The organism is Arthrobacter sp. WCS2018Hpa-7, assembly GCF_031843805.1.
In the GTDB taxonomy this organism is placed as follows: Bacteria; Actinomycetota; Actinomycetes; order Actinomycetales; family Micrococcaceae; genus Arthrobacter.
This window is the reverse complement of the sequence record NZ_JAVTJB010000020.1, coordinates 1-57671: the sequence shown is the minus strand read 5'-3', so window position 1 is coordinate 57671 and position 57671 is coordinate 1. Positions and strand designations below refer to the sequence as shown.

The window sequence follows — 57671 nt, the reverse complement described above, 5'->3', positions numbered from 1 at the left end:
CTTCTTCAGGATCAGCGCTTCTGCGGCCATGATGGCTTCCCGCCGCTTCTCGCCAAGCTCGCTTGCGGACGCGGCACTGATTGCTGCATCGATCTCCGGGTCGCAGACCTGGGAGATGTTGAAGGACCCTTTGCAGGAGTAGTCACTGGTCAGGTACGTAGCGGGGTCCCCGGTGTCCTGGACCGTCGCCCTGGACAGGAGGACCATGTCGAAGGCACCTGCCATCATGTCTTTCTCCATGTTGGCGTATTCGCGCACGTCCTGCTCCACGACAAATCCGGCGGCCTCAAGCTGCTGCTCCAGAAGAACTGCGGCCTCTGGCAGTTCGGGACGGGCCGTGTACGTGGCCAGGGTGATCGTCTTCCCTGCAGGAGCTGCGGGTCGTGCAGCAGAGTCCACGTCTCCGCGGATGTCCGCGGCCCACTTCAGTGCCGGTCCCAGCAGGCCCTTGGACTCATCGGCCCGTCCTTCGTACACGTTCTTCACGATGCTCGCCCTGTCAATCGCTGCTCGGGCAGCAGCCCGGAGGGCGGGATCAGCGAAGGCGCCCTTTTCGTTGTTCAGGTACAGGGTGTTGGTGCGTGGCATCGGCACTTCGTTCACCAGGTCCTGCGGGAGCAGGGACACCTGGGAAACCGGGAGTGCCTCGACGACGTCGGCGGTTCCTGTCCGTAGTGCTGCGGCTCGGGCCGCGCCGTCCGGGACGTAGGAGACGTCAATGCCGGACAGTTTCGCCTTTTCGCCCCAATAGTCCTCGAAACGGTCCAGGGAGGCAGAGGATGATCCGTTGGTGGTGACGATCTTGAAAGGACCGGTGCCCGTGCTCACCGGCGTCACCGTCCCGTCAGGCAAATACGCCGCGGCGGAGAGGATGGACAGCTGCGGGCTGGTGAGCCTGTTCATCAGGAGGGGGTCGGGGGTGCCGGTAGTGATCGTCACTTCACGCTCACCCGTCGCCTCGATTTGTAGCTCAAGCCCTGTTAGGACGCGCAGCTTGGGGGAGGCATTCATCGCTTTGTTCAGTGAGTTGACGACGCTCTCAGCCGTGAGCTGGGTGCCGTCGTGGAACTTGACTCCTTCGCGGAGGGTGAGCACCCATTTGAGGTCCCCGTCCTTCTTCCATTCCGTGGCCAGCAGGGGCTGGGCCTCGCCGTTGTCGTCAAGGACGGTCAGGGTTTCGGCTGCGCTCCAGCGCGAAAGCTTGAAGGCGTCCTCTGAGTAGGGGCTCAGATTGGACAAGGGAGCGGCGAGCATGGCCAGGCTGACACGATTGGAGGAGTCTTGTGCTGATGCGCCTTCCCCGGCGAAACATCCGGTCAGGGTCAGGGCGGCTCCCAGTGTCAGGGCGCCTGCGGTAAGGAGGTGGCGGGTGCGGGGCATGAGTGAACGCATTCTGGAGGTACCTTTCAATTGGCAAGCGTTGCGAGTGTGGGACCGTCCGCCGCGCCGGGGTTCTCCGGCGCAGGCAGTACGGGGATGGCTCCGACAAGTTCACGGGTTCGGGGGTGTTGGGGGTCGGACAGCAGTGCAAGAGTGGCTCGGTCCTCGATGACCGCGCCGTCGTGCATGACCACTGTCCGGTGACAGAGGCTGGCGACCATGGACAGGTCGTGGGAAACGATGAGGAGCCCGGTGCCACGTTCCTCGGCAATCGAGCGGAGGAGTTCGATGACTTGTTCACGCATGGGAAGGTCGAGGCCGGAAACAGGCTCGTCCGCAAGCAGGAAATCGGGCCGGGTGGCTATGGCCCTGGCGATGGCAACGCGTTGAGCCTGCCCGCCGGACAATTCGCTGGCACGCCGGTCCAGGTATTCCGGTCCGAGCCCAACCGACTCCAGCGCTTCCCGCACGGCTTGCTTGCGATCGACGTCAACGTTCAACCGGATGAGTGGCTCTGCCACCAGATCCCTGACGACCATCCGGGGGTCAAGCGATCCGGCCGGATCCTGCGGCACATACTGCACACGGCGCCGGTACCAGCGCAGTTCCTTCAACGGCCCCGGCTCTACCTCCCTGCCGGCACAGCGGACCGAACCGGTATCGCTGCTTTCCAATGCCAGCATCAGGCGCAGCAAGGTGGTCTTTCCTGAGCCTGAGACTCCGACGATGCCGACCCGTTCGCCGGCGCCGATCTTCAGGCTTGTCTGCCCCAGCGCGACGCGCTCGACCCTTTTCGCGAAACGATGTTGCCGGGGCATTTGAAAGGAGCGGCTGACACGGTCAATGTCGAAGAACGAGGACTCCGCGTTGGTACCGGGTTCAATAGTGGTCGAAGCTACCGCTTCAGTGGAGGCAGAAAATTCCTGCAGGTAGGGTGCGATGGTCGCTGCCCGGGCTGCGCGGATGAGATTGCGGGAATATGGGTCACGGGGGTTTGCCAAAACATCGCGGAGCAGTCCCTCCTCGACAATCCGCCCGTCGCGGAGGACTACCGCGTCGGTACACAGTTCCGATGCCACCGCGAAGTCGTGGGTGATGAACAGCAAGGCCGGAGAATTCTCGCCGGCGGTGAACTTGTTCAGCACTTTCAGGACTTTTGCCTGCGTCACGACATCCAGCGCGGTCGTCGGTTCATCGGCCACCATAAGCCGTGTGTTGCACGCCAGGGCCAGGGCGATACAGACGCGCTGCCGTTGGCCTCCTGACAGCTCGGAGGGATAGGCAGTAATCAGCGTCGAGGGATCGGGCAACCCGACTGCCTCGGCCAGCTCAAGCGCGGCAGCACGGGCGCCAGCAGCGTCGAGGCCACGATGCCTGCGCAGTGGCACCACCAGTTGGTCCACCAACCGGACCAATGGATTGAGCGCCACTGCCGAGTCCTGAAAAACCATGGCCACCCGGGCGTTCTCGGGACGTTTTGGGGCCGGAACCCCGAGGACTTCATGGCCGTTGATCCGGATGCTTCCGGTCGCAACCGCGTTCGAGGGCAACCGCCCCAGGACAGCGCTTGCCGTCATGGACTTACCGGAGCCCGAGGCGCCCAGCAAGCAAAGCCGCTGGCCCGCGAGGACCTTGAAACTAAGCCCGTCCACGATGGTCTTGCCGCGGATGGCAATCCGCAAGTTGGTGATTTCTAGACTAGCCACGTCGAACCCTTCGCTAGGGATACGTGACGCGCATCACGCGCGTCTCCTCTGCAGCGAGCTTATGGCCGTATCTGTAGATTGTCAACAATCCGACGATTAAGATTTTTGATGACTTTATTCCGGGCTGCCAAGTCGAATCGCCAGCACAGGCGGCTCCCGCCCCGTCGGGACGTTTGTGACTGGCCAGTTGGCAAACGAATCCGGATGTTTAAAGGTTTCTTACTTGCGTATCTACGCAAGTAATGTGATTCTGTTGGGTATGCTCACCACGTTGAGGAATTCCCGCTTTCGGCGCCTTCTCCTTTCCCACGTCCTCGCCCTCCTTGGGACCGGGCTGGCGACCATCGCTCTTGGCTTTGTGGCCTTCGATTTGGCTGGTGATCAATCCGGATCGGTGCTCGGAACCGTTCTTGCCATCAAGATGCTGTGCTTTATGGTTGTAGCGCCTCTAGCGGCGGCAGTTCTGGTCCGTTTCCAGCCCCGCACTGTGATGGTTGGCTCGGACGTGCTGCGGGCCGCCGTCGCCGTCTGCCTCCCGTTCGTTTCCGACGTATGGCACATCTATGCCCTCATCGTGGTGCTGTATATCGCATCCGCAGTCTTCACTCCCACATTCCAGGCGACCATTCCACGGGTACTCCCCGATGATCGGGACTACGGGAACGCTCTCGCCCTGTCCAGGCTGGCCTACGACGTTGAGGCGCTGATGTCCCCGGTGCTGACCGGGATATTGCTTTTGGTCATTCCCACGCAGTACCTGTTTTTCGGCACCGCCCTGGGCTTCGCCGCGTCTGCGCTGCTCATAGGGTCGCTAGTGCTTCCAAAGGCCCTGCCCTCGGAGAGCCGCGATGCACCCTTCATGAAACGCCTGACGCTGGGCAGCAGGCTGTTATTCGCCACGCCTGCCCTGCGAGGAATTTTCACCCTCCAACTCGCTCTTGCGGGCAGCGGGAGTTTCGTCATGGTTCAGACAGTCGCTATCGTGCGGGGGCCGCTGGGCGCGGATGCAGCCGCTGTTGCCCTCGCGTTGGGTGCCATGGGCGCAGGATCAATCTGCGGCGCACTCAGCTCACCGGGGCTTGTGGCGCGACTGGGTACCCGCCGGGTTCTGCTCTTTGCAGGAGTTTTGGTGAGCTTGCCGCCTTTTGGTGTGCCGTTGGCGCTTTCGCTCAACGGCACACCGGGTCTGGCCATACTGGCCGCCCTGTGGTTTGTCCTGGGCATCGGTTACTCCGGTGTTCTGACACCTGTTGGTCAGGTGATCCGCGCTACGGTTCCCGAACCTGAGCTCCCTGCGGTCTTCGCTGCCCAGTTCTCGTTGGCCCACGGATGGTGGCTCCTCTGCTACCCCCTGGCCGGATGGCTCGGTGCTCTGACATCGCTCGGAACGGCTGCCGTTGTCCTCGCCGGCATCTCCTTCACGGCTGCCCTCGCAGCGTCATTCATTTGGAGAGATATGACGCGAAGGCACGTCGTCGGCGATGATGACAGGATGACCGAGGACGCCCGCCCGTGAGCCACACCAAAAAACCATCGGCCGTCGATAAACAGCGTATGGCCCAAGCCACACCTTTGGCGGAGGTTTCGTTGCCGTCGGATGCCGACCTCGATGGAGCAGCAGAGCTGGCCCGCCTCGTTGCCGACAGGACACGTCTGGCGATCCTTGCGCTGCTGGCCCAACGTGAACTTTCCGTGGGCGAAATTGCACAGAAACTGCAGCGGCCCATGGCCTCCGTTTCTCAACATTTGGCAAAGCTGCGCATCGGCCGTCTGGTCAGTTCCCGGAGGGCCGGAACCACGATCTACTGCGCATTGGCCAACGAACACGTCGGTGCCCTGGTGACCAATATTTTGGAACAGAGTGAGCACACGCTCTACGACCGGCCACCTCACCATGAGGCGCCCCACCAAGCTGGTTGAAGAATTTACCGCCGTCAAGGCAGGCGGGACCCGTCACTGGGCTGTTGCCGCCACGGGCCCATGGTGGTCCCGGGATCGCGCTTCGAGAGTCCCGGCCAGATGGTCTTCCGCGCCTGAAAGGTGGCGGTGGAAGGCCGCGTGGATTTCGTTCATTGAACCGGCCGCAATCAGTTTTGCCATCGCCATGTGATCGTGACTCAAGGTGCTCGGTGTCGGGTATACCCGTTCCGGGTTGATCATACAGATCAGGGACTCGGTCGCCAGGGTGGTGTAGGCGCGCAGTAACCGGGAATTGCCAACGCTGGCAACAAGCGTGGTGTGGAAGTCTAGATCCAGTCGGGAGACCCGCGCCCAATCCCCCGCAGCAAGTGCCGCCGGAAGCTGCGAGGCGATTTTCACCAGCGCATCGGATACCTCCTGGCGTCGTTGCGTTGTTTGGGCAGTGATGATTTCCGCCGCGCCGATCTCCAGCATTTCCCGGACGCCATAGATCTCATCAACGTCCTCGTCGGTCAACTCGATCACGAAGACGCCCCGGTTGGGCCTGCTGACCAGCAGACCCTCTTGACATAGACGGTTCAGTGCCTCCCGGACGGGTCCGCGGGAAACGCTGAGTTGGCTCGAGAGGAGGGCCTCATTGATCTGCTCCCCGGGCACGAAATAACCTTCCACGATCCGGTCGCGAAGTTGATCCGCGATGATCTCGGCGGTTGATTTTGGCGTGATGGCGGAAAGGCCTACTTCTTTCTTCATCTCGTCTCCGATCCCTTTTCTTCGACCCCAGCCCTGGTTTACACGGGGCGACGCGTGGCACCAATAGTTCAGAAGCCACCCATCCCAAGGCTACCGCCCGTCGCCGCATCCCGAATCCTTGCTCCAAGGCTCCAGAGGACTCGGCGTGCGAGTCTCCCGTACGCTCTCCGTTCCCAACTTTAATGCTTCGCCCTTCTGGAATATTCCGCCGAACGACCTCGTTCAGATACGGCTCTCTTGCCTTTATCTACTTGCCTCCAAACGGCCCAGAACGTCTGGGAACACGCTTTGAAGGCTGGACATCGGATTGGATCTTTAGGGCGCAGAGAGATGCTGGCGAAGGACAGAGCGGACTTCATCCATGGAACCGGAGGCAATCATCCCGGCGATCGCCAAATGGTCATCCCTCCAAGCATGGGGGGTCGGGTAGGATCCCTCGAGGTCCCTCATACAGATCAGCGATTCAGCAGCCAAAGTGATGTAGGACCTTAACAACCGCGAGTTCCCGGCCTCCGCGACGAGCGTCGTATGGAATCGAAGGTCCAAACGACAGATGCTCGCCCAGTCGCGAACCGCCGTAGGCTCAGGTAGCAACATGGCAATCTTCACCAACCGGGCAGACGCTTCCCGCCTCCGCTTGGTTGACCGGGATGTGATTCCTTCTGCGGCAGTGACCTCCAATAGTTCGCGGGTTCGGTAGATCTCGCCCACGTCAGCCTTCGTCAGTTCGATCATGAACAGGCCACGATTGCGCTTGCTCGTAAGCAGCCCTTCCTGGCTCAAACGCTGAAGCGCTTCCCGCAACGGGTTCCGGGAAAGGTTGAGATGGTTCGCCAGATGCACCTCGTTGACCTGTTCCCCGGGCGTGAAGTGACCGGTCAGGATCAACTCGCGAACCTTGTCTGCGATCTCTTCCGAACTCGTGAATTCAGGGGTCACGGCCGGCAGTCCTTTTACTCTCTCCATGCGCTTTCCTCCTCCGCACGCAGGCGGTACGGAACGGGCTGCGGCAAGGGTTTCTGCCTGTCACGACCAAGTCGTAGACCAGCTCCCGAGAAACTACGCCCGCCGACCAATTCAGTCACCCCGGCCGCAAGGCCTTCGCCGACAGAGTCCACCGGAGGCAGCAGTCGGCGGGAAAACCCCCCTCGGAAGAGGTCGGTGGGGCTAGTCACCTCAGGCATGGACTGCCTGCTCGTGGGAGACGTGGTCCTGGGACTCAATCTGCAGCGTGCTGTGGCTGGTGTCGAAATGCTCCCCGAGGCAAGCGAGGAGTTCATCGAGCAGAGGTTCAGACCCATTCGAGGAAATCGTGTCATCGTCGACGACAACATGAGCGGAGAAAACGGGGACACCCGAAGTAATGGTCCAGGCGTGCATGTCGTGGACATCCAGTACACCCGGGACGCTCAGGAGATGCGCACGCGTTTCCTCCAGATCCATATCCTTGGGGGTGGCCTCCATCAGCACGTGTACAACGTCCTTAAGGAGACTCCAAGCCCTGGGCAGAATCAGCAAGGCAATAGCGATTGAAGCGATCTGGTCCGCCAACATCCAGCCAGTGAGCCAGATGATGATACCGGCGATGATGACAGCTACCGAGCCCAAGAGGTCACCCAGAACCTCCAGGTAAGCACCGCGCACGTTCAGGCTTTCCTTCTGGCCGGACTGAAGAATCAACAATGAGACAAGGTTCGCCACAGCACCAATGATCGCCGCGAACAGCATCGGCCCGGCTTCAACCTCAACTTCCGTACCAAGACGTTTGACCGCCTCTACGAAGATCATGATCGCGATCGCAGCAATCGCGATGCCATTAAGGAGCGCAGCGAGAACTTCGATGCGCTGATACCCGAAGGTCCGCTTGGCCGTGGCCTTTCTCGTCGCAATAACACTGGCGATCAGGGCGATGAAGACCCCCGTCGCGTCGGTGAGCATGTGACCTGCGTCAGCCAGCAAGGCCAGCGAGTTGGAGATCATCGCTCCGACCACCTGAATCAGGAAGATCGACGCAGTGATGCAAAGGACAATGATCAGCTTCTTGCGGTGCTTCCCGGTAGCCGTGGTGTGGTCCCCCAGGCCGTGGCTGTGACCGTGGTGCCCGTCGTCATCCCCCTTGACCTTCGGTGCCCGATGCCCGGCGCTGAAGGCCCACCCATGATCGTGATCCCCATGGTCATGGTGGTGACCATGGTCAGCGTGGCCGTCGTTGTTGTCAGTCCCGGAAGGCGTCTTGCGTCCCTGGGGCTCTGGAATCGAAGTTTTTCGAGATGAAGTCATACCGAAAAGATAACAGCATCGTATGATTGTTGACAATCCTCATGCAGAGAACATTTCCGGTACTTCACAAAAGATGCTTCCAGCGACTGGCCCGCCGTTACCACGTTCGGCCAGTCCAAGACTCCGCCCGTGCCGATTGGGGCCTGCTCGCACACACAAGAGATTGAGGAATACACCGCGCGGGCGACCCATCCCACTTCCGTGGAACTGGAACACCCTGGGTGAGGCTTTCCCAACACGGATTTGGCACCGTTTTCTCGCGGTGCGGTCAGGTCGGCCTTGATGATGGCTCTGGCACATCTGGGAGCTATCCGGCCTGCCAGGGCCGGATGCGTAACGCCGCTCAGCCTTCAGCGAGCAGCATGCCTGGAAGGACGTCGCAGAGCCATGCCATGATCTGGTTGTGGTTCCAGCCGCGCTCAACAGCGAGCTGGTGGTACGTGCTGTCACCGTAGACAGTCATGAACGCCTCGGTGAGCTGATCGATGGGCCAATCGGCACGGAGCGGCCTCTTTTCGGCCAGTATCTCCAAGACCTGCCCGAACCCGTCCCTGCGAAGGTTTTCATGGTGTTGGTGCGTTCGGCGCACCTCGTTATCGGTCAGGGCGGCTGCGCGAAGAACTTCCGAGATAGCCGACGCGCGCGCAAATAAGGGGCCTGCTCCACGAATGAAGATCCGCAATGCCTCAGCAGCGTCGGGTTCCTGCATCATCGCTGCCCACCACGGTTGGGCCTGCGGTGGACGGGGATCATCTTCGCCCAGGACGGCGGAGTCAATTACGGCACTGATGAGCTCGGGTTTGGTGTGGAACACGAAGTACACGGTTTGCGAAGCTACTCCGGCACGTGCAGCAATGCCGGCCATGGTGGCGCCGTGGAATCCTCGGGTGATAAATTCCTGGTGCGCCGCCGTTATGATCTTGCGCCGGGTGGCTTCCGATTTCTGCCTGCGGGTGCTCTTGACGTGTAGTGTGTCCGGGTCCATATTTAGAGTATCTCACTAGAGCAGCACTCTAGTTAGCTTCAAGATTAGAGCCGTGTCATGGAAACCCAGAACCCCTACCGTCCTCACCGGCAGTCGACCCAGCATCCTTTCTCGCCCTCTCTGGCACCGTAGCTAACGAGGCCATCATGAACAGCCATTTCCTTGGCAGACAAGCGGTGACTCTCACCGCACTGGGCACGACCTGCGGGATTGCCTGGGCCGCCGGCTTCCGCGGATACATGGTGGAGCTCGCCGGTCCGGCATCCACTTTCGATTGGTGGGGAACATTCGGCGCACTCATTTTTCCCGGTGCCGTTGCCGGTGGACTTCTAGGTTGGGCGGAAGCCCTCCGACGGACCGGTGGACGGCAGCATTGGCGCTGGCTGGCTCTGGCACCATTGGCGTTTGCCGTAGCTCCAATGCTCCTCCCCGGCGCGGTTCCGGCCCTTCTGACTCAGGGCCTTGGCGGAGGAGCGATCGCAGTGGCTCTGATGGCACTTGGTGGGGGCTACGCTGTATCGCGCCGGGGTCCGCTTTGGAGCAGGCTGGCCTGTGGCATCACCAGTGCAGCCCTCCTTGCCGCCCTCGCTCTGTCCGGGCCCGGAATCGGCGGCGCTGCACTCGCCCTTACGGAGCCCCGCGGCGCGTGGGTTGCCGTCCTGGCCGCGTCGTTCGTGATTGTCCTAGCCCTCGCCTCGTCGATCCCACACAGGGCTGTGGCACCAGCCGCGGATTCGCTCGTCCCGTTGCAATCAACCGGGCTTGCACGCCATGGCGTGCGTCCGCGCCTTGGAAAGGACGCCTCATGAATCGGCTCCAGCTGGAGATGCGCACCGAGTTGCAGGCTCCGGCCTCAAAGGTCTTCGACTTCGTTGCAGACCACACGAACGCGACCCGATGGCAGAGCGGCATCGACGATATTAAGCGCATCACGCCGGGTCCTCTCCGCGTTGGCACTGAACATGAGTTCACGCGGCGATTCGCGGGAATGAAGGTCGTCGCCCGCAACCGCTTCATCGCCTACGAGCCTGGCCGCTTCGTCGCCTTCGAGATCCCATCGGGCAAGATGATCGGTGTCGCTTCCTATCTGGTAGAGCCCACAGGTGCCGGCACCTGTCGACTCACCAGCAATGTAGATTTCCACGTGGGCGGCCTGGCCCGGTTCGCAGTGCCCCTTCTGACGCTGATCTTCAAACGAGACGACGAGAAGGCCCTAACCGCCCTCAAGGTCCTGATGGAGCAGCCCTAAGTCAGGGCAGTCGAATACGGGGCGTCGGTCCCGACCGCAATCGCTCAAGAAGCCGGCAGCCCTAGAAGCCATTCATCGTCCGACGCGCAACCAACTCGGCTCGGGCTCCGGCAGCAAGTATGGCGTCCGCTTAAGACGTGTCCCATTTCCTTAGAACCGAGACGCTCTCCCCCGTGGATGATCGCCATCCGGTGGCGACTGACGTTGGCATCCGCAGCCCGACCTCCGCGTAATATTTCCGTCCCAGATGTTGTCCCAAATCACCTGCCGTGGACAGCAGTCACAAAGACAACTTCCGGGACAGGTTACCCCTGTGGCTCAGGAGTCCATGCCGAGGTATCGGTAGACGGTGGCGCGGCTGGCTCCGATGATCTTTCCGATGTCCGTCGGTTTTAGACCGCGAGCTTTCAATTCATGCGCCCTCTTGACCTTCTCGTGGTCTGTCGTGATTTCGCGGCGGCCTGCTTTGCGTCCGTTAGCAGCTGCAGCCGCCATGCCGGCCTTGGTGCGCTCGGAAAGCTGGTCTCGTTCAAGCTGGGCGAAAGCGGAAATGATGGTGACCATCGCCTGGGCCATCGCTCCCCCGACCTCGCTGGCCGGGTCAGTGGCGATGCCATCCCTTAGCGAACGGAACTTGATGCCTCGCACCTTGAAATCATCCAAGAGCTCGAGCAGGTGGCGAGTGTTTCGTCCCAACCGGTCCAGCTTCCACACCACGACCTCATCCCCTGGGCCGAGACGGTCCAGCATCCGGTCCAGCTCCGGACGACTTACCCGTGTCCCGCTGATCCCCTGGTCTTTATAGATTCGCTCGCACCCAGCTGCTTCCAGTTCCCGGATCTGCAGATCGGTGTTTTGGTCAGCCAGGCTGACGCGGGCGTATCCAAGGCGTGTCATCACTTCTCCGGGTCTTATCAAAGGAAAAATATGAGTGATGTTGAGAATACCTTAGTGAGACACATTGTTGGGACATGCGACGGACAGGAAATCCGCGAGTCTGAATCCTCGACCAGGCCAAGCCCTGCGGTTCTTATCAAAGGATCCATTGATGAGATGACGGCTGAGAGCCGACGACTGCTGAACTCTCTGGTCATCGTGCATCTCCTACGTACATGTCAGGGGCCGCTAACGGCACGAGTCCCGAATGAAGGTTTCGCTGGCAGGGTGACGGATCGGCTTTCGGATGGTGGTCACCCGATTCTGTGGCGATCCATACAGACGCAGTGTGGGCTAGGTGTTAGCTGCGGTGTGGCGTGTTGGACCCGTGTCCAGAAGAAGATAAGCAAGCCTCATTCGAGGAACCCATCCGCCTCGTGAGCGTCATCGCCTTCACAATGTGGGCTTCCTAGGTGGGGCCGAGGCAACGTGCGCACATAGACCTCCTGCAAGCCAGATTCATTGAGTGGCAAGCAAGCGTTTCGGATTTCATGGCGTGCGGAGTCCTTCCGATGTGTTGTCCGTGCTCCGTACGGGGTGGGCCGGGCAGCCCGGGGAATCTTAGGCACTCCCAAAAATGAGCTCTCGAAACCGCACAATGTCGTGCTTTCAGGTCTACGATCCGTTTATGCCGTATGCAGAAACGCATTCTGCGTTCAACGTTGCTGACCCGCCGTCATGGGTGATGTACGTTTCCCATGAAAGGCCGAGGCGGCTTATCGTTTTCGTCCATGGCTTTAGAGGGCGGACACTATCCACCTGGGCCCAATTCCAGCAGAGTGGGCGCATGGGGAGGTACTGGCAGCAGTCTGATCTGTTGTTCGTGGGGTATGAGTCGGAACGAGAGAACCCCTCATCCGTTGCTGATCGGTTGAGACGGAGCCTCCCCGCGTTCTATCCGGTCCCCTTTCCCCCAGCGATGATGGTTGGCGGCAAAGGAGCACGGGATGACGTCTCGTCATCTTATGAAGAGCTGATACTTGTAGGACATTCCTTAGGAGGCCTAGTCATACGATGTGCTCTCGTTCAGGCCGCCAAATCTTGGGTGTATGGAGCACCGGGGGCGGAACGTCCCATTCTGCTAAGTGCTCAGACCCGACTTTTCAGCCCGGCCAACGCCGGTTTCAGCCCAGCCGGCCTCCTGGGACTCGCCAAGGAACTTGGTTTCTTGGGGGTTGCAGAAATTCGCCTGCGACAATCTCGGGCTTACCTCGACCTGCAACCAGGGTCATCCCTGATCGTGGATACACGTCAGTTAACTGAGGAATTCTTCGAGAGGACTTTGGCACCGGCGCTGCAGGCGCACATACTTTGGGCTAATCCGGACAACGTTGTCAAGTCCGAGGAATATAGGATGGACCTTCGTGATTCAGCTGACGGCCAATCTCATCTGACGGTCTGCAAACCACATGATAGCTACCTCCGGCCGTGGCAGTTCCTCGAACGGGGGGTTTAGAACGTGAGCCGCGTTCAGGAAGAACGACCTCCATCGTTCGATGTCCCGTTCAGCCAACAGCCCAATGAACTTTGCAAAGAGGGCCGCGATGACGTTTTAGTCCGCACTTTCCGGTCAAGATGTCTCTGGGCTGATCGTGACGAACAAGTTTTGACGGAGCGATACGCAACGAATCTATCTGGGGTTCCGGCGGCCCGGACCGCCGCTTTGGATCAGCAAGTTACTCCCTGGCGTCCGCCGACCATTTCAGTTCGCCGAAATGAGGAGCGACCGTGACTCGAGCCCAGGAATATCGGCTTAGATCGTTCGAGGCTGCCTACATTAGGCCACACATTGAGTTTTTCGACGAACGCCCCGGTCTGATCTGGAAAGCAATGAACTTCTCGCCTGGGACAAGCGAGGGTTCCCTCCGAATCTTTCTCATCAGGGAAGCCGCCAATTGGATCCAGATGGGGCGGCTTTGCGGCTATTTCTCGACGACGCTAGAGCCAATGCCTATCGAGGTAGAGGGATTCGGCATGGAACGGGGGTCCGTCGTCTCAGCACAGCATATGAACGAAGCCCGGCTTGATCTGGTCTGGGACAGGAATTGGACACGGGCTGAAGATACGGGAACCTTCGATGAAGCCCTGATGGCCGCAACGGAGGATCTGAGCCGTGACCGTATGGAGTTCCTTCGCGTCTATCTTTTCGCGGACGACGCGGAATGGAACGGTAGGCTAACCGAGTTGGCAAGCTTGCAAACGGCATTGGAAGACGGCGCAGGACCGCCTTTCTCTGAAGAATTAATGGACAACGTGACGTGGGCTCTCCACGGCCCTGACTCCCAACTGAAGACCGCTGGTTTTCCTTCAGATTGGAGGGCGCAGCCATTTAACGAAATTCGTACCGACAACGCGAGGGCAGAGCGCCTGCAGTACCATCGCCGTGCGATAGAGGCGCACGTACGGCGGATGCTTACGGAGGACGCCCAGGATGACGATCCACTCCGCGAAACCGGGCAGATTCGACCGGACGCCTCTGTACGTGGCACCGCTCCCCGCCAGACCAAACCGGTAGGAATTGATCTGGGAACTACCAACTCGATGATAGCTGTGTGGGAAGCCGGGGAAGCCCGCGTCATAACTAATGCCGAGGGAGCCAGGACCACCCCGTCGGTAGTTGCCTACACGGACACCGGTGAACGGCTTGTGGGGCAACGTGCTCGCCGGCAGGCGATTCTCAACCCGGAAGGTACTGTCACCTCGGCCAAGCGGTTTATCGGCCGACAATTTGTCGAGATCACGCATGAGGCCAAGGTTGCGAGCTTCGACGTGGTCGCGGACGGCAACGGCGCAGTGCGTTTTCGGGTTCAGGGCAAGAACATCGCACCTGAAGAGGTGAGTGCCCTTGTTCTTCGCAAGCTAGTGGGCGACGCCGAGAAGGAGTTGGGTGAAAAGGTGACGGAGGCCGTCATTACGGTACCTGCTTACTTCAACGACGCACAGCGCGCCGCGACCAAAGAGGCAGGCAGGATTGCAGGGCTGAAAGTCCTCCGTATCCTCAACGATACGACCGCGGCCGCCCTAGCCAGTGCAGTCAAGAATCGCGAGCACGAGACCGTGCTGGTTTTCGACATGGGCGGCGGAACCTTTGATGTAAGCCTGTTGCATATAGGGGATGGGGCTGTGGAAGTCCGCTCCGCCGCCGGTGATACGCACCTTGGCGGAGACGATTTTGACCGACGCCTCGTCGACTATTTGGCGGAGGACTTCCGAAAGGAGACGGGGATCGATCTCCGCTCGGATGCCCGGGCGTTGCAGCGCCTGGTAGAAGCGGCGGAGAACGCGAAGGTCGAGCTGAGCTCTGTGACCCAGACCCTAGTCAACCTTCCCTCCATTACGTCCGATGCTGCAGGCCCCAGGCACCTGTCGACAACCGTTCGGCAGTCTGTATTTGAAGAAATTACCCATGACTTAGTGGAGCGCGTTGTAGGGCCTGTCAGAAAGGTGATGACAGACGCCCAAGTCACCGCCGACGACATCGATGAAGTGATTCTGGTTGGGGGCTCTACACGCATTCCCGCAATCAAGAACGCGGTGAGGCGGTTGACAGGCGAGAAAAATGCGGAAAACAACGTAAACCAGGACGAAGTCGTCGCTCTCGGTGCAGCCATTCAGGCCGCCGTGTTAAAAGGCCAGATGTCTGATGTTCTGGTGCTGGAGGTCACGTCGTTGTCCTTGGGCATCGCAACCAAGGGTGGCGTCATGACGCATCTCATCGAGCGCAACACCGCTATCCCCACCAAGCGTTCCGAGACCTTCACCACCGCTGACGACAACCAGCCGTCCGTGGCCATCCAGGTCTTCCAGGGAGAGCGTGAATTCACCCGCGACAACAAGCCGCTGGGCACTTTCGAACTGACCGGCATCGCTCCGGCGCCGCGTGGTGTTCCGCAGGTTGAGGTCACCTTCGACATCGACGCCAACGGCATTGTCCACGTGTCCGCCAAGGACGGGGGCACCGGCAAGGAACAGTCCATGACCATCACCGGTGGCACGGCGCTCTCCAAGGACGACATCGACCGCATGGTCCGTGAAGCCGAAGAGCACGCTGCTGAGGACAAGGCCCGCCGCGAAGCTATGGACACCCGTAACTCCGCGGAGCAGCTCGCATACTCCGTGGACAAGCTGATCGCCGACAACGACGACAAGCTCCCCGAGGAAGTCAAGACTGAGGTCAAGGCCGACGTCGACGCCCTCAAGTCCGCGCTGGAAGGCACCGACGACGCAGCCGTGAAGACTGCGTTCGAGAAGCTCCAAGCTTCCCAGACCAAGCTCGGCAAGGCCGTCTACGACCAGTCGGCTACCGCTGAGGCGGCCCATGTAGTTGATGATGCGGAGGATTACGACGAAATAGTCGAGGCAGAATGGAAACGCGACTAGGGATAGCGTCGAGTGAAAAGGCATTTGAGTAGTAGCCCGATCCTCCTGAAGGTGTCATGACCCCCGCATAAGCCTCGCCCATGGCTGGGCTTCGCTTTGTTGCTGAAGTTATTCGCGATCGAGGCAATTGGGTATTACCTAGCCGGACAGTCACAAACGCTCCCCGCACTTTCTGACCAACCTTGATTTCGGCACCGAGTTCTTACTAAGTCTGAGCTACTTACTCCGCCGCCATTCGGCCTGCGGCCAAAAGGGTCGTTTTTGACCGTACCGACTAGGGCACCTGGACATGTCGGCGGCCTAACGGCCATGGCAATCCGCGCCAGCAACCACACTTACACTCAGTCAGATGGATAAAACGACAATAGGACCGGAGAGGTCCCCAGATGCCCCTCCCCCGCAGGTCGTTTCGACACCCGGTAAAGATGCACGGGTTCGGCCCGAGCTCGAACCAGCCGAGGTGGAACTCTCCTCAAATCTGAAAGGCTAGCTCTCAAGGCTGCGGGAACGGGCTATTCCCACTTGCCTCAGAGGGAGCAATTGCGTGGCTCGGCGCTGGCCCTTTGGTGAGAGGTCCGACACTTTCGGGCCTGGGCTATCTTGAGATGAACCACGACGTCTTCTCAACACGCCGCAGCAAGCAGCGCGGGTGGCCTTTTCCGGACCCCACCCTTGTAACCTGAAGGCACCATTTTCTGCCCGCACGAACGGCTCCAAGCCATTCTAGATGCTGGGGTTTGCAGGGAGTGGGAGGGGCACCAACGCAAGCGACGGATTGGAAAGGGAACACATTGGCCGCAAAGATAACTTCGTCCATCACTGATGAGAGGACGATGGCGGCATGGATTCTTCCTCCAACGGCGATCCGCGCAGCTGCAAGGCTGCAGGGCGATGAGAAGCCCGCACGAATCCTTTCGGCCGAGATTGAAGAGCATGTCCGTGACCCTGATTCCGGCAGCACGCTGCGCTGTGACGTCACGCTTAGGGGCAAGAAGGCTGCGGTCGTCGCCATTGAGATGAAACGGCCTGAAATAGCAGACGTGCGGGATCCTGTCATGACCGTAGATGCGCACAAGAAGGCTGCCAGCAGGGGCTTAGTTTGGTATGGCACCTGTAACTTCAAGGAGATCGCACTGTGGTCCACTCATGACGGGCCGCGCCCCACCGCTCCGCTTTTCGTGCACCCGCTGGTTCAAGACCTCACCCACTCTTCTAAGGCAACGCTTAAGAAGAACAGGGATGCCCTCAGCTCACAGTGGATGACCTTCATTGACCGAGTCGAATTGCTTCTTGATGAAGTTGAGGCGAACCAGTTAGAAAGGGAACGGAGTGCTCCGCCGCAGGTTTCTGACCTACGGGAGGCAGTCCATCAAGCTGCCCAGGAGGCGGCCGTTCGCATTGCCGAGGCGGTCCAGCATGACCAGTCGTTCCACGATCAAATCGTAGAGATCCTTTCTGATCAGTTCGGGGTGAGTGTAAAGCTCGACCCCACGAAACCCGAGCAGTTAGAAGATGACTCGCTGCAAGTGGCGGAAATTGCGTGCTTTGTGGTGGCGACCCGTCTCATGGTCTATGCCGCCTTGCGAGCTTCCGGGCTGCGTGACGGACGGTTTAAGCTGGATGCTCTGGACGTTCCTGCCAAGGCCACGGACCCAGCAAGGGTTGCCCAAACCCTTCAGGGCTTCTATGACCATGCTCGTTACCACACCGGCGATTTCGAGGTGCAGTTCACACCTGGCCCCTTGGATGACGTGGCTTTCGTTCCGTCCGCCTCTCAGGCAGCCAGTGATGTGGGCAGGCGCTGGGACAGCCTAATTCGACTAATCTCTGACTCCGATTGGAGCGGCCCGGCAGAGTATGTCCCCGGGCTTTATGAGTCCCTGCTTGATGAGGAACACCGACATGCTACTGGAGTTCACTACACTCCCGAGCCCGTAGCCGAGATTGCTGCTGCTTACGCGATCGAACGGGGCAACGACGTAGTCATGGACCCTGCTGCGGGTGCAGGAACCTTCGTGAGCATGTGCGTGGATCGAAAGACACTTCTCGGGTCCAGCCATGAGCAGGCATTGTCAGAGACATACGCTGTTGAGTTAGCAGAATTCGCTGCCTCCCTCACTGGGTTGAACTTAGTGCTGGCCAACAGCAAGGCAGACACCGCCTATCCACGGGTGGTCGTATCAGACTTCTTCAAGCTGGCACCAGGAGGCGCGACTCAACTCGTGTTACCTGAAACAGGCCAAGTCTCTATGCCGAGGCAGCTTGACGCGGTCGTCGGCAACCCGCCATATATTCGGTTTGAAAACATCAGCCAGGATGAGCGACGGTACATTCACGAACTTCTGTCGAAGGTTCATGCAGAAGACAAGATCGCCTTTCCGAACTTCACTGGCAAAGCTGATCTTTGGGCGTTTTTCGTCGCTAGGGCTGCCCAGTACCTACGCCCGGGGGGTCGGCTTGCCTTTGTCCTGTCATGGTCACTGCTCAGTTCAAATTATGGTGATGCGGTACTTAGCTTTCTCGGCAGATACTTCCAGGTTGATGCAATTATCGACTCCAAGATCGAACGGTTCTTCGCAGCCAAGCAGAACACGCTTCTACTTTTGGCAAGGAAAGTGGAAGCTCCAGGAACAGTAGCCAATGAGCCCAATCCCCATATCGATCCTGAACATCAGGTTAGGTTTGTTCGCTTGAAGCGACCCGTGGCCGAACTGGTTGACTCCACGCTCCCCCGGGGGCAGAGGGCCGAAGACCTGGTAGATGAGATCTTTAGATCGACGGGAAATGCTTCCGATGCTGACGACGTTCGGTGGGACATAAACCTGATACGGCAAAGCGAGTTGGTTGAGAGGTCGGACTCCATGACCATTGAGGACTTCGAGCAGTGAGCACAGTTGATTTTTCTGCGATGGGAGCAAAGAGTGCTTTCGGAGGCACACTGCTCAACAGTTGGTCTGCGGCACTGGTGGAATCGCCAAATATCCGACGCATCCGCTTAGAGGCGAAAGAAATGCTTGTCCCCTTAGGCAAGATTGCGCCGCCCTATAGCGGCATACCCACACGAGCTGTGAAGTTCTTCTGCGTGACCGAAATCTCGGATGAAGAGGCGCTCTTGAGCGCTCAACTTAGGACCAGCAGGGACCGTGAGCGTGTGGCCCTGGTGGAGGATGGGGGCGGTGCCCGTCATCTAATAGAGCGCACTTCCCTGCAAAAACTGATTCGCAATCCAAAGAAGGTCGAAGCGCGGCTCGTGATAGCTGCAGACGATGATCTGCCATCTCGCTTGTTCTCAGTCACGGACAGTGTAGAGGAACTGTCAAACAATAGGCTCCGCCACACTCTGAAGTACATCGAGTACGGAGAGAGCACGGATTTTAAGGCCAGCGGCCGTCGTGCTGGTGGTGCTGTCTCGGGCCGGGCGCAGGCTTCTTCTCGAAAAAACTGGTATGCCGTCCCTAGCCAGCCCGCGCCTCCTGGACGGATCGTATGGGTTAAAGGACGAGGACAGGTCCACTACGTGACCGAAATTCCGGAAGGCGTCCAGGTGCCCGACAACTTTCTCGTGTCACGTCCTCCTTCGGACCTAACTAATCCCCGTGTGTTAGCCGCCATCGCTAATCTGTCCTGGACTCACTTAATGGTTGAACAGTTCGGACGTCGGGCCGGCGGGGATGGAGTGCTTCAGACGTACATTCGTGAGCTGATGATGCTCCCGGTTCTGAATCCTCTAGCACTGACCTCAGATGAAGCTGAAAAGCTGGTAGAAGCGTTTGATGAGATCTCGACTCGCCCTGCGAAACCGGTGACCCAGGAATTGCAGGACGTCCACAGACAGAACTTTGATCGGGTCGGGCTGCAGCTGATGTTGCGCAGAGATGACGTCACAGAGGTGCTTCAGGATGTCCATCAGGCTTTGATCACGCTTGCAGAAGAACGGATAGTTAAGGCTTCCGAAGGGAGGAAGGTTCAGGAGGCATCGCGGGCGCGGCAGGCATTCGATGCGGCACCTGTTGCAGAATCTGTTCTCCGCTTTTGTTCTAGTCCGCCAAGCCTCGCTGACGCTGGATTGGACACCTCAGAAGGCACTCTTAACTCGACAACCATCATCGTCCCTGGGCACGGAGCTGTGAAAGAGTTAACGACGCCCTACGATCTTTTGGACGACTCGTCGGTTCTAATCAACAAACGCATCAGAGTTGAGACGCCTTCTCACGTCCACGCCGCTCTAGTTAGGGCGCATCTGACAATTAGTCCTGATTTTGTTGGGACGTTGATTCTTCCTGCTTCGGAGGAAGAGGCCTTGGAGATCTTTGGAGCATGGACCAGCAAGTTTCAGACGTGGCAGGATGGCGTTAGAAAGCGGATTGGAGACCTTGTGGGTCTAAGCAAGCGCACGACACGCACCCCGGTTGTTGCGAAGAGTTTCGATGTCGTCGCGGGTCTGGCCCCAGGGACCACGCTATCTCTAACATCAGAGTGGTAAAAACAGCGCGCCGCTACTTGTCACGCGTCACCTGCGCTGCAGTCTTCTCCCCATCGATTAGTTTTGACCTATGACTACTACCGGGTTGGAGGTACGCCTCCGTGAAGGCCGGGAGAAAGCTGCTGTTCACCGGTTTACGAAAACCCTAGATGACGTCGTTCTCTCCCTGCGCGAGATCGACCGCCTCTACCTTCACCGCGGAGCCCGCCCAACGTGGGTCATCGAATCTCTTTATCACCAGGCAAATGACGCGATCATCCGCCTTGAACCTAGGAGTTCCTCCAGAACGCGTGACCTTTCAGACATGCTGCGCCCTATAGACGTGTTCCTGGAAGGCATCAACAGCCTCGGCGAGCGAGCTGAGATTCCTAAGCTCTACAGCCCCGAGACGGTTGAGCGCATCAAGCGCATCGCGACACCGGGGAACGAGTTCAGCCAAATTACGATGGCCTCATACAACGGCAAGGTAAACGAGGCCGCTGTACTCTCACCCACGGTCCGAGAAAACGCTGCTGATGCGGTGAAAGGCAAAGACACAGCCCACGGGTCCCTGTCCGGCATTCTCGACACTGTGGGCGCCACCCCACGCCGAAACATCCTTCGCGTCCGATTGTTCGACCGGCAAACTCAACGTGCCGTAACGGGCAACGCGGCGCCAGCCTTATCGGAAGCCCTCCGAGAACACTGGAATCACCGTGTACTGGTCGGCGGTCTAGTAACACGTAATGCGCAAGGACAAGCGATACGCATTGAGATAACAGAAATCGAGAGCCTTCCCGAGGATGACACCGGAATGCCTTCACCCCACGAGCTCCTGGGCATTGCCCCCGATTGGCTGGATGGAATGACAGTGGACGATTACATGCGAGGTATCCGTGGTGCCTAAGAGCAATCGAGTAGCCATCCCTGTGCCATTGATTTACGTGGACGCCTGCGTCTATTTGGACTTGATCACTCGCAACGAAAGTCCTGATCCGGCTACTGGCGAACCAAGATGGAGAGCGGCGGTTTCAGTATTCGAGGCTGCCAAAAACGGTCAGGTCCGTCTCGCTGCATCCCCTCTACTTGAAGCTGAGGTCCTGTGCAACGGTGTAGCGCGGGGGGACACGGATCGTGTTCGTAATCTACTTCGTGGATGGTTCCAAGCGGAATCCACGGCGTGGACGGAAATCGATCGGTTTCTCGCGCGGGAAGCAGTGAGAATGGTCAAGGAATTCGGTCACCTCCGTTTCAACAGTTCAAAGCAGCTTCGCTCAGCCGATGCCCTGCACTTGGCAGCGGCCGTGCGGCTAGGATGCGACTATTTCTTCAGCCATGACGGTGGATTCCCTCTGAATCAGACTGTTGAGGATGTACAGGTACGAACCCCGCGCGTCGTGTGGCAGGAGTCGCTCTTCGACGCGTCTTAGACCGTCAGGCTCCTCTCCGCCACGGTCCCCATAGTGTTCGGGCCTTGGGCGGTTCGGGGGGTCAAGTTTGGCATGCATGCGTCACCGCAATGGCTTCAGAAGCCAACCCGCCGCTTTTTCTTCCCGTGTCGATTCGAACGTCGACGCCAAAGCGGGACGTACGAAAACATTGGAGGACATATGGGCAAAAATGCCAAGCTTAGGAAAGAACGGTCGAAGGAACGAGCGGCAGCCGCAACATCACCATCCCGCGTCCCTCTCGAAATTCTTCAGCAGGCTGTGGAGGCTGTACGAGACAAATTTGGCACAGATAATAGGTGCGCTGATGCCGCTGCAATGCTCATTACGGTCGGCAAGCACCTTGGCTACACACTTGAACCGAGACCCGTCTCGCTCGTAGCCGAACAACCCTCCCCGGCCGACCCCTCGATTATGAATATGGCATTCATCGGTCCCGCAGCCGAGGCGACACTGGGCGAGGCTGACAGGAAGAAAGCAAATAAGGACCAGCTCGAGGGCGGTAACAGCCTCGGGCATCTCGTTCTTACGTGCGATGATCCGCCGCTCCTTCTCGATGCCAACCTGCGTCAGCTCGAAGCCTTGGGTTTCTATGCACCCAGCCTCCGTGCGCACATTCACACAAGCCACCCTAAGAGTGGCAGCTGGTATTTGCCGATCGGTGAACTAGACCTCGACCTTTCTTACATCTTGGACGAGGTCGCCAGTGGCCTAATGGAGAACTATGATGCGGCGATAACAGATTATTCTGCTGAGGCCCATGATCTTTCGACAGCGCTGCTGGCGGGATACACAGCAAAACAGATACGGGATCGATAGGTAGTTAGGCGCGAACAGCAGAGCCGTGCACAGCCTGTAGCTGTGCAGGGCTCCTTCCGTTAGTAGCGTTGGTTAGCGTCCGTAGTCGGAGTCTTGTCGGCGGCGTTGCTCCGGTGTTCGTTGCGTGGTTGCTGTGGCCGTGGCTGCCGTGGCCACGCCTCCTGGAAGCTGCGGGAAGGACGCGTTCATCAGGCGTTGCATCTTCTCCAGCCGCGAGTGGACTTCCGGGCAGTTCCATTCGCCTGAGGACAGTCCTTGATGGTTGGATCGAGTCGTGAAGCTATCGTCGTTCGAATCCGAGTATGCAGATTCAGCCCTGCCGACCTTTCAGGGCACCCCAGCCGGGCATGACGAGGTGAGAATCAGCTCGGATGCGGAGACTCCATGGACGCAGATGTCCGCTCTTTTGGGGTCGACAGTGATCCAAGCCGTCCAAAGCTTCTACCTGGCAAAACGGTCCAGGCAGTACTTTAGTGATCTGCCGGACAACGACGACCGCGTTGGTCAGGCGATGGAGCACATAAACAACCGGTTGATGCGGCTGGCGGTGCTCGACATCGCCGCTCTCAACGACGGCGGACTAGCAGGCAAGGACCCCGAGAACACTCGGGTGGCGTCACTGCCCACAGCCCACCGACGTATGAAGAAACATTTGAAAAGCGCTAAGGCGTCCTCTGCCGAGGTGGATCAGCTAAGCAAGCTGCAATCTGACATCAACTGTGATCTTTTCACGCCGTTGTTGTACGTCCGCCACCTCCGCAACAAATGGGCAGGGCACCCGTCTCTGGATCGTCGGTTCGATGCCTGGGCAGGTGCCGACAAGACACTGTCGGTTGCTGCGGTGGAGGCAGCCTTGGCTCGGCTGGTCAACAATGCCCGCGATACTGCATTGTTCGCCTCCTCAGCTCCTGCTCTGCAGGACTTCCGCCAGCCTCCAGCGGTAGCGAATCCCGACGGTTCTAGGCCCATGGAGGTTGATCTGAGTAACGTCATAGTCTGGGCCGGGCTCATGCGGGATTCCGCCGGTGACCAGGTTCGTGCCCTCCGTGCTCAGATCACAGGCGAGACCATGCTTGAGCGATTCGCCCACACGGAGGCTTACCGAGGTGAGCAGTATTAGGACTTGCGTAGTTCAGCGTCGCTAGCCGAATGCTCCACAGTCATGTGACGGAAAGATAAGGATTTTGCTCCGGATCCACTTCCGAGCAGCTGGAGAACGGCTGCCTAGTCGACTTCTCCCTTATCGCGCCTAAAAGCCGTCCCGTCCCACAGACTGCCGTTATTGACGCTCAAAGGTCGTCGGCCTTGGATAGGACTATGCAGCCGGTTCAGAGAGGGCACCAAAGGACGGAAGCGGATGCTTGCCGCCGGTACATGCCGAATGGCGCAATTTGGTTCGACACTCGGGCCCTTGTGCTTACTGACGCGATCACACCGGATCTGAACCCGGAGATCGTTGCGCAGCAGGAGGAAAACCGGCGCCAAGTTCGAATCGGACCTATTCACGAGTTCGGGAATGCTGAACATGAACGCAAGATCGCTGACTTCGGTGGTTTGGGTGCAGCGCCCTGGTCGGTCATTGATCGCCACAACCTGTTCATGCAACAGATCCGCGATGCGTTCGCATTAGGTGCCTACTACCCCTCGCTGGTAGGCGCGTGTGCTCTTGGAGAGAGGTTACTGAACGAGCTCGTCATCCGCTTGCGAGATTGTTACAGCGAACATCCCGCGACGGGAATGTGGCGTGGTGAAGGATTCCCTTGCGGGCGTCGGTGAGGCTAATCTCCATTGTCTCGAAAACCCTCTCCCCCGACCTTGCTGAGACACTTCACGGCGAGACGAATAAGCGAGACCCTCAGGCTCTCGGAATTCTCCACCGCTTGGCCAGCCGGCCGCCACCCAGAACTGCCTCAAGAAGCATTAGGTATATGAGACACCTCGGGGCAACGAACCTTTGCCCTGTCAGTTGAGACCGGACTGGTCGTCAGTGATACGACCCCACGGATGACGCCGCGCCATTACATGCGAGGTCCCTCGCAAGCTTTTAGCCTTCGCTGGCAGGAAGCGTCCAATCAAAGTCTCGGGACCGGAGTGCGTCATCGTCTGGATCGAAAGCAAGGATCCTGAAAGCCCCTGCCTCGGGATCCACTACTCCGTTAACCAATCTCATGCCCGACCAAACTCCCATGATGCAGATGCCCGGATGTTGGCGGGCGTTCGCGACTTCATTGCGGGTCACGATGACGGACTCACCTCTGCTCTGAGTGCCTTTTGCTTCTAGGTAAAGCATCTCCGAGCCCTTTACGGCAACTGCGTCATAGGGGCGATTGTGCCGAGTGTCCGTCACATTCCAGCCGTCGTCTCGGTAGTGACGCATCAGCCGGTCCTGTGCAGCATTCTCAATCGCTTTCCTCAGGTCCGAGTCCATCTGCCGGCCTTGCCCTGAAGCGCCCGGCACATCCAATGAACTTTCACCCGAGGTGCCGTCGATGGTCGCAGTTATGACAGGATCCGGATCATATGAAACCGGGTTCCTACGGTAGGTAACCTCTTCACCGATAAGGACATCATGAATTGGATTCCCTGGGAGCAGCACGCGGCCTTTCAGTGCCTTCTTCGATGTTCCTGTGCGATTGTCAACCACGATCTCGTGATCCGGCCCGTGAAGTTCTGCAACGAGGATGATCCGTCCTTGATAGTTCAAAGCCGCCCAACGTTCATCCGCGATGCGCTTGTCGTTGAGAATCCATACCCCTCGGTTGTGGTCCCAAAGCTCTTCGGAAGTTGCCTGGGCATCGTAGCCCCACCATCCACGTGGGAGCTGATCGTCGCTGTCAGCGGTCTGTCGGTCAATGAGCCTGATGTTTAGAACCATGCAACGAGTATCACCGACTGACAGCGTGGAGGTGGCTTGTCGGCACAGCTGGTTTCAACCCTTGAGCCGGAAGAGGCGGTATACACGGCTGACTGAGGTCACAAACGCTGCCTGAAGCCTTTTGACCAACTTTGATTTCGGTCTTGAGTTCCGAGGTACCCGATGGCCCTATCCTGCTAGGGTCCTGATTCCGGGCAGCTGCGGCTCAATAACGGTCGTTTTTGACGCCTACTGATCGGCGTGCCGACTGCACGAAAACGACGCCCGAATCGGATCCTCTGTCTCCAAGGGACGGGCGAAAGTTCATAGGCCATTTATGATCACTCGGTGATGTCCTCCGAATTCCTTACCTGTTACTCCCAGGTTCCATTGCTCCAGTCAGTGATGCGATGCGATCCGTTCACTGTGGTTGTCAGATCCCAAGAGCAGGATTCCTGGGATCCAAGCACCTTGCTTGCCGCTCTCAGCCAAGCCTCCGCCGTTCTGGTCGCCATCATCGGCGGCTTCCTTGTAAGCCGCCTTGTCGCTATCTCTAGCGAACGAGAAGGCATCCGGCGGCTGGCAGAAGCAGCTGCAGGCCGCATCGATCACGTCGAGTCCGAACTTAATGACGCCCGCCAGACTCGATTAGATAGGGCCGAGCGCTACTTCTACAAAGAAGCAGTAGACAAATTCCTTGAAGATCCGGCCCTGGACTTGGACGCTTTGATTCACGAACTCGTAACACGGGGAACAGAAGAAGAAGAGTTGAGGCCGTATGCGGTTTCACTGCGCGAACGAACAGCAGATGCTTTGAAGAGCATCAAAGGGAAGCTCAAGCCAGGTGACACCACGAGCCTAGAGCTTGATCACCTCGTCAACCGCGGCCTGAAGGTTGAGGACCCAGACGTTGATCTGTACGAACAGGCCTTTCAGCATCAACGAGCCAAATTACCCGCTCCCCCGGCTATCAACATGTTCCAATACGGAAGCCCCTATGACTTGTCAAGGCTCACGGCAGCCATAAAGCCCGCTTGGATATATGAAATGGACGCGCGCCGTATGGACGAAGAAATTCGGGCTGAATCGGACTTGAGAACGCAGCTGAGGGCCGCGACCGCAGAACGTGACCGTTTGAAAGATGAAATGATCCGTGTTGGTAAACCAGCCGGAGTAGCCGCTGCTATGTGGATGTTAGGCCTCCTGTCGCTGGGAATCCTTGTCCCTGTAGTCATGATGGCCTTTGAGCCGAAGGACTTGGACATCTGGTCCAAGGGTGGGCTGCTCGCCAGCTTCTTTATGGGGCTGGCAGCGATCCTTTGGTATGTGGGTTGGTTCTGGCGAAAAGTTGGCACCGATGCGCTCAGACCTCAGTAGGCAATGCTCAATTTGCTCGCCTGTAAAAGTGTTTTGCGGCGTGAACTGCTGTTGGCCGTAGACTCCCGCCCTAGGGCTTACTCAACCAAACGGTCCCTATTGAGCTCATCGATACTCTAGTGTGGCCAACGATGGATGATAAGCAGATACAAGACATCGCCGACAAGGTCATTGATGCCCTGCAGCACCTAGGTCCCTCCGAGCCGTCGGGCTGGTCGATCGTGGCGTCACTGGCACCCGTCGCAGCTCTGGTTGCAGCAGGCCTAGTGACATGGATTGGGTGGCGTAACCTCAAGCACCAGCAACGGGCCTTGAAAGTTGCCGTAAGAAGCGATGCCAGGAACCTGAGGCAGAAACGCGATGCCGACGCCCGCAGTGAATGGTGGAAGCGCACTCAGTGGGCGCTGGAAGCCGCTGCCTCAGACGATCCGCGAATGTATTCGTACGGCACTGGAGGTCTGACTCTATTGGCCCAAAGTGACCTGGCTGGCCCCAAGGACAAAGCGCTCCTGGATGCGGTGTGGGAGGGCACCGATAGCGAGATGCAGGATGCCGGTATCGAGCACCTGATCAAGACCGCCAGTGAGCAGGAAGATCTTTCGTACGAAGAGCTTTTGTCGCTGATGAGCTTTGGTCCATCTGATGTTGAAGCTCTCGAGCGACTGAAGGAGCAGGCCAAGAATTTATCCGTCGAGGACATGGAGAAGATTCTTGAGTCTTACGTCGCAGCAACAGATGCTCAGGACTATGCCGTCAATGCCGGCGACGAGGCAGAACCTCCAGAGTCAGTATCTTGGTTCCGCCGACTCCTGGGTAGGTACAGAAAGTCCTCGTCAACCACTCACGTAGACGACTCAGCAACTTCGCACAATAATGTGAAGTACAGCAAGGAGGAAGAAGATGCCCATCACTCGGAGGGTGTACAACCCGAAGCGTAAAGACGAGGTGTTTGATGTATTGCGCCGCGAAATCCTAGCCGCTCGGTTGAAAGTGACTCTTGACGAGCAGTTGCACCGCGAGACCTCCACGATTGTGAAGCAACTGGCTGGCATGAAACTGCCGCCAACCGTCGTAACGAACCCAGAAAACGGAAACGTCCGGCAGCACCGGTCATAACCTTTCTGAGAGGCTCAGGGAAAGAATCACTGCGGTCCTCCTTGAAGGTGAGCTTGGGATCAATTCGAATAGAAAACCGACGTGGTCATACCTTCCGGCGTCACGCCGGCAGGTATAAGTGCAACTTCGATGGCGTTTGCTCATTTGAGAACAGGGTCCGTCAGGAGATGCACGAAGCGGAGTCACGACGTCGAGGCGTTGTCCCGGTTTCATCGTCATCGACCATCACCGACAGCTACAACTCGCCTTGGCCCATATAGGCTTTGCTGGTGCCATCAGTTAGACGCCAGAAAGAGCTTTCGCTCAAACCCCATATCAAACGCTTTCTATGGGTGCTATGCCTCCCTTTGCTCATTCCCCTCGGCGCGGTAACCCCCTTCGTTGAGCAGAGTCACTTGTTCGCGGACGACGGATGGTGGCAGTCGCTAACTTGGCAGCAACAAGCGGAGCTTGCGTTCCTCGGTTCCGCGGCCTGGGTCGGCGGAGCAACTGCGGTTGCCGCCATACTGTCCTTCTTTTCTACGCGCTGGCGTCAAAAGGTCTGGGTTCCTCTTGGAAAGTTTCTCCGAGCCATAGTTAGTTTGGCCGGCCTGGTGCTAATTAGCTCCGACCACCTCGACCGGCTGCTGGACCAACGGGAACGGGCCAAGGCAATGGGCCAAGACGACGCTTCCCCGCCGAAGGGAACGATCAGTGGCGTGGCCGGGCAGGTGAACTACGGGAAGATTAGTACCCATCAGAACATGTCTGATCCTTCCCTGATGGTGGTGTGGAGAAGCACCGGCCTGCCTTTGGGGAGGCTCGTCCCCGTCCGGGGAGACACGTGGGAGGTTCAATACGGTCATGTTGAAGGCAGCTATCAACCTCGATTCGTTCAAGATGAGCTGCTGGGTCGGGTCGCCGCGCCATGGGAAGGTGTTGAAAAGTTGCGACAGCGGGACCTTCAGGAGAGTCTTGACGTGCACTCCGGAACAAACCAGTACTAGGAACGTCGAATAAACAACTTGGAGACCAAAGCCGCCTGCGCCTGTTGCAGGAGAGCTGGCGGCTCGTCCCAGTACTCAATAAGACGATCCGCGGCGAAGGTCAAATACATGGAGGTCACGCGATAGCTGTCTCGGCTATCTGCATCTGGAAATAGCAGCCTTGTGCCGTCGTGTCTAAGGTAAAGCCTCCCGGTAGACCAGCCCGCATGACTGAACGCAGTTTCGCGGACGAACTCCTGGTGGGTTTCGGCGTCGATCCAAACGGCACCGAGGCGTGCTTCCACTTCGTCCATGCGCAGCGGTTCTGGAATGGCCTCGGTGAGGGCCTGGACGTTGGCGTTGAACCGTTCGTCAGTGAGCGAGGCGGCTTGGGCGATGTCCAGCTTTTCGCGGACATTTCCGGAGAGATATTCCGCCCGCGTTTGGAAAGTTTCGTCCGGGCCGGGAACTTGGTAAATGCTCTCCCCCAGGGCCGCACGCGTTTCTTCAGGGCTGATGCCCAACAGTGACGCGGCGTAGTCCAGGTCAACTTCACCGACGGTATCGAGGGTGACGGTGAGGGCTTCCTCGGCGGTGTCGACGCCGAGTACGGGGCGGCGGGGCTGGACCTGGCGGCTGGCCAGCAGCGCATCCGGTGTGGCGGTCTGCGTGGCTTCGTCAAAGTTCTCGAATGCCTTGACCAAGGGCCCGAACGGGTCACGGCCAAGGATGGAGACCGCCCGAGGTGTGGTGCGGGCCTGGATGGGTTCCTGAGTCTCTTCATCCACCCGTCCGGTGTTGCGGAGCGTGAAGCGATTGATCGGGCCGTAGGTGTCCACGTACTGGCTGTAAGCGGCTTTCAGTTCGTCGCGCAGCGTGTCGATGTAGGCGGTGTCGTCGCGGCTGTCGGCTTCTGCGGTGAGGAGCTTCCGGCCGGCATCCCTGAGTCCCAGAAGGGTGCGGAGTTCGGCGGCTTGGGTTTTGGGAACGGCGAGTTCGGTGTGGGAGCCGTTTTCGACAACGGTGAAGCCGTTGTCGGTGGCGCTGATGTGGCCTTCCCATTCCGTGGCTGCTGCCGGGACGTAGGCTGCGCGTTGGCGTTCCTGCTCTTCGGTGCGTTCGGTGATGAACAGTCCTGCGGACTTGGCCTCGGCCACGACGTCGGCCAGCGCTGCTTCCAGGCGGTCCGGGACGGCAGAGAGATCGTCAGTGGTCAGTTGCAGGGTTTCGGCCCCGTACATGCCGTGGGCCACGTGCAGCTCCCCCAGCAGACGCTCGGGATACTCATCGAAGTACGAGTCCAGGCGGGTGATGGTCCCGTCAATCCTGCGTGCGCTGACGGTTTCCCAGAGTGTGGAGGCCGGTTCCTGTCCGGGTTCCCTGCGGCGGAAGATCAGCAGGTCGGTCATGGCGTCCGTGCCGGCTGCTTTGCGGTGCGATCCGGTGGGCAGGCGGACCGCCCCCACGAGGTCGGCCAGTTGGTTCATTTCCCTGCGTGCTGCCGGGTTCGTAGCGTCCAGGGTGAAGCTTGATGTCAGCACGGCCACCATGCCGCCCGGGCGGGTCAGTTCCAGGGACCTGAGGATGAAGTGGTTGTGGATCGAGTGACCGCCGGCGTTGTGGCGGGGATCGTGCAAGGTGACGTTGGCGAAGGGCACGTTGCCAATGGCGAGGTCGAAATGGCCTGTGGGCAGTTTGGTGTCCGCGAAGGACCCTGCCCGGACAGTGGCCTCTGGGTAGAGGGCTTGGGAGATGGCTGCGGTGGTCGGGTCCAGCTCGACGCCGGTCATTTCGGCGTTCTCGGGGGCGGGATCCCGGTTCCAGGACGGTGCCGCCATCGAAGCCGAGTTCCTGCACGGCCTCCCACATGGCCTTCACGTAGGCGGCGTCGGTGTAGTGGGCGTTGATCGTGGTGCGGCGCGCTGCGTCGTACTGGGCCTCGGTCAGGAAGCTGCGCAAGTGTTCGCGGTCCCCTGCGTATTCCTCGCGGGTGTCATCAAAGATTTGGAAGACGCCCTGCGCTCCCCAACTCCCCCACCGTGCCAGCGCCGTCTTTTCAGTCTCTGTGGCTGGCCGGTTCTCGGCCTGCAGCGTTTGAAGCACCTCGAGGGCTTCAAGGTTCGCCCTGATGCGACTCCGCGCACCGGACGGCGCCAGGTCATCCTGGGAGACGGGCCTGAAGCTGGTCCGTGTCCTGCTTAGAGCTGTCGGCGCAGTTCCTCCGCTTCGGCTTTCCAGTCCAGGTATTCCTTGATGCTGGGGTTCTCGTACTCGTCCTCCTCGTCCTCCGTCTCCGGGGGCGACAGCAGTTCGTACCGGACGATCTCCTCGGCTTGGTTCCGGGCCGCGTTCAACCGGCCCAACTTCTCCAGAAACCCCTCCCCTTTCGGGTCCGGGCCCGCGATCTTGATCTGCAGCTCGTCCACTTGTTCCTGAGCCTGCTCCCCCAGATCCGTGAAGAACTCGTCCGGGTTCTGAATCTGGCTGTAGCGAGTTGGGCTCGCTGTCTTCCAGCCTTCCTGTGCCTGCCTGCCGTACTTGTTCATCACGGTGCTCCTCCGGTGCCGCCCACAGAGCCTCAAAGCTCAGCTGGCCATCAATCTGCTTTTTGCGTCCCGCCATGGACTACTCCCCCTGGTGCCTCTTCTGCATCGAAGCTCACGCTAGCGGGGATTCCCATACATTGCCTGTCACAGGGAACCTTTGCTCGGTTGCGCTCAGATTGCCAGCGGAAGACTTCAACTCAGCCCTAGCAAGAATAATTATGTCCAGATAGATTTATTAGCGACGAAGCCTCTCTCGCAAGGCTTCGTCAAGCAGATCCGTAATAGTGATTCCGTACTTCGTCGAATAGGCGTCCAATTCGTCTCGAAGACTAATCTCTATCTTCGATGAGAAGGGTTCCATCCGGCGCTTACCTCTCGGCCGTCCAGGGCCAGGACGCCTTGGTTCGAGATCAGTGTGGGCCGACTCCGTCTGGATGTTTCCTTGCCCAACGGTGGCCTGAGAGGCCTCCCCCTGTTCCACTGTTACGGTTCGTTTCTCCGCAGAAGTCAGGACATCCACAACGTCGGCGACTGGTGCTTTGCGAATCGACGATTTGCGCTCCAAGGCCATGATTAGTTCACCCCATCCAGGTAGCGCGCATGCGCAACAAATTTTTCAGTCATGATCGCGGCGCCCCGGCCGGCGAGCTTCGTGAGCGGCGAGCGTGTACTGACGGAGTCCTGCATCGCCGTTCGGAGAGGAAGATGTGGCTCTCTTACGTCGGTGCCGTAGGTGCTCTCTAGCTCTCCGATTTGGAAGGAGTGTTCGGACGTGAGGGGTGAACTCGTCTTATTGATGATGATGCCCAGGAATTCCAGCTGGGGATTCAAGTGCGGAAGCGACCTGACCTTCTTCACCGTGTCGAGGAACTCCGTCACGCCCTTCACAGAGAAGGCCGCTGGTTCAGTGACGGCAAGTACACGGTCAGCCCAAATGAGTCCATTCAACGTCAGTCGCCCAAGGGCTGGTGGAAGATCTATGAGGATGTGGTCGTATTGTTGAAGCTCGTCAGCTCCGTACGCTGCAGTCTTGAGTCGCATCTCGGGCGTTAGCAGAGCTTCCGACTCAAGTCTCGCCAGGGACTCAGAACTCGGGATCAGATCAATGCCCGGCCATGTGCTTTGAGTGATGGCCTGCCCGAGGGTCCCAGCCTCTCCCCCGTACAGCACATCGAAGACGTCAAACTCCCCAGCCCCTTCAAGGGCTTCCGTTACATTGGATTGAGGATCGAGATCGATGACCAGCACGCGCTTTCCAATTAGACGCAGGCCGGTAGCCAAGCCGAGTGTCACTGACGTCTTGCCCACACCGCCCTTGCGGTTACCTATAGCCGTAACTTTCATACCGGTCCTCCGAGACGCGCCGGGTATTGACGGAGATCCATCAATACATCAGTCATTCAATCCAGCCATCAATCTATCAAGCAATCAATACATCCCGCAATCCATCAATACATCCAACAATCTTTCTGTCATGAAATAATTATTTAATGCTTGCCATGGGTTTGCCCAGCGGCCCAAGACCCGAGGGGGGTCGTGAGGCTGGAGAGAGTCTGCACCAAACTCCCGGGCGAGTGAGCAGTTCAACCCCATCAAGACAGAAAGCCCCCGGATCTGGACCCCATGCCGGACTCCTGCGGGCTCAGAACAGGGGGAGTTAATGACGATTGATGACAGAGAATCAATATGTATCAATCTATCTTTCTGTCATGACATAATTATTTAATTTTAGCGCGAAAACTACTTGTGGGTTCCTAGGTGGCATCTCAAGGTCACGAGGCCTCAGTCCCCCAGTTCCTGAGCGAGCAAACAGCAGCACGACATAATCCAGCACAAGCCAACTAGCGCCTGCAACCAGTAGAGTGGGGGATCGTCAACAAAACCTGACAGATAGGACGCCGCATGGAATGGGATCTAGGAGACGGATTCCACTGCGGACGACTTGGGGTCCTTCTGAATGATGGTCGGCTGGGATCCAGCCACCAACATGACGGGACGATCAGCGTCCAAGGAATCACTGGACAACACAAACGAGACCCGCAAAGGCCAGGCTATGAGCTGGTGATGGAAAGTGCAGCTGCAGGTTGGCAAGGTAGCTGCGAATGCGGCTGGACTGGTAGACAGTGGCAGCGCGTCCTTGGGGCAGGCAATACCGACATGGCGAGATACCGAGCAAAAGCACTGATTGGATCACCAGCTATACCGCCCTTGTCGGTAGAAGAATCGATCTTGAGCGAATGGCAGAAACATGTACAGGCTTGGGCACTGCAAATGGCGGCTCGCAGTTATGACCGGGCAGCTGCCCGTCTGGACGAGGCTGTCAACGCTGGACGAGACTCTGGTCTGACATGGGCCGATATAGGCGCAGAAACCGGAATGTCACGCCAAGCAGCGCATCAACGATGGAATCGATCTAGCTAATTCTCCTCAGATGGAGCTACACGACCCTTACAAACCAATGGCGTTCTGCTTGCGCTTGCTAACGATCTCGTAGTCTGAGGCCTGTGATCGTCCCGCTCCGGGTCACATCGCTGTGGTGAACGCCATATCAGCGAGGGTCCATTCGTCAGGTGGTCCTTCATAGGCTTCCCAGGGGTAATCTTCAGTGGGGGAGAGAAGTTCCGCTACCGTATTCACATTTCTCGAAAGCCACTCCCGCCATATGACCCGCTCGATGCGGTACCTCTGTAGCTGGCCGGCCACAGACTCGAGCACTCCAAAGTATTCAGCAAGTTCGTGGAGGGACGTCGAAGCGATGACTGTCCAGGATCTTCCACCATTCCTTGACACCATGTTCCAGGCGGCCAGGGTCTCAAGACTTTCGCTCACGGCGGTCCTGGACAGCTTTGTCTGACCCACCAACTCCGTGGTGGTCAAACCGGGGGAGCGTTCCAGTGCTTCATAAACAAACGCTGCAGGCAGGCCCAGTTCCCTGAAGACGGGTCTGAGCGCATGGATCTTTCCCTTTCGCCAGGGCAGGTCTTCGGCGCCTGGCCGAAGACCTTCAGGAATCGTCAACATGTATAGATCGCCCTTTGTCCCTCGCCCTCGCTCAACCAAGGTCACCAGAGGATCCTTTTCAGAGCGCAACGCTCTCAGGTGGGAGCCTACGGTTGTGTGGTCCAGACCTGTCGCGACAGCGATTGACCGATCACCGAACTCAACGAAGCGAGAAGCCGTCATGTGAGCGGCTGCTCCCAGAGCTCTTAGAACCACGCGCCGGGCCAAGCCGGTGCGCGAGCTAGCGTAAGCAGGCTCTCTTAGTCGAAGTGCGTTTTCCCAAGTCCGCAGGTAGCGGTGCTCGCTGGTGGCATCTGGGGTTGGTGCGGTTCCTAGTGGGGGCTGTGTATTTGGCTGGCTTGTGGGGGATCTACGTGCATTGTTATTCCTTGTCTCGTTAATCTGGTTTTTTTGTAGGTAAGTGATCGCGTTTTTCCAGTCTCGCTTCAGGGAGGGAAGCCTGTGGCTGGATCGGTAGCGGGCATAGAAGGATGCGAGTCCGGGCCAAACGCCCTGGAGGACTCGCCGTTCTACATCGATGAGTTTCATGCCTGCTGCGGCCGCCGCAGTCAGGACTGCCTGACGTGCTTCTGAATCTGAGGCGTACCGGTTCGCGTCGTACAGACCTGATAGCGCCATCTGCTGCATCGGCCTGGACATCCGCCCGGCCATTTGTGGTAATTCATAAGCTTCGTTGTCTGCCGACAGTGGCTGCTCGAGTCTCAGCCTTCGTACGCCGGCGATTTCGTCCTTTAGGTCTGCGCGAATTGTTGCCCATACTTGTTCCTTGTTTGGGCGTCTCGCAATGTCGTAGGCCGTGCTGAGGCTCATGGCGAGTTCCTGGTAGCCGCCACGCTTGTGCGGTGACCCTGGGGTCCTCATGCAACCGTGAAGCATGTTCTGGTGCGGGGTCTTGTCCAATGTGCGGTATCGGGTGCCTAATGCCTCGACAACATCTCGTGCTTCAGAAAAGGCAATCCGTTTTTCCAGTGGGATGTATACGTGCCGTCCGCCATTGGGCGAGCGATCTTCAATCCACCGAGCCCCACAGCTGTGCAGCCACGTTTGAAGTGATTTCACATCGGCTTCGACCCAGTCGATGCCTGCAATCGACGAGTCGAAGTCAAGGAAGATAGCCGAGCAGCTCCCGTCTTTGCCGAAGATCCGGACGGCCGCAGGAAAAGTGGGGAGGGTCTCAGTCAGAGCGCGTTCATGCTTCTGGGGATAAGTCTTTCCCCCGTCCCGGGAGAGGCGGATGCGGGGTTGACCTGCGAGAAGAGGTGTCAACGCAGCCCACGCCTGAGCGGCGTTGGAGGTCTGGGATGGCTCCTGAGACACGCCAGTAGCGTCGGCTGCTGGCAGCACGGGAGCGTGCTGTTGTACGATGATTTTGTTCCTGTTCAGGGAATGACGAAGGGCCGATCCTGCCAGATCGGTTTGTTACACAAATGAAGGCCTGTTAAGGACTTCCATACGATTTACGATCTGTCTGCCGGCAAGCTATCCGGATCGTGAATCTTCAGCTTCGAAGGCCCGCTAATGGCGGGCCTTCCTTGTATCTACGAGGCCATACGGATCGGGAGTTCATCCTGCTGAGTGAACTGACCCAGCAAAGCCAAATCTTCGCGCAAGGACCGGTCGACTGCAGAGGCAACATAGTCGGTGACAGTCATGCCTTTAGCGGCGGCGATCATGTGAACGTCCTCCGCAGTCTTGGCCGGTGTGCGGAAGCCAATGTATTTGCGGAGGCCCTTGCTGGGCCGACCGCCTCCACGATTGATTACTGCGCTCATTGTCAGGTCCTTTGAATCTCGCACAACCAGGGGTTGTAGCTGGTTCATCGTTGGTGCCACGTGCAGTCGATTGAATTTCTGTTTACAGCTATCGACTGAATCGAACCTAGCACCGCGCCGAGTCTGATCGGGGGATTTGTTTACAGAAAACGGCCCTGCGTGTCGCCGCCCACTGCTTATGAAGCTGATTGGCCGGCTTCAGCCTTGCTGCGCGTGAAGGTGCGGTCCGTCTATTCACGCACATAGGCTCGGCGGCCGTCTCTTGAATTCAAGCACGCCATCCTTTCGTTCCAACGACAAGCGTCCGCCGAAACCCGGTTTTCAGTGAACCTGTAGGTTCCCGTACGGGTTCCGGCGGCATCAACTTGAATCCCCCAAGAAATCAAGTATGAGACAGCCTACAGACATGCTTCGCACATGCACAACTCAGTTATTACTCGTGGCCTATACGCTATGAATGACATCAGGTAAAGTTTTGTGTCGGCTGTCCGCCTGCTCTACAGCGGTCGCATCACAAGCAGCTGACCTTTGGCTGAAGGAGCTTAGAGATGGCAAATGGGGGTCGTAGCGTGTTCCTTACGCAACAGCAGAAGAAGGAGCGCCTGGCAGATCGCATGGGCATCCTGGTGGATATCTGGGAGTCCGACAACAACGCGGCGCTTACGTACAATCACGTGGAGGAAGCACTTTCTGCCAACGGGATCCATCTGTCGCGGACACGGTGGTCATATTTGATCAATGGCAGTGGCAGCCTGGTGACCGATCAGGAACTTCTGAAGGGAATCGCAGAGTTCGTTTTTGCCGTTCCGGCCAGCTACCTCGTTGATCTCAACAGTGAGACTCCTCCCGAGGTGGAAGCGCGGATGGAGTTCCTTGTGCAGATGCGCAAGCTCAAGGTGAAGAACTTCGCCGCGAGAAACTTGGGCGCGACGTCGCCGGAAACCCTGCGGATGATCACCAGGATTATCGACTCGTCGATGAACGGTGAGGATGAATGACTCTCCCACCTGTACAGGACAAGGTTCGGGAGCTGTGCGGTGACGGCACGACGTCGATGAAGGAAGTCGTCGAACGCCTGACCATGATTTGCGAGAAGCCGATCAATCTGATCGAGTACAACGAGTCCTGGGGTTCCCTGACGGCATTCAAGGCCGAATTTGAAGATCGCATCAACGTCTATTTCCCCCCGCAGAAGTCCCAGCAGTACAAGCTCCACTGCATCTATCACGAGCTCGGGCACATCTACCTGGAGAGCCTTCCGGTAGCCCTTGCCCTGCCGGATCTCTCTGGAGAGATGCTGAGGGAAACCGCGGACGCCATTAGCATCACCTGCCGGTCGGTTCCGAATCACCCCGTCGAGCGGTGGGTGGAGGATTTCGCGTTCGAGATGTCCAAGAAGACGCGTTCACGCAGCTCGTCCGATCTTGATCCCTTCCTCTGATAAACCATGAAACTGTTGCTCTTTGGGCTCCTGAGCGCCCTATGCCTCCTTCGGATCCCCTCGGTGGTCAAGGTCCCGGAATCCCGGGCCTCGTGGGTGGCGTCGATCTTCGGGCTCGCGGCACTCTACGTCTTGGGAACGGTCACACCGTTGGAGGATATTGACCGCTACCTCGGTGGCATCAATGTGACGAACCTGCTCCAGGCCGTCTTCGCGCTCCTGGCAATCTTCTTCTTCAACGACAGCGTGCGGCGCCTGGCGAACGTACCCATAGTCAGATGGACCTACTACGCGCCTCTGCTGAGCATTCCCATCATGATCGCCGGCTTCACCCTGATTCAGGACAAAGCTCCAACGGCCGCGGACTTCATCGATACCCGCATGGACCAGCTCGCTACCGCCGTGTACAGCGGCATATACATGCTCGCGCTGTTATTCACCGTCCTCAGGATCATCTACATGCTTCGGCACAAAGCCAGGGGACTCTATGCCACGTTCTCAGCGGGCCTGCTGGTGGTTGCGATCGCCGTTTCGTGCCACATCACCTATGTGGTGCTGTTCTACTTCTCGCCCTGGGACGCCCTCGCCCGGGATATCGGTGCCTGGTTTGACCGCCTTTTCTATGTAGGCCTTTCAGTGACCGCCGCGGGATGGTTGATTCTCTTCCTGTCGAAGCAGCTGCCCAGATTGCGTCTTTGGATGATCGATGCTCTGTGGCTGACCGCGTTGAGGATGCGAGTCCGTGCCGATCGGTCACGAGTCAGTCCGGCCTGGGACCTCTTCAATGAAACGCTCGAAAACGGCGTCTATAAAAGCCTGATTGTTCTGCACAACTACGAGCGGGTGAACTTGATGGACTTCCCGGACTCTGTTCAAGGCAGGATCAGCCAAATCGAAGCCAAGCTGGACGCTCGGACCTAGCTATTGGGTCGAGATCGTCTTGCTGACCCAACTGGTCAGTTCGTTGGTGAAGGTAGAAGGCGAGGCGTTCCACTCCTGGGTGTGGTGGGCCTCGGGTAGTGAGATCAAGGTGACGGTGGCCGGGTTCGCGCGTTGGAACGCGGCCGAGATCTCCCAAGGAACCTCTTGATCAGCGGTTGAGTGCAAGACCAGGGTCGGGACATCCACCCTGTTGGCTACCTCTACCCAGTCGAGGGCATCGAAATCAATCGGTTCCTCCAGCCCGAGCATTCTCGCGAACACACGGGTACCCAACAGGCGCATAACAAGGTCTGCCCCAACCGCCGGCACCCGGGCCTGCACGGCTCCTGCTGAAATGGCTTTCCGCCAGCTGGTGACGGGACCTACCAGGACCAGCCCGATGATCCTGTCCCGGTGGGCGCTTCGCTCGGCTGTGAGCAGGGCCATGGTCCCGCCCATTGACCAGCCGGAGAGGATGATGCGCTTGGCTCCGTGAGCGACGGCATAGGACACGGCGCTGTCCACGTCACGCCATTCTGTTTGCCCCAGGTGACTCGAGTCTGCCTGTTGCGGGCTGACCTCGGCGTCGCTGCGAAATGTGGGAACCAGAGATGTGAATTCTAAGGAGCTGAACGCGTGGACGTCTCGGAACATGATCGAGCGGTCCGTCCAGCTGCCATGGATATGGATCACCCATACGTCCGTATTTGTGGCTTCGAATAGCCATGCCGGCGCCGCACCGTACTCGGTGGGGATATACACCTCTTGAAAGTGTTCGCGGACAGCAGCGGGTTCGAAGAACACGTCCGGGGTCCAATCGACGATTGGGCCCAGACCGCCAGGCGTAGAGCTTGACTGGTCGAGCAGTCTTTCTACGAATTTTTGTTCCTCGTCGATCAGGGTGACCTGACCGACTCGCGTGTATTTAGCTGTCGCGGGGTCGAACACGCCGAAGTCGCCCGGCGCCTTGGTGTAGTCGTCCAAGGCAATTCGGATGCGACGTCCGCCGTCCGCCATCTCTGCCCGGCGGTAATCCTTTGGGCCTCGCTTGACGATTTTCCGGGCCATGACGACAGCGAATCCGGATAGCCCTGCAGCCGGCACAAGGAGCGCCGCACAGGTCAGGAAGCGCCGTTTCGTCAGCATCAGGTCTTCGTCCTCCAGGGCCGATCGAGGGGAAATGGAACCCAGACATCGTAACGCCCCTCTCTGGCCGATGAAGGCGTGATCATGCTCACTACAGGCGTTGCACATGTTCACTACAGGCATGTAACGTGCTTAGTGAAACAAGGAGGTATTGCTTTTTGACAAGGCTTGTTATGAATTGCGGGCCCTCATCTATCGCGATAATCGTTGACATAGGCAGGAAGCATCTTGAACTCCACAGCATCAATGTCGGCCTCGCGTACCCCCGGAGACGCCGTTGACCCGCAGGAGAGCCGGCCGTAACGGCACCGGCATCTTCGATGGATTCCGGATCGCGAAGCGCAGGCCCTATTTGCCGTCCAGGTACTCCGCGTAGTCGGCCAAAGCCTTGTCGCGAGCGGCCTTGTTCAAGGTGTAGATGACTCGCTGTCCATGCCGGTGTTCCCCGGCGTCCGAGGCGACGATCCCCTGCTCTTCCAAGTCTTGGAGGTGCCGAAAGATGGTTTGGTATGTCGCGGAAAGCTCACGCGTGATTTGCCCCGACGTCACTCCGTCCGGGTTCAGAGCAAGGTGTCGAACAATGGCGGCACGCACCTGGTTCATCCCGAAAGCCTTCATGGCCGCTTCAGCCTGAGGCTGGACGGAGGTGACGGGCTTTGCATATCGGGGCACTTGATTATTTTGCCGTATCTCATCACAACTGGATAATACACTAACATTTAATGTTAGACTTGCGAGAGAAAGTCACGCGTCTCACTGAGAACGTAAGACAAGCGATGTTGCGGGGTTCCGTGGACAATAGGGGTTAGTACATCGTATGGATTATCTAGGCGGAAGTTCTATTTCTGTCAGGCGGATCTGGTAGCTGTAGAAATGATTGCCCATTGGGGAGGGACAGTTTTGAAGAACATGCTGCCGTTTGGCACGAAGGGGCCGAGGAACGCATATTTGTGTACCAGCGTCACGGTCGGACGTGAGAGCTTCCGCTCTTGGTTGTTCGAAGCTGCTGGTGCCACCTCATGATGCAGCGTAAGTCTCTGGGCCTCGTGGCCCTCATCGCCATCCCTGGCCTGTTCTTCGGGCTGATCTTCTCCTTCATCCTGCTGCTGGCTCCGGCCAAACCTGCTGCCGCCGATTGCGGCCCGGTATCGGTCGTCATCGACGACAACACGAAGGTTGACGGGTATTCCGCGGAGCAGCTGAAGAACGCCGCTGCCGTCATGGGGGCCGGCAAGGCGTTGAACCTCTCCGTGAAGGGCCAGACCATCAGCATCATGGTGGCCCTGGGGGAGTCCGGGCTGCGTGTCCTGGACTACGGTGACGGTCCAGGCCCGGATTCCCGTGGTTTGTTCCAGCAGCGCGACAACGGCGCTTGGGGCTCCTATGCGGACCGTATGGACCCCACCATCAGCGCAACGAACTTCATCAATGCCCTACAAGCCGTTCCGGGCTGGGAGCAGTTGGAACCGACCATTGCCGGAAACAAGGTCCAGCGCAACGCAGACCCCTACCACTACCAGAAGTACTGGCCCGAAGCCGTCAAAATCGTCCAGGCACTTTCGGACGGCAAGTTCTCCGTCGAAGGCAGCGACTGCGCCAGTTCCGGGAAGTTCGGAGCCGGAGATGACTACCCGTGGAAAGACTCTCCGACCTGGTTGCAGGTAGGGGCAGGCTCAGCGGCAGCTTCACCTTTGGGCATGTTCTACCGCGAATGCGTGGACTTCGCCCTGTGGCGGGTCAACCAGCAAATGGGCTCCACCAGCGCACCCTTCAAATTCCTCAACGGCAACTTCCGCCCGGACGGGCAGGGCCTCGGCTCGGCCCTGACATGGAAGGCCGGCTGGGACGCCAAGGGCTGGCCCTCCGGTAAGACGCCCCGCGTCGGCGCAGTGGTCTGGTACGCCCCGGGCACCGGGGGATCGGACCCGACGTTCGGCCACGTGGCTGTAGTCAAGGAAGTCAAAGACGACGGGACCTACGTCGAAGAGGGCTACAACGGCAACCCGCCCCCGGATGACCACAACTACTACACCCGGACCGTCAAAAGCAGTGTCCCTTCCGCGTTCCTGTATCTGCCCGACCAAGAGGAGAAGAAGTGAAAAAGCCCCTGGCCCTCATTGCAGCAGCACTGCTGTGCGCCGGATGCGCACCGGCCTCGAACACCACACCGGCCCCAGCGGAGACAACGGCCTCCCCCTCTGCCCCGGTCTCCCTGAGCGTCGACAGCGGCCCGCAGGCACCGGGTGGGACCGTCCCTGCCAGTATTGGCATCGCCTGGGATCAGGCCAGCAAGGATCAGGCCGTGGAAGTCGCGCAGAAGGCCATGGCCGACTTCGCCCGTCCCAAGGTCGAGGAACAGCAGTGGGCCAATGATCTTGCCCGCTGGCTCACCCCGCAGGCCACCGCCGACTACTCGGCAGTGGACCCGGCCAACATCCCAGCGAGCCGCGTCACCGGCCCGGCCAAGCTGACCGTCGATGAATCCAACGGCTACGGCGTCACAGCAGCTGTCCCGACCAACGCCGGGACTTACACGCTGCAGCTGCTCCGCACGGGCAAGGACGCTCCGTGGAAGGTCAACCGACTGACACCACCAACGTCCTAAGCGCCGCACCTCCACCTCTTACACGTAAAGGAAGAAAGTTCATGGGTACTACACCAACCGAGGTCTTGGCCTTCCCAAGCATCAAGGCCATTGTCCGCGACAACGGAACCGCTGAGGTCGTCGTTGCCGGCAACTCCCGCGTCGTCCCCGACGGGGAATCCCTGCAGGACCTCCGCAACAACGCCCTCGCACTCGTCGTGGGCGAAGCGCAGACGCTGAAGCGCCCGGTACGGGTCCAGATCGAGGATCCCGAAGGGCACGGCGAGCTGATCGTGCACCCGGACAACAAGATCGAATCCGTCTCCTACGAACCCCGCCCGGCACGTCGCCGTGCACAGGCTCCGGCGACCACGCCCGAGACCGAAGCACCGGCCGTCATTGAGACAGTCCCGATGGCCGCTCCTGAACCGGTAGACGTTCCCGCGCAGCCTGCCCCGGTCGAAGAGACTGCTGCAGCAGTGGAACGCCAGCCATGGCCGCCCGCCCCCGTTGATCCCGACACGGCGGCGGACGCTACCTCCACTCCTGCGTCTGAGGACACCAGCCCGAACGGGCAGCGGATCGCCGATGCAGAAGTGCCGCAGGCAGCTGCGGCCGTGTCGGAGGCACCCTTGACCCGGCGCAGCTTGAAGGAAACCTCCTTCCTGGTCAGCGCACCAGTGCTGGAACCGGCCACACAGGGCTGGCGTGGAACACTCACTCGGATGGGGCTCCGGATGGACCCTTCTGCCGAAGAACTCTCAGAGCGTGAAGATATCCGCACGGTAAGCCAGCACTGGCCCGGTCCGCGCAAGATCGCTGTCGTCAACCGCAAGGGCGGCGCTAACAAGACCCCCACCGTCGTAAACCTCTGCGCCGTCTTCGCCCGCTACGGAGGCGGCCCGGTGCTGGCGTGGGACAACAACGAGTCCCAGGGCACTCTGGGTTGGCGCACCGAACAGGGACCGCACAACGCTAGCGTTCTGGACTTGGTGGACTCTTCGACCAGACTCTTGTCCCCGGAAGCAAACAGCGCCGATCTGGCGCACTTCGTGCACCACCAAACGGCAGACAAGTTCGACGTGCTGCGCTCGGATGAGAACGAGGAAGGCGACCACGAGGTCACCGCCGAGGAAGTGGATATCGTCCACCGCGTCGCCACGAAGTACTACCGGATGATCGTCATGGACTCCGGCAACACAGCCCGGTCAGCCAACTGGCGGCGCATGATCCACCACACGGACCAGCTGGTCGTCCCGGTAACTGCCATGGAAGACCGGGCCGAAGCCGCCCGGTTGACCCTGCAGACGCTGGAATCCCGTGGTGGTCACGACGCTGATCTGGCACGCAACGCCGTCGTCATCGTCTCCGAATCCACAGATGCTCGGAGGGGCATGACCGGCGACGCCCTCAAGCGGGCAAAGGCCGAAGCCCAACGGATCGCTGACGGGTTCGCCCCATTGGTGCGCGCCGTCGTCCGCATCCCCTACGATCCCGCTCTGGTCAACGGTCCCATCCGCTACGAAGCTCTCCAGCCCGCCACCCAGCGGGCATGGCTGGCCGCAGCGGCCGCCGTCGCCAAAGGCTTCTAACCCATCCACACGGAACTGAAGAAAGGAGGAACCATGCAACTGTCACTAAACCCCTGGATCACCAGCCCGGACGAGGGCATCGAAGAAGAAACACCTGACGTGCACGTCCCGCCGGCTGCCGTGATCAGCACACCGCTCAAGGGCATGGTCGAACCCGACACCGCAGATCGTCTGGCCAACCGCACCATGTCCGGCACCGCAGCGCTGTGGGTTGTCGGCAGCCACGGCGGGGCCGGTGAGAGCCGCACCGCTGACCTGCTCAACGGGGCACGCCCCACCGGGCACTGCTGGCCTGTCTTGCAGGACGGCAGCAAGCCCCGCGTGCTGCTGGTCTGCCGGGCCGACATGCGCGGACTCACCACAGCCCAGAGCGCCCTGACCCAATGGGCATCAGGCGCCGCACCCGCTGTGGAGATGCTCGGCCTCGCCGTCCTCGCGGACGCACCGGGCAAGACTCCCAAAGCGCTCCGGGACTTCACAGCCATCGTCGGCGGGGGAGCGCCCCGCCTCTGGACCCTTCCCTGGGTCGAGGCATGGCGGCACGGAGACTCGACCACCACACCACCAGCCCGCGAATACCAGCGCTTAATCACCGACGTAACCGCCCTGGTTACCGAAACCAGCCCAAGCACCAACCACTGAAAGGTCCCACCTTGAACACGATCACCGCCATCACCACCAGCACCATCCCCAACCCGACCCCCGTCGTCCCCGCCGAAGCCGGCGGCCTGCTCACCGTCCTGAACTGGGCCACCGGGATCGGCCTCGTGCTGGGTGTCCTCGGCGTCATCATCGTCGGCATCACCATGGTCATCCAGCTCCAGCGCGGCGAAGGCGGCCAATCCATGGCCAAGCTCGGCTGGGTCCTGCTCGGCTGCATCGTCATCACCGGCGCCGCAGGCATCGTCCGCGCCTTCGTCTAATCCAGCACCAACAACGGGAGGTTCACCCTTGAGCCAGTCAACAGAGAGCACCACCGAAAGCAATCCGTTCACCAAACCCGGTTTCATCATTGCTGCCGCGCTGGTGGTCGCGCTGATCGCAGCAGCAGTCGTAATTTTCCTGATCCCCAAAGGACAAGGAAACGCCCAACCAACCCCAACAGAATCCGTCAGTGCCGCCACGGCTAGCCCCAGCGTATCCGCCGCCTCTGGCAAGAGCGTCTGCGGGCTGCCTGCCGGTAAGGACACGGCACTTGGTAGCGCACCGAAGTCCAAATGGGAATTGGTGGGAACCATGGCCGTCCCGACCGATCCGTCAACGGCTGGGCCCGGCACGGTGAGCAAGGAGGGCCTGCGGTCGTGCTTTGCGCAGTCGCCTACGGGAGCCCTCTACGCTACGGCGAACATCTGGGCTGCTTCATTCAACGGCTCCGCGAAACAGGTCTACCTGGATCTCGCTGCCGACAGCCCTACTCGGGACAAAGCAGTACAGGCAATCAAGGACGGTAAGGACGTCGGCGGGGGAAGCTCACCGAAGGTCCAGATCGCCGGTTTCATCATCCACTCCTACACTTCCACAGCAGCAGTTGTGGAGCTGGCGTTGAAGAGCCCAGATGGCGGATACGGCGCTCTCTCGACCTCCCTTCTATGGGAGGACGGCGACTGGAAACTGGACATGCCTGCTGCTGGCGGAGGAACAGTTCGGCCGATCAGCGACCTAAGTTCGTTCATACCTTGGGCCGGGGTCTGACATGGCATGCGAAGTTTGGGACTTGGCGTGCATCGCCAAGGAAGGTGCAGGTGAGGTCGCGGCGGGGATTGCAAACGACGCCATAGGCGATGTTGCGAAGGCCATTATGGAGGGCATGAGCCAGATGGTGACGGCACTGTCTACCTTCTGGGTCGCGATGCCGACGGTGAACCTCGCAAGCGCGGACGGTACAAGCGCAAGCCCCGTTGTTTCTGCGGTCAATAGTGAGTTGATGCCGTGGACGCTGGCACTGGCGGTCCTTGCCGTCATCCTTGGTGGCATTCGGTTGATTTGGGAGCAGCGCGGTGCACCGCTAAAAGACCTGCTGCGGTCTCTCATGACCCTGACTTTGGTTTCAGGGCTGGGTCTGGGAGTGATTTCGATCCTGGTGATCGCGGCCGACGCCTTTTCCACGGAAATCATCAAGCGTTCAACGGACGGCAAAGGCTTCGCTGAATCAATGAAGGTATTGATCATGACGGATCAAACGGACGTTGGGGTCTTCATTCTGATTGTCCTGGGTTTGGTCGGACTCATCGCCTCCCTTGTTCAGATTGTGCTGATGGTCGTTCGCAGCGGCATGTTGGTGATCCTGGCAGGCATTCTGCCCACCACCGCCGCGTTCACGAATACCGAGATGGGTCGGCAGTGGTTCCAGAAAGCAGTGGGCTGGACCATCGCTTTCATCCTTTACAAGCCAGCAGCAGCCATCGTGTACTCGGTGGCGTTCCTCCTGATGGGCCAGAGCACCGGTCAGGATGCCCTGATCGGGTCCATTACAGGCTTCACTTTGATGCTGGTTGCTTTGTTCGCGTTGCCCGCTTTGATGCGGTTTGTAACGCCGATGGTCGCGGCGGTTGCCTCCGGCAGCGGCGCAGGGGCAGGAGCTGTCGTTGGGGCTGTCGCCACAGGTGCCGTTTCGCTCGGCCGTGGCGGGAGCGGCAGGGGCAACGCCTCACCGACCCCCTCATCCTCAACAAACACCCAGAGCACTCAGAGCGCCCAGGCAGGCAACTCGCCAAAGGGCAGCGACGGAACGTCCGGCCCGCGCGGTGGGGGTGCACAGACTATCCCGGACGCCACGGGTCCGGGTGGAGCCGCTGGCACGGCTGCAGCTGCCAAAGCAGGGATGGCAGGCACCGGCGGCTCTGCCGGAGCGACAGCTGGTGCCGGTGCAGGGACAGCAGCAGCCAGTGGGAGAGCAGCAGCTGGTCCCGTGGGTGTGGCTGTAGCTACAGGAGCAAGGGTGGCTTCCAAGACGTCGCAGGCAATTGAAAGGACCGCGCAGGATTCAACCGGGGAGGGCCCCAGTGGCAGCAATTAGCACCGAATACAAAGAACCGTCCTACGGCAACTGGCGCGTACCGCGCTCAGCAGGGCTGGCCAACCTCGGCGCGATCGGCACCGCGATCGTCTTTGCCGGGCTGTTGCTGGGCATTGTGAGCTTCGCCATTTGGGGCCTGTTCGCCGGCCTGGGCGTTCTTGCCTTTGCCGGTGTCAGCGCCTTGCTGCTGACAGTCAAGGACAAGCATGGCCAGTCCGTTGTTGACCGCTTCGGCACCCGGATGGCCTTCAAGGTCTCCAAGTCCTCCGGGACGAACCTTTACCGGTCCGGACCGCTCGGGGTGACCGAGTGGGGTATGTACCAGCTTCCCGGGTTGGCCGCGAAGTCGACCCTGTACGAATTCACCGATTCCTATAAGCGCCCCTTCGCCTTGCTGCACGTGCCCACTACAAGCCACTTCACGGTGATCTTCTCGACCGAACCCGACGGGGCATCATTGGTGGACCCGGAGCAGGTCGATGCGTGGGTCGCTAACTGGGGCGGCTGGCTCGCCGGGCTGGCCGATGAGGCCGGGCTGGACGCCGCAGCCGTGACGGTAGAGACCGCCCCCGATTCGGGGTACCGGCTGCGGAACGAAGTGTTGATGAACATCGACCCGGACGCACCCGAGTTTGCCCGGGAAATGCTCAACGAGGTCGTGGACACCTACCCGGAAGGATCGGCCACGGTCCGCGCCTGGGTGTCGTTGACGTTCAACTCCGCGATCCGTACAGGGGCGAAGAAGCGGACGCCGGAAGATGTTGCCCGCGACCTGGCATCCCGTATCCCGGGCCTGTCGGCACGGTTGCAGTCCACCGGTGCCGGGATCGCCCGGCCCATGTCCGCACAGGAGCTGTGCGAGGTCGTGCGGATTGCCTACGATCCTCCGGCAGCGCTGATCATTGATGAAGCCCATGCGGCCGGGTCTCCGGTGTCGTTGAGCTGGGGCGAGGTTGGCCCCACAGCGACGCAGGCAAGCTGGGATGACTACCGGCACGATTCCGCGTTCTCCGCGTCCTGGACCATGACCGGTGCACCGCGTGGATCTGTGAACTCCTCTGTCCTGTCCCGGTTGCTGGCCCCGCATGGGGACATTGACCGCAAGCGCGTCTCGCTGCTGTACCGTCCGATGGATTCGGCCCGGGCTGCTGCGGTGGTGGAGCGGGACCAGAACAACGCCAACGTCCGCATTACCTCCGGAACCCGCCCTTCCGCGCGTGCCCTGGTTGACGCACGTTCAGCGGCTCAGACCGCCGAGGAAGAAGCCCAAGGCGCCGGGCTGGTGAACTTCGGCATGGTCGTCACGGCCACCGTGACCGACCGGGAACGCCTCGCGGACGCTGTAGCGGCCGTGGAGCAGACCTCCGGCACCGCCCGGGTATTGCTGCGCCGGGCCTACGGCTCGCAGGACACCGCGTTCGCCGCGTCCCTGCCCCTGGGTCTGGTGCTGCCCAAGCACAGCATGGTCCCGTCCGAGATTAAGGATGCTCTGTAATGGCCTTCCCGAGACTCTTCGCCCGTTCCTCGAAGCACAGCACTTCCCCTGCGAAGGCTGCGCCGAAGAAGGCTGAGAAGCAGCCGCGTGAGGCCGGGCCTGGTGCCCGTGGCTGGCCCGGTCGCGGCGGGGGCGTGGCCCAGCTCGTCCCGTCCGTGAAGGAGTACCGGGGCACGACGGTTCAGGTCTGTGGCCTGTGGCCGTTTTCTTCCGGTGCGTCCTCGCCCATGATCGGCGTCCCGCTGGGACGCCACGAGGAAACCCAAGCCACGGTCTGCTGCGACCCGATCAGCTGGTTCCAGCGCGCGCGGCTGATTTCGAACCCCTCTGCGTTCATCCTGGGCAAGCCCGGGCTGGGAAAGTCCACGGTCGTGCGGCGGATGTTCATCGGGCTCTCCGCACAAGGGGTTCATCCTCTGATCCTGGGTGACCTCAAGGGCGAGCATGTCAAAGCCGTCAGGGCACTCGGCGGGCAGGTCATCCGGCTCGGTCGCAGTGTCGGGTACCTGAACATCCTCGACCCGGGCCAGGCTGTTGAAGCGGCCCAGCTCCTTGAAGACAACGGCCACCCTGAGGACGCAGCACGCGTCCGCGCCGACGCGCACGGCCGCCGCCTGACCATGGTGGTTTCGCTGATCACGATCAGCCGGAACAACCCGCCCACAGATCAGGAACAAACGATCCTGGACCGGGCGCTGCGGGTCCTCGATGACCGTTTTGAGGGCGTCCCGGTGTTGAAGGATCTTCTGGATGTCATCGTTTCCGCGCCTGACGAGCTGCGACAGGTCGCGCTGGACCGTGGCGACATGAACATCTACCTGCAGGAAACACGGGCGCTGGAGGCAACCCTGCTGGGTCTGACCGGTGGCGGGAAGCTGGGGGAAATCTTCTCCCGCCAGACCAGCCAGCCCATGGTCCGTGACCGGGCCGTGGTCTTCGATGTCTCCAGCATTGACGAGACCGAAACGGACCTGCAGGCAGCCATCTTGCTCGCGTGCTGGTCCTACGGATTCGGCACCGTCAACGTCGCCAACGCCCTCGCGGACGCCGGTCTGGAACCGCGCCGGAATTACTTCGTGGTCCTGGACGAGCTGTGGCGGGCGCTGCGTGCCGGTAAGGGAATGGTGGACCGTGTGGACGCCCTGACCAGGTTGAACCGCTCCGTGGGTGTCGGGCAGATCATGATTTCCCACACGATGTCTGACTTGCTGGCCCTGCCGGCGGAAGAAGACCGGATGAAGGCCCGCGGATTCGTGGAACGCTCCGGCATGGTGATCTGCGGCGGCCTCCCGGCGTCTGAGATGCCGCTGCTGACGTCCGCTATTCCGCTGTCCCGGCAGGAGCAGCAGAAACTCATTGGCTGGCAGGACCCTCCCGCGTGGGACTCACGCGGCGTCGACGTCGAACCTCCGGGCCGGGGAAAGTTCCTCATCAAGGTCGGCGGCCGTCCCGGAATCCCCGTCCAGGTCGGACTTACCTCCTTGGAGAAGGGCCCTGAAGGCGTCAACGACACCGACGGCAAATGGCACTCCACTCCTGAAACCCTGCTGGAAACGGCAGCACCAAGCCTGCCGATTGAAGGAGGCACCCTGTGAGCGCACCAAACCGTAAGGGAATGGGCCTGGGAGATGCCCTGCTGGTCTGGCTGGCCATCGGGTTCATCGTCATATTCGGCGGCGGCACCTATGGTGCCTTGCATATCGGGTCGTGGATGGCAGGCATCGCCGCCCCGCCAGCCCATCCCATCGATCTGATCGCCGGATTGGCCAAGGGCCGCATGCCGTGGCCCACCGAAGCTACGGTTGTCGCCTGCCTGATGGCTGGCGTGGTGTTGGCCCTGACCATTGTTGTCCTGGTGGCCTGGCGGAAGGGTGCGTCCAAGCGTGCCCGGGTCGATAAGGCCGCACGGTACCTTGGGCGTGGTAAGTCGCTGGCCGCGTTCTCGGAAAAGGGAGCGAAAGCGACCGCCGAGCGTTTGGGCGTGACAGACGCTCCCGGCATCGTCGTGGGCAAGGTCGTCTCCACGGGACAGAAGTTCATTCAGTCCTGGGAGGACCTGTCCCTCGATGTCTGGGGTCCCCGTACCGGTAAGTCGACCTCCCGGGTTATGCCGGCCATCCTGGACGCCCCCGGTGCCGTTGTCTCGACCTCGAACAAGCGCGACGTCGTGGACGGTACCCGCGGTGTCCGGGAGACCACGGCTCCGGTCTGGGTGTTCGATCCGCAGAAGATCGCCCAGGAAGAACCGGACTGGTGGTGGAACCCGCTCTCCTACGTCACCGACGAAGAGAAGGCCTCCAAACTCACCCAACACTTCTCCGTCGGCTCCCGCGTCCCCGGGTCCAAGCCCGACGCGTACTTCGATCCCAAGGCCGAGGACATTCTGTCCTCATATTTCCTCGCGGCCGCGCTCGGGGATCTGCCCATCACGCAGGTCTACATTTGGGTCACCGAACAGGTAAACCGGGAACCCATCAATATTCTTCGCGAACATGATTACGAGTTGCAGTACAAGGGTCTTGAATCCACACTGGAGCTGGCTGATAAGCAGCGTGACGGTATCTTCGGCACGGCCGAGAAGATGATCCAATGCCTCAAGAGCCGGAATACCCTGCGGTGGGTCGCCCCGACCGGTGGTGCCACAGTCGCTACCGACACCCGCCGACAGTTCAACCCGCACGCGTTCGCGGCGTCGCAGGAGACGATCTACATTCTCTCCAAGGAAGGTGCCGGCTCCGCCGCCCCGCTCACCACTGCATTGACGGTGGCAATCGCTGAGGCCATGGAGGAGCGCGCCGAGCGCAGCGGAGGCCGCCTTCCCATGCCCGCGCTGTTCGCTCTCGATGAGCTGGCCAACGTCGTCCGCTGGGCTGCCCTGCCGGACCAATTCAGCCACTACGGCTCCAAGGGCTTGATCGTCATGGGGATCCTGCAGTCCTGGTCCCAGGGCGTGGAACTGTGGGGCGAGGCGAACATGCGGAAGATCTGGTCTGCAGCGAATGTGAAGGTCTACGGCGGCGGCGTGGCAGAAGAAGGCTTCCTCCGGGCGCTCTCGGACCTGATCGGAGACTACAGCTACATCAACGTCTCCACTTCCTCTGGCAAGTCCGGTTCCAGCCGCTCCCGACAGGAGGGCAAGGAGCGCATCTTCGACGTTTCCAACCTCGCCGAGCTGGACCGTGGCCGCGCAGTCGTCCTCGCCTCCGGCGCACCCGCCACACTCGTCCGGACCATGCCCTGGTACACCGGTCCCCACAAGGAAACGGTGGAGGCCTCCATCAAGAAGTACAGCCCCCGCCGCGAAGAACCCACCGTCCCGGTCCCGGCTGCACCGGTAACCAATCCTTGGGTCACGAAATAGGAAGGGTCTGCACGCATGGCGAATGACTTTGACCTCTACGACACAGACACACCGGCCCCGGCTAAAGCCGACCAGGGTGCAGAGAAAGAACCGGAGCTCGTCTACGGCTCGGCCGAAGAGTTCCTTCATGAGCAGCTGCTGCCAACGTACGTTCGCAGCGTCACGGGAAAGTCCGCCAAGTGGTGCATCGAGTGGTATTTCCACCCGGAGGCCGTCTCACGCGTAGCGGCTCTCTGGCGCTCATGGGAGCACCTGCGTCTGGATCCCGCGACCGGAATGAGTGTCTGGTGGAAGGACCACGCAGACCACCACATGAGAGTCCTCCTGGATCCACAAGGACCGTTCTACAACTGCGACATGAAAGAACACCGAGAACCAGACCTCCTCGAACCGAAAATGGCTCCCGCTGGCTGGTTCCCCGATGTAAGAACGGTCCAACCGCATTTTGCGTATTAGGGGAGTTGCTCCGCTGTCCACCTGCCAGTAGAGGCTCGCGGACCGCAACGTCCCACGCCGCGCCTCCAATTGTCCAGACACTGTCTGGACAATTGAATCTTGAGCTTCAGTTGTGGCCATTAGGGTGGATTCATGACCCAGATCGAGCCAGACCTACCCGAAGATTATGCAGCGGCACTCACGACCCTCAAGGCTCTGGTGCGGGAGGCTCAACTCAGGGCCCAGCGGGTGGTCAACAGCGCGATGATCGAGCTGTACTGGAACATCGGACGGGCGATCCTGGAACGGCAAGCGAACGAATCCTGGGGCAGTAAGGTCCTGGACAGGCTTGCACGGGACTTGAGGGCAGAGTTTCCCCACATGAGGGGATTTTCCCGTACGAACGTCTACAACATGCGCGCGTTCGCGGCCGCGTGGAGCGGTCCGGAACCAATTGTCCAGACTCCGTCTGGACAATTGAGCTGGAGCCATAACGTCGCGCTCTTGAACAAGCTCAACGACCATCAATTGCGCCGCTGGTATGCCGCCAGAGCGGCCCAGCACGGCTGGTCGGTCTCCGCTCTTGAACACCAGATCCTCACCGGGCTCCACACCCGAACCGGGGCAGCACCGAACAATCTGGAAGCGCGCCTCCCGGGCGAAGGAACCGATCTAGCACAAGCTGTGGCCAAGGACCCCCTCGTGCTGGACTTCCTGGGCCTTACCGAAGAAGCCCAGGAATACGCCATTGAAGAAGCCATGACCCTGCGGATGGCTCAAACCCTGGCCGAGTTTGGCCCCGGATTCGCTTTTGTGGGCCGGCAGTATCCCCTCGACATTGATGGAGATGACTTCTTCATCGACCTTCTGCTGTATCACGTACCTTCAGACCGTTACGTTGTGGTCGAACTTAAAGCAGGAAAATTCAAGCCTGAACACCTGGGGCAGCTGAACTTCTACGTCGCAGCGGTCAACGACATGCTGCGCCTACCGCGGCAGGCTCCCACCGTTGGCATCCTTGTCTGCGGTTCTCGGAACGAGCGAACCGTCCGATACGCGCTCGACGGCTCCGCCCAGCCACTCACCGTCACGTCGTACACCTACGAAGCCCTGCCGGCCGACGAAAAGGACACCCTCCCCTCGCCAGCCGCAATCACCGCCGCTCTGGAACACGACCCCGCCGACGCGGTCGAAGCCTAACTACTGCTCCTCCGGGCTGCGGGGAACGAAGACAACGCGGTGGGGGAGAGCCCGGTGCCGAACCACCGAGAGAACCGGTGGCAGGTGTCTGCCCAAGGCCTAGAAGGTAGCCGGTCGAGGCGCCTCGCGCCGATAAGCACCCTTCCGTCAAGCTAGGGGAGGGATGTCGCCTTGCTCACTAGCGCAGTGACCGCTCTCGAGTAGACAACTGGCCTGCCCGCGAGTAGATCCACGTTCCCGGACCCCAGCCTTCCGTTACGGAAAGCGCAAAATCCTGGATAAAGTCTCATCTGGAACTGTCTCCATTAGTTCCTCCACCAATGACGAGAGGCCTGATGTGTCCGAAGTGTACGACTACAAGAACTACGAGGAATACCAAGCTTGGGTAGAGGCTGTTGAGGCGAGGGAGGGCCTCAACCCCTCCGAACGTCAAGACATCATCAACGGGGCCCCCGTTCCGGACGAAACATACGAGGAAGCCCTAGAGCGTAGCGCTGACGACTAGTTCCAACACAGAGGCCCCTCACGCTTTGTCGTGAGAGGCCTCTTGCTGAACCGTTGCACCACAAGCGCTCATTTGAGCCGCGTGGGCACACTGCATCAAACTTTGGAGGTTGTCGAACGCTCCAACAGGAAACAAGGCTCCAGAGGAGTATTTCGCGCTCGTACTTGCGGTAAAGCAACGAGACAGCGATCACAGCGTGTCAACAATGGTCCTTCTGTCCCTGATCAGCTCGGACCATCAACGCAGCGAGCTTACCGATCGCCGCGCTTTCAGGAGAGACACATCCTTGCCGCTTCTGCTGTGCTCCAAGTTCTCAAGAACGGCCTTCTGCGTTTCTGCGGACCAGTAGATCTTGAGGTGTTCCCGCGCCCGGGTAATGGCCGTGTAGAAGATGCTGTGCGAGATGTCATCCTCGTTGGTCTTGGTGATAACTACCTTGACCGAGTCGTACTCCAAGCCCTGCGCCTTGTGGATCGAAACGGCATAGGCAACCTGGAATGGCACCGAGGTAAAGGACGTCTCATCATCCTCATCGGTGCTGCCCTGCAAGTACACGTCGAAGCTAACCGTGGACTCCTCGACGTAACGCAGTTCCTCTCCGTCGACGTCCAGCTCTGTGACGGTACGGTCAAGCCACACGTCGAACTGGACGTGGTCATCGTGGATCACAATGTCCACGATGCGGCCCTTCAAGTTGTTGTAAATGAAAGGCTTGAACCGCTCGGAGTCGTTGAACAGCACCGGGTCCCCAACCTTGTAGGTGTTGACACCCCAGACCACTGCCTTGCCGGGGTTGGCACTCTGCCGGAAGCGGTTCACGTTGTTGATCCCATAGAGGCCGTCATAGTTCAGGCAGAGGATGATCTCCCCGTTGTCCCGGGTCTCGAAGATGGATTCATTGAGGTCCGTGGCGTAGCCGTTGTGGGCGATCATTTCCTCGATGCCCTCGTCGAGATGGCGAACCTTGGACCAAAAGTCGAGCAGTGCCTCATTGTCCGTCCTGTGAGGTTTGGTGAGCTCGAACACGGAGGTCTTAGGCACGAAGTCCCCAATGATGTTGAACCAGTTGCCAAACTGGATCGAGGCAATCTGGAAGACGTCACCGACCAACACGAGCAGCTTGAAGCTGGTCTTCTTCAGGACTTCCAACAGGTCCTCGTTGCTCACGATGCTGCACTCATCGATGATGAGGAGGTCGTACTCCTGGGCGTCGGACGTCCAGAGATGGCTCTTGATGGTACGAAAAACGGACCGTTGAGTCCCGGCCTTGCGCTCCAGGTTGTCCTTGGCCGAATGTGTGTGAGCCAGGAAAAGCATGCTCTTGTCGCTGAAGTGGTCAGCGATGTGACCGACCATCGTGGATTTGCCTGTGCCGGCAGCACCGTAGATCAGTGCAACCTTGGATTTGGCAAACAGAGATTTCAGCGCCTCGCGCTTGGCATCATCATCGATCCCGTGCTGGGTCTCGCCGAGCCAACGCTCCACGGCGGCCTCGTAGCCGTTCACGCCTGAAGACGCGTATTCCTGGAGCTTCTCGATGATCTCGACGGTGCTGTTCTCATAGCCGTGCATGAAGACATGGCCCTTGTCCTTCTCGATGATCCGGGTCTTATGCGGGGCCGTCGGCGGAATAGTGGAATTGTGCACGGATATCAGTTCGTCCACGTTACCCAGATCCTCGACATCGGCAACGGGCGTGTACAGCGTGCCGTGACGCTCGACGTTGTTCCTGATCCGCCGAGCCAAGAACTCGTGCCGACGCTGAGATGCGTCGACGCTGGCCATGAGGTCACCGAAGTGCGGAATGTGCTTCCTAGGAAATGCACAAAACGGCATGGTATCGAAAGGTCTGCAGCCCGGCGCCAGATGGAGCCCTGACAAGTACCGGTTCGGCTCGTATTCGGTCTGGTCCTTGATGACCCTGTTCGACATGGAGAGCAGGAGGTAACGAACGACGTTGCTCCCGGGCCCGTCCTCCCTCACAAGTTCACGCGCTTTGTCAAGGACCGGAAAGATCTGTGGCCGCTGAACTCGCTGCGTCGCCACGTCCTTGATATGCGCATAGCGCGCCTGGCTCATATGCATCAGGTCAAGGAGGCTGGCAGACCTGTCAGTGAGGAAGTTGTTAAGCCGCAGGTACTCGGAGCTGCCGGAGGTTGTAGCGGTAGACATGCCAAAGATCCTGGCTAAGTTGTTGAACTCGCAGGGACGGATGGAGACGTCCCAGGAACGGATGATCACGATCGGCATACGCTGCCCGAGGACCTCGATCTCGTCAGTCAGCAGACGCAACTGCGCCGCGTACCTGTCGGTCATGTCGACATCAGTGAAGGCGATGATGCGGTCGAATTTGTTCCGTCGGTCCGAGATAGTGGAGAAGGTGACCTCGTACAAAATCCGTCCACCCGTGAAGAACGGGCGCACCTTGTTAACGTAGTACCGGTGCCTGTTTCCCTGCTCCGCCGGAAGCGCGTGAGCCGCCCTGATCCGCTCGGCGATCTTCTGGTGGTAGAGGGTCAACGCTGGATCAAGGTCGATCGGAAACTTCTCCAGGTTGCCAAGGATCTCGACGTTGCACTGCTGCTGCAGCAGCGTCCGAGTACGGAGCAGGTACTCGTAGTACTTGAGCATCAACCGCTCTGCGGTGTCGGCATCGAAAGAGTAATGCGAGGCGCTCATCTGAAGCAGCTTGTGGAACCGATAGATGAAGTTGGTCTGCTTGCCGGTGGACCCAACCCACTCAACCGCGTCGTGCGTCAGGTCGTAGTGGAACTCCACGTTGCCGTCGCCCTTGTGGAGGCGAACAGCGATAGCCTCGACCAGATCCCGAAGCTGCTTGATGACATTACGGGACAGAAGCCCACGGTCATGCGCCAAGGCATCGATAGTGTCCGAGATCGTTGCCCCCACGCTGTGGATCTGAGCATCTACCGAGGCCATCCAGCCTTCTTCCGTCGAATTGAGTTATCAGCAGTCACAGTGTAAGTGGGTTCCAGGGCCAACCCACTATTGGATACGAGGTTTCCTCGCTCCATGTCGGTGAGGCACAGGCTAAGCGATTGTCATCCGCATCCTGGGACCCAAGCCCATGTGGAATAGGTCCAGACATCCTTCGGGACGAGTTATCGCAGGTACGTCGACTCGTCCCGCTTGAACGCCATAACCGGCCTTCCCTAAAGCTGCGAAGGTATCTGAGACAGCGGGCTCGGAATAGTCTGAATATTCACTGAACCGCGGGTGCTGCTTCTACCGATAGTTGACTATGCGGAAGGACAGCCGACGTGCAAGGTCGAGGTAGACCAAGGTCGCGACCAGCACCATGCTCGTGACGGACTCGATGCCGATGAGGTGGAAAGGCCTGTTGGTAGGGCCTTGGCGACCTTCATTCCAAACGTCTCCACGTTCCCGCAGCTCCACTGAGTTCTCTTCCGTAGAAGAACAACGCCACCTGCGTTTCCGTCGAGTCAAGTGTCCTTCGTAGTGCTACCTGTTCGTCCGTGGAAAGCCTTCGGCGTGCGGGGCAGCTATTCAGGACGATGGTGATTTCCCCATGAAGGGACTCCACGGGTGGATCATCCCTGTAGTCGATGCCGGGCCCCAATCCGAACTCGGCGAATGCACTGGACTGCCACACCAAAGTGTCGAAGAAATGCCCCTTCAAGACGGTGATCTGTTGACTGGCCTCACTCCGCTCGATTTCACGGAACCGGTACGCAGTCAGCAGCTTCGTGATGATATCTAGCCACAGCTCTGGACTATCGATATGAAGCTCTGATCGAAGGGGATCGAAGTGGTGGCCTAACGGACGGCCTTGGAACGCCGGGCCATCAATGGCCGCCAGCGGCGATATCTTCGCGGTCTGGCCCTCGCAACTGGCCCGGATCAGGCTATGACTCGCAAACTTCGGTCAACTCATGGCAGTTTCCGCAGCTACTTCCACTCCCAGGGTTCGACTGGCAGCGGGACGTGTTGAAGTGGGACGAGTAGCACTACGGCTAGATTTATG

Annotated in this window: 48 protein-coding genes (1 of these 48 running past the window's edge); 31 read left to right on the top strand and 17 right to left on the bottom strand. The window is 59.6% G+C overall.

Annotated features, from left to right (window positions below; translation table 11 throughout):
- Together RQH14_RS18395 and RQH14_RS18390 are read right to left on the bottom strand one after the other, a co-directional pair.
- Positions 1 to 1380, bottom strand: the 5' portion of a protein-coding gene (locus RQH14_RS18395; RefSeq protein WP_311214577.1) for an ABC transporter substrate-binding protein. It extends 120 nt beyond the left edge of the window; only the first 1380 of its 1500 coding nucleotides appear in the window; it begins with the start codon at positions 1378 to 1380; the stop codon falls past the left edge of the window.
- 26 nt (positions 1381 to 1406) lie between these two features.
- A complete protein-coding gene (locus tag RQH14_RS18390; protein WP_311214576.1) occupies positions 1407 to 3086 on the bottom strand; it encodes an ABC transporter ATP-binding protein in 1680 nt (559 codons plus the stop codon).
- A 223-nt stretch (positions 3087 to 3309) separates the two neighbouring features.
- On the opposite strand from RQH14_RS18390, the gene RQH14_RS18385 reads away from it, so the two are divergent.
- Both RQH14_RS18385 and RQH14_RS18380 read left to right on the top strand, forming a co-directional pair.
- Positions 3310 to 4602: an MFS transporter gene (locus RQH14_RS18385; RefSeq protein ID WP_311214575.1), complete on the top strand. Its 1293-nt coding sequence runs from the start codon at positions 3310 to 3312 to the stop codon at positions 4600 to 4602.
- Positions 4599 to 5006 carry a metalloregulator ArsR/SmtB family transcription factor gene (locus tag RQH14_RS18380; protein ID WP_311214574.1) on the top strand — a complete coding sequence of 136 codons (408 nt, stop codon included), beginning with the start codon at positions 4599 to 4601 and terminating at the stop codon, positions 5004 to 5006. The genes RQH14_RS18385 and RQH14_RS18380 overlap by 4 nt, the downstream gene beginning before the upstream one ends.
- Before the next feature lie 33 nt (positions 5007 to 5039).
- Here RQH14_RS18380 and RQH14_RS18375 read toward each other — a convergent pair whose 3' ends face one another.
- The 4 genes from RQH14_RS18375 to RQH14_RS18360 all read right to left on the bottom strand — a co-directional run bounded on the left by RQH14_RS18375 (position 5040) and on the right by RQH14_RS18360 (position 9024).
- Positions 5040 to 5759 (bottom strand): GntR family transcriptional regulator, encoded by a 720-nt coding sequence (locus RQH14_RS18375; RefSeq protein WP_311214573.1) that lies wholly within the window; start codon positions 5757 to 5759, stop codon positions 5040 to 5042.
- 315 nt (positions 5760 to 6074) lie between these two features.
- Positions 6075 to 6725: a GntR family transcriptional regulator gene (locus tag RQH14_RS18370; protein ID WP_311214572.1), complete on the bottom strand. Its 651-nt coding sequence runs from the start codon at positions 6723 to 6725 to the stop codon at positions 6075 to 6077.
- A gap of 210 nt (positions 6726 to 6935) precedes the next feature.
- Complete coding sequence (locus tag RQH14_RS18365) at positions 6936 to 8039, bottom strand: cation diffusion facilitator family transporter (protein WP_311214571.1); 1104 nt, start codon at positions 8037 to 8039, stop codon at positions 6936 to 6938.
- Positions 8040 to 8382: 343 nt separating this feature from the next.
- Entirely contained in the window at positions 8383 to 9024 is a 642-nt protein-coding gene (locus tag RQH14_RS18360; RefSeq protein ID WP_311214570.1) for a helix-turn-helix domain-containing protein, read from the bottom strand.
- Positions 9025 to 9170: 146 nt separating this feature from the next.
- On the opposite strand from RQH14_RS18360, the gene RQH14_RS18355 reads away from it, so the two are divergent.
- Both RQH14_RS18355 and RQH14_RS18350 read left to right on the top strand, forming a co-directional pair.
- On the top strand, positions 9171 to 9833 hold the full coding sequence (locus RQH14_RS18355) for a hypothetical protein (RefSeq protein WP_311214569.1): 663 nt from the start codon (positions 9171 to 9173) through the stop codon (positions 9831 to 9833).
- Positions 9830 to 10273: an SRPBCC family protein gene (locus tag RQH14_RS18350; RefSeq protein ID WP_311214568.1), complete on the top strand. Its 444-nt coding sequence runs from the start codon at positions 9830 to 9832 to the stop codon at positions 10271 to 10273. Before RQH14_RS18355 ends, RQH14_RS18350 begins: the two co-directional genes overlap by 4 nt.
- 318 nt (positions 10274 to 10591) lie before the next feature.
- On the opposite strand, the gene RQH14_RS18345 is transcribed toward RQH14_RS18350, so the two are convergent.
- The gene (locus tag RQH14_RS18345; protein WP_311214567.1) at positions 10592 to 11170 is read right to left on the bottom strand and encodes a recombinase family protein; all 579 of its coding nucleotides are present in this window, start codon (positions 11168 to 11170) and stop codon (positions 10592 to 10594) included.
- A gap of 2580 nt (positions 11171 to 13750) precedes the next feature.
- Here RQH14_RS18345 and dnaK point away from each other — a divergent pair.
- From dnaK to RQH14_RS18310, 8 genes are all read left to right on the top strand, one after another.
- Positions 13751 to 15589: a molecular chaperone DnaK gene (gene dnaK, locus RQH14_RS18340; protein ID WP_396136329.1), complete on the top strand. Its 1839-nt coding sequence runs from the start codon at positions 13751 to 13753 to the stop codon at positions 15587 to 15589.
- Between the two features lie 791 nt (positions 15590 to 16380).
- Positions 16381 to 18477: an N-6 DNA methylase gene (locus tag RQH14_RS18335; RefSeq protein ID WP_311214566.1), complete on the top strand. Its 2097-nt coding sequence runs from the start codon at positions 16381 to 16383 to the stop codon at positions 18475 to 18477.
- Positions 18474 to 20072: a hypothetical protein gene (locus tag RQH14_RS18330; protein ID WP_311214565.1), complete on the top strand. Its 1599-nt coding sequence runs from the start codon at positions 18474 to 18476 to the stop codon at positions 20070 to 20072. Before RQH14_RS18335 ends, RQH14_RS18330 begins: the two co-directional genes overlap by 4 nt.
- Positions 20073 to 20142: 70 nt before the next feature.
- Complete coding sequence (locus RQH14_RS18325) at positions 20143 to 20958, top strand: hypothetical protein (RefSeq protein ID WP_311214564.1); 816 nt, start codon at positions 20143 to 20145, stop codon at positions 20956 to 20958.
- The gene (locus RQH14_RS23165; protein ID WP_396136327.1) at positions 20948 to 21481 is read left to right on the top strand and encodes a type II toxin-antitoxin system VapC family toxin; all 534 of its coding nucleotides are present in this window, start codon (positions 20948 to 20950) and stop codon (positions 21479 to 21481) included. Before RQH14_RS18325 ends, RQH14_RS23165 begins: the two co-directional genes overlap by 11 nt.
- 180 nt (positions 21482 to 21661) lie before the next feature.
- Positions 21662 to 22318 carry a hypothetical protein gene (locus RQH14_RS18320; protein ID WP_311214563.1) on the top strand — a complete coding sequence of 219 codons (657 nt, stop codon included), beginning with the start codon at positions 21662 to 21664 and terminating at the stop codon, positions 22316 to 22318.
- Positions 22319 to 22592: 274 nt separating this feature from the next.
- On the top strand, positions 22593 to 23438 hold the full coding sequence (locus RQH14_RS18315) for a hypothetical protein (RefSeq protein WP_311214562.1): 846 nt from the start codon (positions 22593 to 22595) through the stop codon (positions 23436 to 23438).
- A 293-nt stretch (positions 23439 to 23731) separates the two neighbouring features.
- Positions 23732 to 24094 (top strand): hypothetical protein, encoded by a 363-nt coding sequence (locus tag RQH14_RS18310; protein WP_311214561.1) that lies wholly within the window; start codon positions 23732 to 23734, stop codon positions 24092 to 24094.
- 268 nt (positions 24095 to 24362) lie between these two features.
- Here the strand turns inward: RQH14_RS18310 and RQH14_RS18305 are convergent, their stop codons facing one another.
- Entirely contained in the window at positions 24363 to 25193 is an 831-nt protein-coding gene (locus RQH14_RS18305; protein ID WP_311214560.1) for a protein NO VEIN domain-containing protein, read from the bottom strand.
- Positions 25194 to 25520: 327 nt separating this feature from the next.
- On the opposite strand from RQH14_RS18305, the gene RQH14_RS18300 reads away from it, so the two are divergent.
- From RQH14_RS18300 to RQH14_RS18290, 3 genes are all read left to right on the top strand, one after another.
- Positions 25521 to 26549: a hypothetical protein gene (locus RQH14_RS18300; RefSeq protein ID WP_311214559.1), complete on the top strand. Its 1029-nt coding sequence runs from the start codon at positions 25521 to 25523 to the stop codon at positions 26547 to 26549.
- Positions 26550 to 26680: 131 nt separating this feature from the next.
- Complete coding sequence (locus RQH14_RS18295; RefSeq protein ID WP_311214558.1) at positions 26681 to 27487, top strand: hypothetical protein; 807 nt, start codon at positions 26681 to 26683, stop codon at positions 27485 to 27487.
- A 447-nt stretch (positions 27488 to 27934) separates the two neighbouring features.
- Positions 27935 to 28651 (top strand): hypothetical protein, encoded by a 717-nt coding sequence (locus RQH14_RS18290; RefSeq protein ID WP_311214557.1) that lies wholly within the window; start codon positions 27935 to 27937, stop codon positions 28649 to 28651.
- Here RQH14_RS18290 and RQH14_RS18285 read toward each other — a convergent pair.
- The 5 genes from RQH14_RS18285 to RQH14_RS18265 all read right to left on the bottom strand — a co-directional run bounded on the left by RQH14_RS18285 (position 28648) and on the right by RQH14_RS18265 (position 35969).
- Positions 28648 to 30468, bottom strand: coding sequence for a hypothetical protein (locus tag RQH14_RS18285; RefSeq protein WP_311214556.1), 1821 nt, complete (start codon positions 30466 to 30468; stop codon positions 28648 to 28650). The genes RQH14_RS18290 and RQH14_RS18285 overlap by 4 nt on opposite strands.
- A gap of 360 nt (positions 30469 to 30828) precedes the next feature.
- Positions 30829 to 31176: a TnpV protein gene (locus tag RQH14_RS18280; protein WP_311214555.1), complete on the bottom strand. Its 348-nt coding sequence runs from the start codon at positions 31174 to 31176 to the stop codon at positions 30829 to 30831.
- Positions 31177 to 31749: 573 nt separating this feature from the next.
- Positions 31750 to 32520 (bottom strand): ParA family protein, encoded by a 771-nt coding sequence (locus tag RQH14_RS18275; protein ID WP_193594585.1) that lies wholly within the window; start codon positions 32518 to 32520, stop codon positions 31750 to 31752.
- A gap of 1179 nt (positions 32521 to 33699) precedes the next feature.
- The gene (locus RQH14_RS18270) at positions 33700 to 35607 is read right to left on the bottom strand and encodes a MarR family transcriptional regulator (protein WP_396136328.1); all 1908 of its coding nucleotides are present in this window, start codon (positions 35605 to 35607) and stop codon (positions 33700 to 33702) included.
- A 128-nt stretch (positions 35608 to 35735) separates the two neighbouring features.
- Positions 35736 to 35969 (bottom strand): hypothetical protein, encoded by a 234-nt coding sequence (locus RQH14_RS18265; RefSeq protein ID WP_018779737.1) that lies wholly within the window; start codon positions 35967 to 35969, stop codon positions 35736 to 35738.
- A 548-nt stretch (positions 35970 to 36517) separates the two neighbouring features.
- Here RQH14_RS18265 and RQH14_RS18260 point away from each other — a divergent pair.
- Genes RQH14_RS18260 through RQH14_RS18250 form a run of 3 tightly spaced genes read left to right on the top strand, consistent with a single transcriptional unit; the run spans position 36518 to position 38331 of the window.
- Positions 36518 to 36967 (top strand): hypothetical protein, encoded by a 450-nt coding sequence (locus RQH14_RS18260; protein ID WP_280628121.1) that lies wholly within the window; start codon positions 36518 to 36520, stop codon positions 36965 to 36967.
- Positions 36964 to 37410: a hypothetical protein gene (locus RQH14_RS18255; protein WP_311214553.1), complete on the top strand. Its 447-nt coding sequence runs from the start codon at positions 36964 to 36966 to the stop codon at positions 37408 to 37410. Before RQH14_RS18260 ends, RQH14_RS18255 begins: the two co-directional genes overlap by 4 nt.
- Before the next feature lie 6 nt (positions 37411 to 37416).
- Positions 37417 to 38331: a hypothetical protein gene (locus RQH14_RS18250; RefSeq protein ID WP_311214552.1), complete on the top strand. Its 915-nt coding sequence runs from the start codon at positions 37417 to 37419 to the stop codon at positions 38329 to 38331.
- Here RQH14_RS18250 and RQH14_RS18245 read toward each other — a convergent pair whose 3' ends face one another.
- Positions 38332 to 39477, bottom strand: coding sequence for an alpha/beta fold hydrolase (locus tag RQH14_RS18245; RefSeq protein WP_311214551.1), 1146 nt, complete (start codon positions 39475 to 39477; stop codon positions 38332 to 38334).
- A 348-nt stretch (positions 39478 to 39825) separates the two neighbouring features.
- Positions 39826 to 40149 (bottom strand): helix-turn-helix transcriptional regulator, encoded by a 324-nt coding sequence (locus RQH14_RS18240; protein ID WP_193594581.1) that lies wholly within the window; start codon positions 40147 to 40149, stop codon positions 39826 to 39828.
- 350 nt (positions 40150 to 40499) lie between these two features.
- Here RQH14_RS18240 and RQH14_RS18235 point away from each other — a divergent pair, with 350 nt between their 5' ends.
- From RQH14_RS18235 to RQH14_RS18175, 13 genes are all read left to right on the top strand, one after another.
- The gene (locus RQH14_RS18235) at positions 40500 to 41576 is read left to right on the top strand and encodes a CHAP domain-containing protein (protein WP_311214611.1); all 1077 of its coding nucleotides are present in this window, start codon (positions 40500 to 40502) and stop codon (positions 41574 to 41576) included.
- Positions 41573 to 42082 (top strand): hypothetical protein, encoded by a 510-nt coding sequence (locus RQH14_RS18230; RefSeq protein ID WP_311214550.1) that lies wholly within the window; start codon positions 41573 to 41575, stop codon positions 42080 to 42082. The genes RQH14_RS18235 and RQH14_RS18230 overlap by 4 nt, the downstream gene beginning before the upstream one ends.
- A gap of 41 nt (positions 42083 to 42123) precedes the next feature.
- The gene (locus RQH14_RS18225) at positions 42124 to 43653 is read left to right on the top strand and encodes a chromosome partitioning protein ParA (RefSeq protein ID WP_311214549.1); all 1530 of its coding nucleotides are present in this window, start codon (positions 42124 to 42126) and stop codon (positions 43651 to 43653) included.
- Between the two features lie 33 nt (positions 43654 to 43686).
- Positions 43687 to 44295 carry a DUF6668 family protein gene (locus RQH14_RS18220; protein WP_311214548.1) on the top strand — a complete coding sequence of 203 codons (609 nt, stop codon included), beginning with the start codon at positions 43687 to 43689 and terminating at the stop codon, positions 44293 to 44295.
- Positions 44296 to 44306: 11 nt separating this feature from the next.
- A complete protein-coding gene (locus RQH14_RS18215) occupies positions 44307 to 44576 on the top strand; it encodes a hypothetical protein (protein ID WP_311214547.1) in 270 nt (89 codons plus the stop codon).
- 28 nt (positions 44577 to 44604) lie between these two features.
- Positions 44605 to 45345 carry a hypothetical protein gene (locus RQH14_RS18210; RefSeq protein WP_311214546.1) on the top strand — a complete coding sequence of 247 codons (741 nt, stop codon included), beginning with the start codon at positions 44605 to 44607 and terminating at the stop codon, positions 45343 to 45345.
- 1 nt (position 45346) lies between these two features.
- Positions 45347 to 46669: a hypothetical protein gene (locus RQH14_RS18205; RefSeq protein WP_311214545.1), complete on the top strand. Its 1323-nt coding sequence runs from the start codon at positions 45347 to 45349 to the stop codon at positions 46667 to 46669.
- Positions 46656 to 48164, top strand: a complete 1509-nt coding sequence (locus RQH14_RS18200) for an SCO6880 family protein (protein ID WP_311214544.1) — start codon at positions 46656 to 46658, stop codon at positions 48162 to 48164. Before RQH14_RS18205 ends, RQH14_RS18200 begins: the two co-directional genes overlap by 14 nt.
- Positions 48164 to 49759 carry an ATP/GTP-binding protein gene (locus RQH14_RS18195; RefSeq protein WP_311214543.1) on the top strand — a complete coding sequence of 532 codons (1596 nt, stop codon included), beginning with the start codon at positions 48164 to 48166 and terminating at the stop codon, positions 49757 to 49759. Before RQH14_RS18200 ends, RQH14_RS18195 begins: the two co-directional genes overlap by 1 nt.
- The gene (locus RQH14_RS18190; protein WP_311214542.1) at positions 49756 to 51525 is read left to right on the top strand and encodes a TraM recognition domain-containing protein; all 1770 of its coding nucleotides are present in this window, start codon (positions 49756 to 49758) and stop codon (positions 51523 to 51525) included. Before RQH14_RS18195 ends, RQH14_RS18190 begins: the two co-directional genes overlap by 4 nt.
- A gap of 15 nt (positions 51526 to 51540) precedes the next feature.
- Positions 51541 to 51981, top strand: coding sequence for a DUF4913 domain-containing protein (locus RQH14_RS18185; RefSeq protein ID WP_311214541.1), 441 nt, complete (start codon positions 51541 to 51543; stop codon positions 51979 to 51981).
- 132 nt (positions 51982 to 52113) lie between these two features.
- Complete coding sequence (locus RQH14_RS18180) at positions 52114 to 53160, top strand: PDDEXK nuclease domain-containing protein (RefSeq protein WP_311214540.1); 1047 nt, start codon at positions 52114 to 52116, stop codon at positions 53158 to 53160.
- Positions 53161 to 53497: 337 nt separating this feature from the next.
- Positions 53498 to 53665, top strand: coding sequence for a hypothetical protein (locus RQH14_RS18175; protein ID WP_311214539.1), 168 nt, complete (start codon positions 53498 to 53500; stop codon positions 53663 to 53665).
- A 237-nt stretch (positions 53666 to 53902) separates the two neighbouring features.
- Here RQH14_RS18175 and RQH14_RS18170 read toward each other — a convergent pair whose 3' ends face one another.
- Positions 53903 to 56605, bottom strand: a complete 2703-nt coding sequence (locus RQH14_RS18170; RefSeq protein WP_311214538.1) for an ATP-dependent RecD-like DNA helicase — start codon at positions 56603 to 56605, stop codon at positions 53903 to 53905.
- Positions 56606 to 56911: 306 nt separating this feature from the next.
- Positions 56912 to 57082: a hypothetical protein gene (locus tag RQH14_RS18165; protein WP_311214537.1), complete on the bottom strand. Its 171-nt coding sequence runs from the start codon at positions 57080 to 57082 to the stop codon at positions 56912 to 56914.
- Positions 57083 to 57671: the final 589 nt, after the last annotated feature.

Excerpts from the sequence above, each read along its gene's own strand:
- RQH14_RS18375 (WP_311214573.1), bottom strand. The coding sequence starts at position 5,759 with ATGAAGAAAGAAGTAGGCCTTTCCGCCATCACGCCAAAATCAACCGCC.
- RQH14_RS18370 (WP_311214572.1), bottom strand. The coding sequence starts at position 6,725 with ATGGAGAGAGTAAAAGGACTGCCGGCCGTGACCCCTGAATTCACGAGT.
- RQH14_RS18365 (WP_311214571.1), bottom strand. The coding sequence starts at position 8,039 with ATGACTTCATCTCGAAAAACTTCGATTCCAGAGCCCCAGGGACGCAAG.
- RQH14_RS18360 (WP_311214570.1), bottom strand. The coding sequence starts at position 9,024 with ATGGACCCGGACACACTACACGTCAAGAGCACCCGCAGGCAGAAATCG.
- RQH14_RS18355 (WP_311214569.1), top strand. The coding sequence starts at position 9,171 with ATGAACAGCCATTTCCTTGGCAGACAAGCGGTGACTCTCACCGCACTG.
- RQH14_RS18350 (WP_311214568.1), top strand. The coding sequence starts at position 9,830 with ATGAATCGGCTCCAGCTGGAGATGCGCACCGAGTTGCAGGCTCCGGCC.
- RQH14_RS18345 (WP_311214567.1), bottom strand. The coding sequence starts at position 11,170 with ATGACACGCCTTGGATACGCCCGCGTCAGCCTGGCTGACCAAAACACC.
- dnaK (WP_396136329.1), top strand. The coding sequence starts at position 13,751 with ATGATAGCTGTGTGGGAAGCCGGGGAAGCCCGCGTCATAACTAATGCC.
- RQH14_RS18325 (WP_311214564.1), top strand. The coding sequence starts at position 20,143 with ATGACTACTACCGGGTTGGAGGTACGCCTCCGTGAAGGCCGGGAGAAA.
- RQH14_RS18320 (WP_311214563.1), top strand. The coding sequence starts at position 21,662 with ATGGGCAAAAATGCCAAGCTTAGGAAAGAACGGTCGAAGGAACGAGCG.
- RQH14_RS18305 (WP_311214560.1), bottom strand. The coding sequence starts at position 25,193 with ATGGTTCTAAACATCAGGCTCATTGACCGACAGACCGCTGACAGCGAC.
- RQH14_RS18295 (WP_311214558.1), top strand. The coding sequence starts at position 26,681 with ATGGATGATAAGCAGATACAAGACATCGCCGACAAGGTCATTGATGCC.
- RQH14_RS18285 (WP_311214556.1), bottom strand. The coding sequence starts at position 30,468 with ATGGCGGCACCGTCCTGGAACCGGGATCCCGCCCCCGAGAACGCCGAA.
- RQH14_RS18280 (WP_311214555.1), bottom strand. The coding sequence starts at position 31,176 with ATGAACAAGTACGGCAGGCAGGCACAGGAAGGCTGGAAGACAGCGAGC.
- RQH14_RS18275 (WP_193594585.1), bottom strand. The coding sequence starts at position 32,520 with ATGAAAGTTACGGCTATAGGTAACCGCAAGGGCGGTGTGGGCAAGACG.
- RQH14_RS18265 (WP_018779737.1), bottom strand. The coding sequence starts at position 35,969 with ATGAGCGCAGTAATCAATCGTGGAGGCGGTCGGCCCAGCAAGGGCCTC.
- RQH14_RS18260 (WP_280628121.1), top strand. The coding sequence starts at position 36,518 with ATGGCAAATGGGGGTCGTAGCGTGTTCCTTACGCAACAGCAGAAGAAG.
- RQH14_RS18255 (WP_311214553.1), top strand. The coding sequence starts at position 36,964 with ATGACTCTCCCACCTGTACAGGACAAGGTTCGGGAGCTGTGCGGTGAC.
- RQH14_RS18250 (WP_311214552.1), top strand. The coding sequence starts at position 37,417 with ATGAAACTGTTGCTCTTTGGGCTCCTGAGCGCCCTATGCCTCCTTCGG.
- RQH14_RS18245 (WP_311214551.1), bottom strand. The coding sequence starts at position 39,477 with ATGCTGACGAAACGGCGCTTCCTGACCTGTGCGGCGCTCCTTGTGCCG.
- RQH14_RS18235 (WP_311214611.1), top strand. The coding sequence starts at position 40,500 with ATGCAGCGTAAGTCTCTGGGCCTCGTGGCCCTCATCGCCATCCCTGGC.
- RQH14_RS18225 (WP_311214549.1), top strand. The coding sequence starts at position 42,124 with ATGGGTACTACACCAACCGAGGTCTTGGCCTTCCCAAGCATCAAGGCC.
- RQH14_RS18220 (WP_311214548.1), top strand. The coding sequence starts at position 43,687 with ATGCAACTGTCACTAAACCCCTGGATCACCAGCCCGGACGAGGGCATC.
- RQH14_RS18205 (WP_311214545.1), top strand. The coding sequence starts at position 45,347 with ATGGCATGCGAAGTTTGGGACTTGGCGTGCATCGCCAAGGAAGGTGCA.
- RQH14_RS18195 (WP_311214543.1), top strand. The coding sequence starts at position 48,164 with ATGGCCTTCCCGAGACTCTTCGCCCGTTCCTCGAAGCACAGCACTTCC.
- RQH14_RS18185 (WP_311214541.1), top strand. The coding sequence starts at position 51,541 with ATGGCGAATGACTTTGACCTCTACGACACAGACACACCGGCCCCGGCT.
- RQH14_RS18180 (WP_311214540.1), top strand. The coding sequence starts at position 52,114 with ATGACCCAGATCGAGCCAGACCTACCCGAAGATTATGCAGCGGCACTC.
- RQH14_RS18170 (WP_311214538.1), bottom strand. The coding sequence starts at position 56,605 with ATGGCCTCGGTAGATGCTCAGATCCACAGCGTGGGGGCAACGATCTCG.